The sequence below is a fragment of the Litoreibacter ponti genome (genome assembly GCF_003054285.1).
GTDB classification, from domain to species: Bacteria; Pseudomonadota; Alphaproteobacteria; order Rhodobacterales; family Rhodobacteraceae; genus Litoreibacter; species Litoreibacter ponti.
Map to the genome: position 1 here is coordinate 556,226 of NZ_QBKS01000002.1, position 54,472 is coordinate 610,697.

Genomic DNA, 54,472 nt, shown 5'->3' on the forward strand with positions numbered 1-54,472 from the left:
AGGCCGCAAGGCGCTGGCCCGAACCTCCAACACCCCCGGCCGCACGCAAGAGATCAACTTCTTCACCCTCGCCGACAGCCATTACCTCGTCGACCTGCCCGGTTACGGCTTCGCCGAAGCCCCGGTCGCCGTCGTCCAGAAATGGCAGCGCCTGCTCAAGGCCTACCTGTCCGGCCGCCAGACCCTGCGCCGCGCCTTCGTGCTGATCGACGCGCGCCATGGAATCAAGCCCGTGGACGAGGAGATCCTGAACCTACTCAACAGCTCCGCCGTGACCTTTCAGGTCGTGCTCACCAAGGTCGACAAGCTCAAGAAGGGGCAGCTCGACAAGACGGTGGCGCAGGTCAGCGCCGCGCTGCAAAAGCACCCCGCCGCCTTCCCCGAGCTGGTCCTAACCTCGTCTGAAAAGGGCGACGGCATTCCCACCCTCCGGCAGATCATCGCAGAGCTGGTCTAGACCACCGTACGGTGGCCTAAGACAAGGTTAACCCGTCTCGCGTAAAACCCGCCCCCGGACGTCCACCCGCCCTGGCATAACCAACCGGGGCACATTCAGAGCAGATCAGGTGTTGAAGACAGCCCCCTCATAGGGCCAAGACACCGCCTGACGCGCACAAGGCCCGGGGGAGGCAAACCCCCGGTGGTCTCACTCTAGACCACACAGCCAAATCCAGAGCACTCGCGCCGCTTTCTTTGTTCCGAAAATACGGCGGGGTGTGGGGCAGCGCCCCACGACCGGTGAGGTCTGGAGAGGCAGCGCCTCTCCAGCGGATCGACGGGCCGACAGGCCCGGCGAGCCATATGCTATTGCGCCAGCATCCGCAGCCCTTGGGTGACATCCGCGCGCACCGCCAGCCGCAACCCCGGCTCATCCCCCGCCTTCAGGGCCGCGACGATCAAGCGGTGATGCTGCGGCAGTTCCGTGCGCGCGAGCTTGTCGTAGAGCGAGCGCATGGTCGGTCCCATCTGCAGCCACACCGTCTCCGCCATGGCCAGCATCGCAGGGGCCTGCGCGCGCAAGTAAAGCGTGCGGTGAAACTCCAAATTCGTGCGAATGTAGCTCACCGCATCCTGTCGCGCGATGGCCTGCCCGATGCTCGTATTGATTGTCTGCAACCGCTCGATCAGCGCCAGATGCGCCCGCGGCAAGGCGCGCGCGGCCAGTTCCGGCTCCAACAGGGCGCGCAGGGCCGCCAGTTCCTCGATCCGGTCGTTCGACAGCTCCGGCGTCGACACGCGGCCAGAGGAGGACAGCGAGAACGCGCCTTCGGCCACCAGCCGCCGCACCGCTTCGCGCGCGGGCGTCATCGACACCCCGAACTCTCGTCCAATGCCGCGCAACGTGCGGGCCGAGCCCGGCAAAATCTCCCCGTGCATGATCTGGGCGCGCAGGCGCCGGTAGACCATATCATTGGCCGCCCCGGTCGCGGCGGACCCGGTCGGCTCTGGCTTTGGCGCGTTCAGCAACATGGGCGCTTTGTGATCACAAAGCCCGCGCCCGTCAAGCGATTGACGCGCCGGTGTCCCGCGCCACGGCCTGTTTGTAGAGCGCGCGGATGCGTTCCATCACCGGCCGTGCGCCATCCCCGATGGGCTTTCCGTCAATCGAGGCCACGGGCGTCTGCGCCCCGAACGTCCCCGTCAGGAACGCCTCCTCAGCGCCATACGCCTCGTAGAGCGAGTAGTTCTTCTCGAACACCGGGATGCCCTCGGCGCGGCACAGCTCGATCACCTTCGCCCGCGTCACCCCGTTCATGCAGTAATCCCCGGTCGAGGTCCAAACCTCGCCCCGCCGCACGATGAAGAAATTGCACGCATTGGTTGTGTTCACGAACCCATGGGGGTCCAGCATCAGCCCCTCATCGGCCCCCGCCTGCTCGGCCTGCAGGCAGGCGATCACGCAGTTCAACTTGGAGTGCGAATTGTATTTCGCATCCTGGCTCATCGGCAGCCCACGCACTTGCGGCACGGTCGCCAGCCGGATGCCCTGGACCAGCTCGGTTGCAGGTTTGGAATGTTCCATGATGATCACCAGCGTCGGCCCGGACTGGCTGAGCTTTGGGTGCTGAAACGGCTTCACCTTCACCCCGCGCGTCAGCATCAGGCGGCAATGCACATCCGTGTGCATCCCATTGGCCTCTGCCGTCAGGGTCAGCGCCTCAAGGATGCCTGCCCGGTCCATCCCCACATCAAGCGAGACCGCCTTACAGCTATCAAAAAACCGATCCATATGGTCGTCGAAAAACGCCCATGTCCCATCGTAAAGCCGCATCCCCTCCCACATGCCGTCGCCCAGCATGAAGCCGCTGTCATAGACCGACACCATCGCCTCGTCGCGGTGCTTCAGCGCGCCGTTGACGTAGATCTTGATGTCGGCGTTGCGCGGGTCCTCCAGCGCGTCATGGGTCGTCGTCATGGGTCACCTTCCGAGATGAAGCCCGAGATCAGGTTCTCGCGCATCAGCCGCTCCGCCAGCGTGCCCCGCGGCACCGATATTGCATCGAGATAGGCCGCGACTTGCGACGCGTGCGCGCGCGCCAGCGTCACCGCGTCCTGTGCCGAGACGGGTTTGAACCGCACCGCATCGCCCTGCCGCTTTTGCACCAGCGCGTCCAGATCGGGGCCGATCACCGTGGCGATCTTGGGGTAGCCGCCGGTCGTCTGGTGGTCGGCCAAAAGTACCGTCGGCACCTGCGCACCCGAGACCTGAATCGAGCCGCGCTGCACCGGCTCCGACGGGATCGACAGCGCCTCGCCCAGGATCAGCTCCGGCCCGTCGAGCCGCATTCCCATCCGGTCATACGCCTCGGACACCGTAAAAGGCTTGGCAAAATTGGCCAGCGCCGCGTCCGTGAAATGGTGATCCTGCGGCCCCATCACGACGCGAACATCGTCAGACTGCGCGGGCTCGAACATCGGGATCGCACCTTCGCGCGCGCCGCGCGCCTCGGCGCCGGCGACTTTCAGGACATCACCGGTCCGCACTGCGCCACCGCCAAATCCCGCGAGGGCGTGAGTGGCGGCGGAGCCCATCCAATCGGCCACCTGCAGCGCGCCTGCGAAGGCCAGGTAGCACCAGGATCCGGCCTCGCCCGCACGGATCGTCAGCTTCTCGCCCGGTGACAGCGTCAACACCTGCGCCCCGACAGAGCGGGTGCCCGCGTGATCCACCGTGAACGCGCCGCCCGCGATCGCGACCGAGACCTCGCCCGCCACACACTCCAGCACGATCCCGCCCAGCGAGACCTCCAAAGCAGCCCCCGGAGGCTGCCCCAACGCCGCATGCGTCGCCGCGAAAGACAATCGGTCCATCGGCCCGGACGCAGGCACCCCATAGCGCAACGCGCCAAAGCGCCCCGCATCCTGCACGGTTACCAAAGGCCCCGCAAAAAGAACTTTCAGCTGCGCCTCAGCCACCGCGCGCCTCCAACGTGGCACGGTCGATGCGCTCGAACACCACTTTGTCGCCCACGTCGAACAGCGCCGGGCGGTCCGGGTCGTCGGTCAGGATCGGCGTGGGCGAGCGGCCGATGATGGACCACCCGGTGGGCATCTTCAGCGTCGTGACAAGGCATTGCCCCGCCGCAATCATCACGCTGCCCGCCGGGATATCGCGCACCGGGGCGGGCTTGCGCGGCACTTGAATCACTTCCGGCACGCCGGTCAGGTACGCATATCCCGGCGCAAAACCATAGAGCGCGACCTCGTAATCGCCCGACAAATGCGCCGCGATCACTTCTTCTTCGGACAGGCCCACGGCCTTCGCCACCGCAGGCAGGTCCGGCGCGAACTCCGCGTCATAGCACACCTCGACCCGCCGCTCCTGCGTTGGGCGAGACACGCTGCCAGCCCCCGCCCAGAGCGCGCGCAACGCCTCCTCCAGCGCCGCGTGATCTGTTACCAGCGGATCAAAGCGCACCAACAGGTTCACGAAGGCAGGCACCTGTTCCAACACGCCAGGCGGCGGGTCAGAGGCCACCGCGTGGTCCAATTGTCCGACCGCCGCGTGGGCGTCGGCAGACATCTCATCGGCGAAGCTGACCAACAGGCCGGTATCGGCCACCGGGGTGAAGCGCGGCGCGATCACTGAACAAAACTGCGGATGGTGATGCCCTCGGCCTCCAGCCGCGCGCGGATTTCGCGCGCCATGGCCACCGCGGCGGGGCCGTCGCCATGCACGCAGATGCTATGGGCATCCAGCTTGATCGGATCACCGCCCACCACCGGCATCATCCGGCTGTCCATGAAGGACACCAGCCGCGCCGCCGCCTCGGCCGCGTCGTGGATCATGGCGCCCGGCGTGCCGCGCGGCACCAGCTGGCCTTCGGGCGTGTAGCCCCGGTCGGCAAAAATCTCCGATGCAACCGGTGCCCCCGCGGCTTTGGCCGCATGCTCCAGCTCGGTCCCCGATATCGCCAAAATCGCCAGATCAGGATCAATCGCGCGCACGGCGGCCACATAGGCGTCCGCCACCTCGCGCGTCTTGGCCGCGTAATTCGCCAGAGCGCCGTGGGCTTTGACATAATCCACCTTCGCCCCCGCCAGCGCGGCGATGCCCTGCAACGCGCCGATCTGCGCCGCGCACATGCGCCCGATCTCATCCGGGGCCATCGGGATCACGCGGCGACCAAAGCCCTCGCGGTCATTGTAGCCGGGATGCGCGCCAATGATCACGCCGTTATCGCGCGCCATCTCGAGAGTCTCGAACATGGTCTCCGGGTCGCTGGCATGACCGCCGCAGGCGATATTGGCCGACGAGACGATGCCCAGCATCGTCTCATCCTCGCCCATGGTCCAAGGCCCGAAGCTTTCGCCCAGATCAGAGTTCAGATCGATCCAATCCGCCATCATGTCACCCGAGATTTTTCTTTGTATTCAGGCCGGTCCCACAGCCGGTTGTCCAGCACGTCGGCCAGAATGTCGACCGCGCCCCGCACCTCGTCCTCGCCCACGTAGAGCGGTGTGAAGCCGAAGCGCATGATATCCGGCGCGCGGAAGTCCCCGATCACATCGCGCGCGATCAGCGCCTGCATGACCGGGTAGCCATGCTCGAAATGGAACGAGACCTGACTGCCGCGCATGGCCGCATCGCGCGGGCTGGCCAGCGTCAGCGCCGGGCAGCGCGCCTCGACCTCTCCGATGAACAGCTCGCACAGCGCGACCGAGGCCGCGCGCAGCTCCGCCATGTCGACGCCCTCCCAGACCTCCATCGCCGCCTCAAGGGCGGCCATCTGTAAAACGGGCGGCGTCCCGACGCGCATCCGCTCGATGCCCATCGCCGGACGGTACTCCGGCTCGAACGCGAAGGGCGCATCGTGGCCCAGCCACCCCGACAAGGCGGGCTGCAGGTCCTCGACGATGTCGGGGCGCACATAGATGAAGGCGGGCGCGCCCGGCCCGCCGTTGAGGTACTTATAGGTGCAGCCCACCGCAAATTCCGCGCCACACCCGTCCAGATCGACCGGCACCGCGCCCGCCGAATGGGCCAGGTCCCAGATCATCACCGCCCCCGCCGCGTGGGCCGCGCGGGTAATCGCGCCCATGTCGTGCATCCGGCCCGTGCGGTAGTCGACCTGCGTGATCAGCACCGCGACCACGTCATCAGTGATCGCGCCCGCCACCTCGTCCGGCGCGACGACGCGCAACTCATGGCCCTGTTCCAGCTGTGCAATCAACCCTTGCGCCATGTAGAGATCCGACGGGAAGTTGCCGCTGTCGGACAGGATCACGCGCCGCTCTGGCCGCATCTTCACCGCCGCCGCCAGCGCCTGATAGACCTTGATCGACAGGGTGTCACCCATGGTAACCGTGCCCGCGGGCGCGCCGATCAGGCGGCCGACCATGTCGCCCACGCGCGCAGGCTGGCCCATCCAGTCATCCACGTTCCAGCCCTTGATCAGGTGCTGGCCCCACTCGTCCGTCACCATCCGGGACAGCCGCGCGGGCACGGATTTTGGCAAAGGCCCCAGCGAGTTGCCGTCAAGGTAGATCATCCCCTCGGGTAATATGAACGCGTTGCGCAGGGGCAGGTGTGAGCAGGTATCTTTCATGGGCGCGAGATTAGAGCCGGGCGTTCAGGAAGGCCAGCACGTCTGCGAACACGGCCTCTGACCGGCTGTCGGTGGTCAGGGTCGAATGCGCCTTGCCGGGCAGGTCCGGGTGGCGTTCGAAGGCGTCGCCGAAGATCGCCTCCGCCGAGCGCATATGCGCGTCTCGGGACACCCTGTCGCCCTCGAACCGGTAGCCCTTGGCGCAGGGCTTGGGCAGCAGCTCCGCGCGGGTGTGGGCATTGGCGCGCTCGCTGCCCGACATGGCGAGCGTGTCCACCTTGAACAGAGCGGGCCAGGACGGCTGGCAGGCGATCGCCGCGTGCACGCCCGGCCCCGCGATGGCCGCAAGCGCGAAGCCCCCGGTCAGGCACATGCCCACGGCCCCGATCCTGGCGTCGGGATTCTCTTCGGCGACATGACCGATCAGCCCCATCAGCCAACGCGTGAAGGGTCGGCTGTTTGTCTCGCCCCCGCGCGGTCGAAACAGCGCGCCGAACTCACGGCTCAGGCAGAACAGGCCGGTGTGCAGCGGCGACATCTCCGTTCCGGGCGATTTGAATATCAGCGGCATGTAGACCTTGTAGCCTTCGTCCGCCATCTCGCGGCAATAGCGCAGGAAGCTTGGCGACATGCCCGGCAGCTCATGCAGCACGATCAGCGGCTTGCTTCCCGCCACGCTGACATAGACCGGCAGGGATACCCCCGCGGCGTCCACCGGGACCGGGTCTTCGAACCCTTCGATTTTCAAGTCGCTCATGAGGCCAGCCTAGCCCGGATCGGGGCCGAGGTGGTCAAGTTTCTGCATCATCGCCGCCAGCGCGTATTTGCTGGCGTAGCCCAGCTCCGCCGCGATCTGCGCCTCGGCCACCCCTTCCGCGCGGCGCTGCAGGGCAAGGTGGTAACGCAGGCGCTGGCGCCATTGCCCAAAGGGCAGCCCGGTCTCGGCCTGGAAGGCGCGTGTGAAAGAGCGGCGGCTTTTGCCCGCCTCGCTGGCCCAGTGATCTATGTCCTTTACGCTGCCCGGCGCGGCCATCAACGCGTCGCACACTCTGCGCAGCCTCGGGTCCGCAGGCGCGCGCAGCGCGAAAGGCGAGGTCGGCGCCTCGGCCAGTTCCAACTGGATCAGGCAACGCAGGTGGCTCGCCTTCTCCGAGTTCAACGCCTGCGCCTCCTCGGTGCAGAGCGCGCCGATCAGCAAGGTCAGCAGCGGCGAGATCGCCACGACCCGGCAGCTGTCAAACACGCGGTCGGTGCGCGGTCCTGCGCGGATATACACCGTCTCGATCAGCACCTCGCCCACCATTGTCGCGCCGTGCTCGACCCCCGCGGGAACCAACAGACCGAAGCCCTGCGGCACGACCCAGCTGACATCGCCCGCGCGCACATGGACCAGGCCGGAGACCGCATGAAGCACCTGATGGCGCGCATGGAAATGCGGCGTCGAGACATAGCCATCCTCGTACCGCTTGCGCAGGCTGACCACCTTGTAGGGCAGGCCTTGCAGGCTGTCAGAAGAAGTCGTGCGTGATTGGCCCATTTGGCAAAAAGATGGCCCCATTTGCGAGAAAGGACAAGCTATCAAGGCCGCGAGGCCGAAAAGGAGTCCCCCCACATGCCCCAGATCGACAGTATCGAGGCGCTGGAAGCGCGCTATGGCGCAGTAAATCCCAAGAGCCTGACCAAGGTCGCCCGCAAGATGACGCCGCTCTACCGCCAATGGATCGAGGCGTCGCGTTTCGTCGTCTTGTCCACCATCGGCCCCGAAGGCACCGATGGCAGCCCGCGCGGCGATGACGGCCCGGTGGTGCACATCGCCGATGCGCAGACCCTGCATCTGCCTGACTGGATGGGCAACAACCGCCTGGATTCGCTGCGCAATATCGTGCGCGACGGGCGGGTGAGCCTGATGTTCATGGTGCCGGGCTGCACCAATGTCGTACGGGTCAACGGACGCGCGCGCCTGCATGATGATGCCGAGCTTCTCGCGGCGTTCGACAAAGGCGGCAAACGCCCCGCGACGGTGATCGTGGTGACACTCGAAGAGATGTATTTCCAATGCGCCAAGGCGATCCTGCGCTCGAAGATCTGGTCCGGCGATGATGAAAGCGCGAAGGTGCCCACGGCCGGCCAGTTCATCAAGGAGATGGAGCGCGATTTCGACGCTGAAAGCTACGACACCGGCTATGAGGACTACGCCAAGCCGCGGATGTGGTAGCTGGATTGGAAGGGAAATTTGGTGGAGCCTAGCGGGATCGAACCGCTGACCTCCTGCATGCCATGCAGGCGCTCTCCCAGCTGAGCTAAGGCCCCGAATGCAGCATTCGCTGCGGAGTGGTGTCTAGAAGGGCGCGGGCGGCAGTTCAAGCGAAAAATCGCAAGCCCGCCGACTTATTCGCGCCCCTCCAAAGTGTCGTTAGCTGTCGTCGTCGTCGTCCGACGCCACGTCGGCCAGGTCGTCCAAGCTGACGGTGTCGTCATCGTCATCCTCTTCCAGCACGTCGTCGCCCAGATCGGCGTCCACCTCGTCCTCATCATCCTCGAGCACGACCTCATCAGCCTCTTCGGCGACGGCTTCCTTGTTCTGCGCATCGGCCTTGTCGGCCTGCATGGTGCGGGACTTGGTGCCGGTCAGGCTTTCCAGCGTGAACTCATGCGCGCAGGACGGGCAGGTCATCGGGTCATTCTGCAGGTCGTAAAAGCGGGTCGAGCAGCTTGGGCAAACGCGTTTGACGCCCCATTCTTCCTTGGGCATGTGTCGTCCTCTTTCCTCTACCGCAGCAGTGGGCGCGGCGTGTGGGGTTTATCCGAATTGCAGCCAGTTGCCACAGCGGGCAAGTGGTGTCAAAGCCTTTCCCGGCCCAATTGTGCGACCGGTGCTTGCGCAGGGCAATTGGGGCGCGCTACCCTCGATTTCAAGAGCAAAAAGCAGCAGGCACCCCCATGGCAGAGATCATAGAGCTGGGCGAGCCCCCGATCCCGGTGAAACTGCGCCACTCGGCGCGCGCGCGCAGGCTGTCGCTGCGGGTCTCGGGCGTGGACGGGCGCGTGTCGCTGACCCTGCCGCGCCGCGCTTCGATGCGCGAGGCGCAGGATTTCCTGCGCGCCAAGGAGGCGTGGATTCGCGGCCATCTCGACCGCCAGCCGGAGCTTTGCCAAATCGCCCCCGGTGCCGTGCTGCCGGTCGAAGGCCGCGAACGGCTCATCGCCCCGACCCGCACCCGCGCGGTCAAGCTGATGGAAGATCACCTGCTGGTCCCCGAAGGCGCCGACAAGACCGCAGCACGCGTGCGCGCCTTCCTCAAGACGCTCGCCCGCGACCGTCTGGCCGAGGCCAGCGCGCGCCACGCAAAGGCCCTTGGTCGCGAGTTCGGCAAGATCACCCTGCGCGACACGCGCTCGCGGTGGGGCAGCTGCACGTCGGAGGGCAATCTGATGTATTCTTGGCGGCTGATCCTCGCGCCCGCGCCGGTGCTTGACTACGTCGCCGCCCACGAGGTCGCGCATCTGGCGCAGATGAACCACTCGCCCGCCTTCTGGGCCGAGGTCGCGCGGCTCATGCCCGACTACCAGCCACATCGCGCCTGGCTGCGCCAGCATGGCGGCGCGCTGCACCGGTTTCAGTTCTAGCTACGCGCTACTCGCAGCCATTGTGGCGCCGCCACATCGCGGCGGCGTGGCCCTCCGGCACCGCATCGCACGGCCCCGCCACATCATACCCGCGTAGCGCGTTGTACTGCGCGATCTGGGCCTCTTGCAGCACAGGCACAGTCTCCAGATTCGCCGCCAAATGGGTCAGACGAAGCCGGCCCCGCGCTTGCGCGGCGGCCTGCACCAACGCCGCCAAGGTGTCCGCGTCCGGCGCGCCATCTGCAAAGGCATCGCTCAAGGCCCGCTCCGCATCAATGAAATCCGCCCCCGCCGCGACCGCCGCCTGGGTCATGCGGGACCGGATGTCTTCGAGCGCCTCTCTCTGCGCCTCCGAAAGGCCCAAGGCCTGAGCATGCTCCAGCAGATGGGTTGGCCCCGGCACGCCGTTCAACTCTGCCGGAAGGGCCAGCCCCCAGCCCCGCCCCGCGCGCAAATCCTGCAGATCGCGCTCCGACAGCGACGCAATCGGCCGCGCGTCAAGCCCCGCATAGGGCTGCGCCTTGTGCTGCTGCGCCAAGGCGGCATTGGCGAGAAGGAAGGTCAGCAAGAGGGTCGGTTTGATCATGGGCAAATCCTTGGGGCAGCATCGCCGGAAGCCTTGCACGACCCGGCCGCGCGCCACATGATCATGATCATGTCGCAGCCATGGTCAGAGCTTTTCGCAGATGCCCCCGACAGGTCACTCGCCCCCGGCGAGACCCTGTTTCGCCGCGAGGATCCGGTGCATCAGATGTTCTGGGTCCGTGCGGGGGCGATCACGCTTCGGCGCACGCTTGCAGATGGCGGTGAGCTGGAGCTGCACCGTGCCGGGCCCGGCGCGCTGGTGGCCGAAGCCTCGCTCTTTGCCGCGCAGTATCACTGCGACGGGATCAGCGAGGCCAGCACGGAGGTCGCGGTCTTGCCCCGGGCCGCGCTTCTCGGCGCGCTTGAAGACGGCGCTCTGGCCGCGCGTGCACTCGCGGATGCCGCCCGCGAGGTTCAGGCCCTGCGCGGCAGGATCGAGGTCATGCGCCTGAAGACCGCGCGTGCCCGCCTCGACGCCTATCTCGAGCTGCACGGACCACCCGCGCGCGGCGGCTGGAAAGGTGTGGCCGACTGGATCGGCGTCACGCCGGAGGCGCTCTACCGCGAGCGCGCCCGGCGTCGCGCAGCCAAGACCTGAGCCGAGCACCGGCAGCCGGATCAGGCAGGCTTTTCAAGATGCCAGACCTGCTCCACCGGGTAGTCCCGGGCCCATTCCGCCGGGATCGCGCCGCGGATGCCGGACGCGCCTTCGGGGGCGAACAGCTCCTGGTAGCGGCGGACCACGAAGCCGATCCGGGCAAAGAGCGCCATCCAGTCCGCGATCGTCAGGTTGAAGCACACGCCGCTCGGCTCGAATTCCACTTCGGTCCAATCCGCGCCCCACATGTCCCTGTAGGGGCGGTGCAAACGCATCTCGTTCGGCGCGCCGGACGCGGGCGCGCACAGCTGCGCGAAAGGATGGTTGCCCAGAAAGACCAGCCGGCCACCGGGGCGCAGCAACCGCCACGCCTCGCGCAACCACAGCTCCGGCGGGCACCAGATCGCCGCGCCATATTCAGAGATTGCGAAATCGAACGTACCCGATGGCAGCCCGGTGTCTTCGGCGTTGTCTTCAAGAAAGGTGATGCGCGCCCCATGGTGCGCCGCCAGCCTGCGCGCGGTTTCAAGCTGCCGGGGCGAGACGTCGATGCCCGTGACCTCTGCCCCGCGCCGCGCCATCCAGCCCGAGACATAGCCGGTGCCGCAGCCCAACTCGACTGCCATCCGTCCGGTCATATCGGTGGGCAGCAGGCCAAGCTCGGCTTCGGAGTGGCCCCAATTGCCCCATTCCGGCATATCAAGCGCCCATAGGCGCTCGCCCGTGTTTACCCAATTGACGGCGTCCTCGTCCCAGACGGCCCGGTTTATGGCGACATGATCGCGCGACATCGAGGTGTCCTTTCACCGACACTCCATCCGCGCGCATGATATCAGATTTTGAGCGGCCCCGCACCGCGCGGGCGAAAAAGGGACGCCCGACACCTCACTAATATGCGCGCACAACCTCGCCTAAAGCTGCGGCTCACTGGGTAATCGGCATCGGACGCCCCACATACGGGCAAAAAAACAACCCGCATGTCCTAATGTCCGGGAAGAGGACCAGCACGCCCTCCTGTCCCGGCTCGTACTCGTTACCCACCTCCCCAAAGGGACGGTGTCTTGTGCGACCCCAAACGCGCCAGCCAATGGGCGTTCTGGACGGGGTTCGGAAAGTTGAACTGCTGCGGTGTCATCGCGCTAAAGGGTGGCTGGCCATTGGCCAAGGCCCTGACCACCAGCCGCGCGGCCTGCGGCGCGGCACCGCTGGTCCCGACAAGGATCGACCGAGAGCCGGAGCGCACCCCACGCCCCAGCGAGCCCGGCAGAATGGGCGAGCGATCCGCCACCGCGCACAGGGCCACCTGCTCGCCCCACGGCGTGGGCGCGTCACCCGTCGTATTCGAAAGCCCGCCCGAGGACGAATAGGGCGCAGGCCTGCCGGTGCTTTGCACGTAGCCCGCAACCCGCGTCACGAGCGGCGCATTGGCGACACCGTTGAGGCTGCCGAAGCCGCGCACGGCAGGCATGGGCTGCGTGTAAACCGGCAGGGAGGGCTTGTCGGCGGTCGATGGATCGATGAGCTCAAGATAGCTCTGCCGTCCGCCAGAATTCAGCTCTGACGGGTCGTCATCGCGCTGCACCCAGATGTTGATGTACTGCTCGGCGCCCAGTTTCGGCGCGCTTGCGCTGCGTTCCATCCGCATGACCCAGCGCCCTGACGGGGCCCACCGGCCCGCGCGCTCCAGCGGCACGGTTGCCGCCAGCGCCACCATCGCGCGCCAGCGCGTGCCGCGGTTCTGGTCGACGGACATTTGTCCAAGGGCCGCTCCCCCCACGCGAAGATCAAGGAAGGCTCGATCATCGCCGCGTGAGAGGAGCGGATCACCCCGCAATGCCAGGGAAGGCTCGGCGTCAAATGTGAGGCCGCGTGGCGGGGTAACTTTGAAAGTGTAATCCGAGACGTCGAGCCCCTCGGGCATCCAGAACTCGATATAGGACGAGGTGCGATCCTCTGGCTGCACCTGCCAGTAGACCTCGATGGCTTCGGTGCCGGGGTCATCCGGGTCCGCTTTGAAGTCGCTCTCCTGAAACTGCGCATGCATGAGGTTCAGGAACGTGTTGCCCGACGGCATGATCATCTCGGTCGGGGCGACCGCCTTGCGCTTGTGCAAAAGCTCCTCGATCGCCGCGTCCATCTCGGACTGGCCGTCATGGCGCCCGCCCGACCAGCCATAGGAAAAGTTGATCACCAGCGGCAGCTCATCCACGCCGCACGAATGCGCAATCCGTTGCGCGCGCTCGAAAATATAGTGAATGGCAGAGAGCATATACATCTCCTTGCCAAAACCGGACGTGTCCCACGCGATCGTGTTGGGCAGCTGCACCGCGATGATCTCGATGTCGTCCTGGCTGGGTTCTTGCTTGCCGCACATGGGCTGGCCCGCAGCCAGCGACATGATGTGAGAGCCGTGGGTCGTGTCCCGGCGCATGTACGTGCCCAGCTCGGGCAGCTCCGCGTCCATCGCGCCCGAGATACGGTAAAGCTCGTTCTCGTTATCGCCGTACTGCGCAATCAGCCCGTCGATTTGCCCGTTCGACAGCTCCGCCCCGAACGGCACGGCGCTGGAGCCTGCAGGCGCGCGCGCCGATTGCAGCCACAGATGCGACACGCGGGTGTTGCCCTCCGTGTTCAGGAAGGTGCGGTTGGCGAACGGGATGCCGTCGTCAATCACCGCGATGATCGCCTTGGGCGGGGTCTGCGGGGCGCGGTACCCATCGACGCCGTGATCGACGTCGTAATCGGACGACCACGTCACCTCGTTGATCGGGAAGTTCACCCGGTAGCGCGCGCGCATGCGCTTTTTGCCCGCCGCGACCTCGTCCTCCGGCTCGTCGGCCGCTGCCGAAATCAGGTCGAGCAGGTCGGCCGCGATATCCGCAAGCCCGGTCGAAGGTGCCTGCGCCGCGTCGGGATCGAAGAAGCAGAACGGCCGGGTCTTGAGGTTCGCACCACGATTCCACAAGGGCGGGTAGCGCACCTCGACCTTGCGCGAGCCGGTGCCGGGCTCCTCTTCGAAGCGGACCTTCTTGACGTCGGGCAGCGGGCGGCTGCTGTCCATCAGGGCCGAGAAATAGCGCGAGGTGCGGTCCCGGATCGACGGGAAGGCGAAGGGCCGACCCAGATCATCCCCGAAGGTCCAGCGCTCATAGGGGCCGGTATATTGCTCGATGCGGCGCGACATCGGCTAGACGCCTGCCCCGGGCGTGCCGGCGCCCGCGCTGTGGCCCTCGGCCACGGCCTTGTCCCACAACCATTTGTACATGTCGGACTGCGTGCTGGTGATCGCCGAGCCAAAGCTCAGCCCGTAATTGCCGGACACGCTTTCACCGGCGAGCAGCTTCTGGAAGTCGTAGCCGAAGAAATCGGTGTTGGTCGGCCCGTAGGTCGCGGATTTGGTGCCGGTGTCAGTAACCCCGCAGCGGCCCAGAATGGTGCCCGCAATCGCCTGACCCAGCGCCGCGCCCGCCCAGCTGTCGATCGGGTAATGCACGCCCGCAACGGTGCGGTTGACCGAAATCCGCTCGGCCAGCATCTGGATCAGCTTCTTGCGATGCTCCTTGTCGGCAAAGCTATCGCCCCACGCGTCGATCAGCTTCATCATCACCGACGAGACGGCATAGGCTTCCGTCGCATGCGCCGATGGGAACGAGCCGTGCCCCGGCGTCGCGATCATCGGCAGCACCCGTGTGTCCACCTGATCGGGCCGGCGGATGGCTTGGGCGTATTTCATCATCATCGCCACATGCGCGCCCATCAGCTGCACCGTCGTCATCAGCTCGAACGTGTACTTATTCTGCGCCGGGTGCAGCGCCATGATCATGGCGAAATACTCGCTCGGGAAGCCCAGCTGGGACTGAATCTCCGCCCCGCGATCGGCCCGCAGATCGGCATAATCGAGCACGAGCTTGCACTGCTCGGCCATCAGCGTGTCCGTGGGCCGGGTGATCGAGGCCATGTCCTGACCTTCGAACTTGATCGTGGAGACATTGCCCGAGACCGAGATTTCAAGCGAGCGGACATAGTCCGACATATAGAGCGAGCCGCGCACCCAATCGGCGCTGCGCGCCAGGTTTTCGGGCGAATTGGCCGGAAGCTGCTCGGGTGTCGGCGCGGGCCCGTCGCCTGCCGCGTAGCCGATCCCTTCGGCCGTGGTCTGTAGTCCGACCGCGGTCAGGGCGTCATACTGGCCCACGGCGCCTGCGTTGAAAAACGCGCCAAGGCCGGATCCACCGAGGCCGCCAAGCCCCCCCAAACCGCCAAGACCGCCCAAGCCACCAAGGCCACCCAAGCCGCCGAGACCGCCCAGTCCACCGAGCCCTCCATATTGAGCCATGTTATTCTTCCTTCCCTAAAAAACTGCTGGCTACCGCACACCGGCGGCGGCCAATGCCGTCACCACCCGCTTGCCGGAGCCATGCCCGGCGGCCGGGTGCTGACGCGCGTACTGGTCAACCCGAAAATCTGGAGCCCGGCGCATCATGTCCTCTGCGACGGCCTTCGCCTCCTCGGTGCGCCCGAGGTAATGCAGCGCCGTAATCTTGGCGCGCAATGTGGACAGGTGCCGGTCGTTGCCCGCGAGCGAGCTGTTGGCCAGCTCCAGCGCGCGCTCGTAATCCTCGGCGGCCAGATAGGCGGTGCTCGTCAGCCCGTCATAATAGTAGCCAAACGGATCGATCGGCGACAGGCGGCGGGCCTTCTCGGCAGATGCAATGGCCTCCGCCCCGCGATCCTGGAACGCCCGCAGCGCGCCGGTCAGAAGCCAGGACAGGCTTTCGTTCGGATTGATATCCAGCGCCGCATCGTAGCGGGCCGAGGCCACGTCCAACTCGCGTTTGAGATTGTTGTGCGCGAACCCGTCGATCACCAGCGCAAAGCTGCTGTCGGGGTTCAGGTCCAGCGCCCGTGCGGAATTGTCGAGCGCCTTCTGCGTGTCGCCCGCCCGGTCCGTGGTCCAGCCATTGAACACGCTCAGCACGTACCATTTCGAAAGCCATGCATGGGTCTCGGCCACCATCGGCGCGCGATCTGTGGCCTCCTCCAGCAAGGTGCGGGCCTTCGCGAAATCGCGGAAGGTCGGGCGGTGCATCAGGGAGACGCCGCCGATCACCAGGTGGTGGTCGTCGAGCTCCGGCACCGGGCGATCCTTGATATAGGTGATCGCCTCGTCGGCGATGGCGCGGCCGATGGCCTTCACTACCCCCTCGATGCCCGCCATGACCTCGTCCCAGAAACTGGCCTGCGGCCCCTCGATCTGGCGGGTCCAGATGATATTGGCGTCGCGCGCGTCGACGAAATCCATGTCCACGACAACCCGCCCGCCCATCTCGCGCACGGAGCCGGTGATGAAGTAGTCGACGTCCAGCACCTCGCGCACCTGCGCCAGATCGGTGGTGCGCTGCGCCAATGCGCGGCTCGACAGGTGGGAAATCACCGATAAAAGGTTCGAGCGCGACAGCGAGCGGCAGACCTCCTCGGCCAGCCAGTCGCCCAGCACCGACATCTGCTCGCCGCCCATGATCCGCTTGAACGGCAGCGCGGTCACGCGCGGCAGCGGGCGCCCCATCTGCGTGCGCGGCGTGGTGCGGTAGAGCCCCGCAATCTGGCTTTCGTCGGCCCGGACAGAGCCCACCCATTCGAGGAACCCCTTGTCGCGGATGCCCATCCCCTCAAGGAAAGCCCCCGAGCCCGGTGCGCCGAGGAAGTTCACCTTGGACAGGTCCAGCTCCACGTCGGAGTTCGTGCATTTTACGAACTCGTCGAAATCGCCCTCGAACAGGGCGCGCAGGTCCGACAGCGCCCGGCGCAGGTTCTGCCGCCCGCCATCATAGCAAGACGATCCCCACAGGGTCTGCTGCAGATACGACCGCGTGCGACGCCCCAAAGGCGCCGTGGCCAGCAGCGCAAACAGCGCGCGGTGCTTGGCGCCGGTGATTTCCACGCCGCCTTCTCCGGCGACGCGAACAACGCATGTGCCAAATAAAGATATGTCGAGTTTCTTGCTCACAAGCCCAAACCCAATTGCCTTCCCTAAAGTCAGCCTAACAAGGCCGGAGCGTGAAATCCAAGGCGTTCACACTTTTTTCACATGTCGGGGCGCAGGCTCGTTGGTAGTTTCATCCAAAGCGATTTGAATAACGGAGCCGCACATGATGCCGCAGATGAAAGGGCCCGGGCCCATTGTCGACCTGGTGGATTTCTATCACCGCTGGCCGACGTTGAAGGGCAGCATGCAAGCCCTCGCCAACGACCCGCAGCTCTGCCCGGAGGAGCAGGAGACGCTCAATTGGCTGATCCTTCTGGCCGATCGGGTCGGACCCGCCGACCTGCGGGACTGACCGCCCCCCGCATCAGCTTCACAATTGACCCGCGCCCCGGTTTGTTCGACAAGCCGGGCCAAAGCCGCTCCGGGGCGGCCTGACGCGCGCGGGGGAGCCATGCAAAAAATCATCATCACCGAATTCATGGACGAGGCGGCGGTCGACGACCTGCGCGCCGATTTCGACGTGACCTATGACCCCGCCCTGGTGGACGCCCCCGATCTTGACCTGTCGGAGGCCGACGCGGTGATCGTGCGCAACCGAACGCAGCTGCGCGGGGCGCTGCTGTACGGCGCGTCCCGGCTCAAGGCGGTGGGCCGCCTGGGCGTGGGGCTCGACAACATAGACCTCGACGCCTGCGCCGCGCGCGGCATCAAGGTCTTCCCCGCCACCGGGGCCAATGATCTCAGCGTGGCCGAATACGTGCTGTGTTCCGCCATGGCCCTGCTGCGCGGCGCCTATTTCGGCCAAGACCGCATGATCGCGGGCGACTGGCCCCGGCAGGAGATGTCTGGCCGCGAGCTTTCGGGCAAGACGCTGGGCCTGCTGGGCTACGGCTCCATCGCCCGCGAGACCGCGCGCGGCGCGCGGGCGCTTGGCATGCAGGTCATTGCCATGGACCCGTTCGCCACGAATTTCGACGGTGCGACACAGGTCGACACGCTCGACGCCCTCGCCGCGAACGCCGATGTGCTCAGCCTGCATGTCCCCCTTACCGATGGCACGCGCCACATCATCAACGCCGATGCGCTGGCCAAGATGAAGTCTGATGCGATCCTGATCAACGCGGCCCGCGGCGGCGTGGTGGATGAGGCCGCACTGGTCGCTGCCCTGACATCCGGCAGTCTCGGCGGCGCGGCGCTGGATGTGTTCGAGACCGAACCGATGACCGAACAGAGCGGCGGCGCTTTCGCCGACACGCCCAACCTGATCCTGACGCCGCACATCGGCGGCGTCACACAAGAGGCCAACACCCGCGTCTCCGCCCTGACAGCCAAGAACATCCGGCAGGCACTCACCTAGCCTTTTTCTTTGTTCCGAAAATACGGCGGGGGTGCGGGGGCAGAGCCCCCGCGGAGCGACTGCCGCAAGGCAGGCGCAAAGCCTCAGCTGAACTCCTCGAACGCTTTCAGCGCCTTGGCGGAATAGGCATAGGATGGACCCCCGCCCATATATGTGGCCATCGCCAGCGCCTCGACCAGCTCGTCGCGGGTGATACCCAGCCGGATCAGCGATTTGACGTGAAAGCCGATGCAGCTGTCGCAACGGGTCGCGATTGCGATGCCCAGCGCCATGATCTCCTTGGTCTTCTCATCCAGCGCGCCGGGTTTCTTGGCAAACGTGCCCATCGTGGTGAACGCTTTCGCCGTCTCCGGCATTTCGCGGGCCAGCACGCCGATATTCTCGACGGTCTCGTCCATAAATTCGGTCCAGTTCATCGCTTATCCTCTCTCATCCGATCCCATCTTGCGTTCCAGCCAGCGCACGCCGGCCGAGATGATCAGCACCAGCACCAGATATTCCACGATCAGCAGCGTGTAGATTTCCAGCGGGCGGTACTCGGTGACGACCAGCTCATTGGCGCGCCGCGTCAGCTCCTGCATGCCGATCACCGACGCGAAGGCCGACATCTTGACGATGTAGATGAACTGGTTGGCCAGTGGCGGCAGGATGCGCCGGATCGCCTGCGGCAGGATCACATAGCGCATGGTCTGCGCATAGCTCAGCCCAACCGTGCGCGCGGCCTCGGCTTGGCCCTTGGCGATGCTCTGGATGCCCGCGCGATAGATCTCGGCCGTGAACGCCGAATCCGAGATCGCCAGCGTGATGATCGCCCCCCAGAACGGATCGATATTGACGTTGATCCCCATCGACTTGAAGACAATCGGCAGGCCGTAGAACACCCAAAACAGCATCGGCAGCAGGGGGATCGCCCGGATCAGCTCGACATAGACCCGGTTGATCGCCCGCACCCCGCGCCGGGTCGACAGGCCGGGCAAGGCCACCAGCAGCCCCAGCACGATCGAGATCGAGGCCGCGATCACCGACAGCAGGATCGTGGCCCCCATGCCGTTGATCAGGAATTTGATGTTGGTCCAGCCCTGCGGCGTGGACGGGTTGATCACGTACCAACCCCAGTTGCCGGACGAGCTGCAGCCCGCCAGTGCCAGCAGCAAAACGAAAGCAAACCAGCGCATCAGTGCTGCAAAATCTGGTTGAGGAACGTGCGGCAGCGCTCGGATTTCGGGTTGGCGAAGAACTCGGCGGGCGGTCCGGTCTCGACGATCTCGCCCGCATCCATGAACACCATCTGATCGGCCACCTTCCGGGCAAAGCCCATCTCATGGGTCACGACGACCATGGTCATGCCCTCCTCCGCCAGCTCGATCATCACGTCGAGCACTTCGGAAATCATTTCCGGGTCCAGCGCCGATGTCGGCTCGTCAAACAGCATCACCCGCGGCTCCATGCACAGCGAGCGCGCGATGGCGACCCGCTGTTGCTGGCCGCCGGACAGTTGCGACGGGCGCTTGTCGGCCTGCTCCGGGATGCGCACGCGGTCGAGATATTTGCGCGCCCGCGCCTCGGCCTCCTTGCGCGACAGGCCACGCGATTTCATCGGGCCTAGCACGAGGTTCTCCATCACCGACAGATGCGGGAACAGGTTGAACTGCTGGAAGACCATGCCGACCTCGGACCGGATCGCCTCCTGCGCCGCAGCCGAGCCGTCCAGCGTCACGCCCCCCACCTTGATCACGCCTTTTTGATGCTGCTCCAACTGGTTGATGCAGCGCACCACCGTCGATTTGCCCGATCCCGACGGGCCGCAGACCACGACGCGGTCGCCGGTCCTGACCGTTAGATTTATGCCCTTGAGAACCTGAAAGTCGCCAAACCACTTATCTACATCGACCATCTCAATGGCATTTTCTGTCACGGGCGGGCCTTTCCATCTGCTCGCTTGAGGTTATGTGTCAACTTCTCTTAACATCAACCCATTCTTTCCAAGCGGCGCATGGACGCCGCGACACCAACTCGGAGACTTCCCAACATGAAACAATTCGCAAACGCCCTCGCGGCGCTGGCCTTTGGCGCGGTGATGAGCACCGCCGCATTGGCCCAATCGGCCCTGAACGAAATCCTCGACGGCGGCACATTGAAGGTCGGCACCACCGGCGACTGGAACCCGATGTCCGTGCGCGACCCTGCCACCAACAGCTACAAGGGCTATGACATCGACGTCATGACCGAGCTGGCCAAAGACCTCGGCGTCGCAGTCGAGTTCGTGCCGACCGACTGGAAAACCCTCGTCAACGGCGTTGTGGCAGGCCAGTACCACATGACCGGCTCCGCCTCGATCTCGCCCGCGCGCATGAAGGTCGCAGGCTTCTCCGAAAGCTACATCGCGGTGGAAATCTTCCCCTTCACGCTGAGCGAGAAGGCCGGTGAGTTCAACGGCTACGACTCGATCAACAAGGAAGGCGTGACCGTCGCCACAACGTTGGGCACCACCTTCGAGAGCCTCAGCAAGGAGTGGTTCCCGAACGCCACCATCAAGGTCGTCGAGGCGCCCGCCCGCGGCTATCAGGAAGTCATCGCCGGCCGCGCGGATGTGTTCATCACCTCCAACATCGAAGGCTCGACGCTCGATGATAAATTCCCGATCGAGCGCGTCGCAGGCACCGAGCCCCGCGCGCCCTCGCCCATCGCGATGTTGCTGCCGCAGGACGACCAGGTCTGGATCAACTACGTCAACAACTGGGTGAAGGTGAAGAAGGCTCAAGGCTTCTTCGACGCCACCGCCGAGAAATGGGGTCTGTAACTCCGGACGCCCCGCACTGTTAACGCAAACCGCCCCGTGCCATGCTCGGGGCGGTTTTTTGTTGCGAGAAGAGGCACCATGACACGCTGGATCATCAGGCTGATCACCCACGGAATTGCCGCCGCCATCGGCTTTGCGCTTGGCATTTACCTTTTGCCGATCCTGACGGCCCCGCCATCGCCCGATGCGGCCATGCTGGAGGCGCAGGCCGAAGGGGCCGCCTTCACCGCCGAGTTGACCCGCGATCTGCGCGGCAGCGATTTTCTGCATTGGGGCGAGGGCACGATCAGCGTCACCGACACCCAGATCATCCACACCGGCGCGCTGGCCCCGGGCCCCGATTACATGGTCTACCTGACGACCGAGTTCGTCGAGCATGAGGACGAGTTCACCCCGATCAAGGATCAGGCTGCGCTGGTCGGTCCGGTCAAGACGTTTGGGGGCTTCCTGCTGGATCTTCCGGCAGGCGTGGACCCCGCCGCCTACACGACCGTGGTGGTTTGGTGCGAAAGCTTTGGCGAGTTCATCACCGCTGGCAAATATCGCTGATCAAATCTTGGGCGAGCGCCGCTTTTTCCGGCGCGCCCCCTTGCCATTCTGACCAAATGGTCAATTATCGGCGGCTTCAATACCCAGGGAGTCCGATAATGAAAAAGACCACAGCTCTTCTCTCCGCCGCCGCATTGCTCGCCACCACGGCGCTTGCCTCGGCCGAGACCCTTCGCTGGGCCCGCGCGGGCGACGCGCTGACCCTTGATCCACACGCCCAGAACGAAGGCCCGACGCACACCGTGCGCCACCAGATGTACGAGCCGCTGATCATCCGCGATGTGACAGGCGCGTTCGAGCCCGCGCTCGCCACCGATTGGGCCCCCAAGGAGGGCGATCCGAATGTGTGGGTGTTCAACCTGCGCCAGGGCGTCAAATTCCACGACGGGGCCGACTTCAACGCCGAGGACGTGGTCTTCAGCTTCGAGCGCGCCAAGCAGCCCAATTCCGACATGAAAGAGCTGATCAACTCGATCACGGAGGTGCGCGCGGTGGATGACTTCACCGTCGAGATCGTCACCGACGGGCCGAACCCGATCCTGCCTTCGAACCTCACCAACTTGTTCATGATGGACAAGGGCTGGTCCGAGGCGAACAACACCGTCAACGTGCAGGATTTTGAGGGTGGCGAGATCACCTTTGCCACCACGAACGCCAACGGCACCGGGCCCTACGTGCTGACCTCGCGCGAGCCGGATGTGAAAACCGTGATGACCCGCAACGAAGATTACTGGGGCCGCGATCAGTTCCCGATGGAAATTTCGGAAATCGTCTACACCCCGATCCAGAACGCCGCGACCCGCGTGGCGGCCATGCTGTCGGGCGAGGTGGACTTCCTGCAGGACATGCCGGTCCAGGACCTTGAGCGCGTCAACAATGCGCCGGGGCTCGTGGTCAAGCAGGCCCCGCAGAACCGCGTGATCTTCTTCGGCATGAACCAGGGCGCCGATGATATCGAGGCCGACAATGTCGACGGCAAGAACCCGTTGGCCGACGTGCGCGTGCGCCGCGCCATGTCGATGGCGATGAACCGTGATGCGATCCAACAGGTCGTGATGCGCGGCCAGAGCCAGCCCGCGGGCATGATCGCGCCGCCCTTCGTCAACGGCTGGACCGCTGATATGGACGCCGAAAGCTCCACCGATATCGAAGGGGCCAAGGCCCTGATGGAAGAGGCAGGCTATGGCGACGGCTTCTCGATCCGGCTGGACTGCCCCAATGACCGCTATGTCAATGACGAGGGCATCTGCCAGGCCGCCGTGGGCATGCTGGCCCAGATCGGCGTGACCGTGAACCTTGACGCCAAGCCCAAGGCGCAGCACTTCCCGCTGATCACCGACGGCAAGACCGACTTCTACATGCTGGGCTGGGGCGTTCCGACCTATGACAGCGAGTATATCTTCAACTTCCTCGTGCATGGCCGCGAAAGCGACATCGGCACCTGGAACGGCACCGGCTTCGACAATGACGAGCTGGATGCGAAGATCAAGTCGCTGGCCTCCAACACCGATCTGGAAGCGCGCAACGCCGACATCGCGTCGATCTGGCGCGTGGTGCAGGACGAGCAACTCTACATCCCGATCCACCACCAGGTGCTGAACTGGGGCATGACTGACAAGATGGGGATCGAGGTCGACCCCGAGGATCAGCCCAAGGTCAAGTACTTCTCGGTGAACTAAGGCACGGCCCCAAATCCCGTCTGGTTTCGTTTTGGCGAAAATACTCCGGGGTTTGGGGCAGCGCCCCAATAAAAAATCACGGGCGCGCGGTTACGCGCGCTCTGTTTGGTCAAAGAATGACCCCGCCTGAAAGGACCCCCTGACATGTTGAGATTGTCCATCACCACCGCCGCCGCCCTCGTGCTGGCCGCGCCGGCCTTTGCCGCCGAATTCAAATGGGCCGAGACCACCGACCCGCAGACCATGGACCCCCATGCGGTGAACTCCGCCGCCGTGCTGGGCTTCCTCAACAACGTCTACGAGGGCCTTGTGCGCCGCAACAAGGACATGGTGATCGAGCCCGCGCTCGCCACCTCGTGGGAGCCCATCGGCGACGGCGAAGGCTGGCGTTTCACCCTGCGCCAGGGCGTGACCTTCCATGACGGGGCGGAATTCAACGCCGATGACGTGATCTTCTCTTATGAGCGCGCAAGCTCGGAGCAGGCGGACACGTCCAGCTGGTTTGCCCCCGTCTCGGGCGTCAACAAGGTCGACGACTACACCGTCGACATCATGACCATCGCGCCAAACCCGATCTTCCCCGACAGCATCGCCAATTGGATGATGATGGATAGCGGCTGGGCCGAGGCCAATTCCGCCACGCGCCCCGACAAGGATCAGGGCAACTACGCCACGATCAACACCAACGGCACCGGCGCCTTCAAGGTCACCGCCCGCGAGCCGGGCCTGCGCACCGTGCTGGAGCCCCATTCCGGCTGGTGGGGCGAGGTCGAGCACAACCTGACCCGCGCCGAACTGACCCCGATCCAGAACCCCGCCACCGCCGTCGCGGCGCTGCTGTCGGGCGATGTGGATTTCATCAACCCGGTGCCTATCCAGGACGCCGCGCGTCTGGCCTCGTCCAGCGATGTGAAGGTGATCCAGGGCATCGAGGCCCGCGTGATCATGCTGGGCTTCCCGCATCAGGCGGAGACGCTGAAATACGGCGCGGATGAGGGCAAGCCGAACCCGTTCCTCGACGTGCGCGTGCGCGAAGCGGTCGCCAAGGCGATCAACGTGCCTGCGATCCTGCAGACGATCATGCGCGGCAATGCCGAAGAAGCGTCCCAGCTGGTGAGCCCCGCCATGCGCGGCTACTCGGAAGCCAACGCCGCGCGCCCGGCCTTTGACGTCGAGGGCGCCAAGGCGCTGCTGGCCGATGCCGGCTACGCGGATGGCTTTTCGTTTGGGCTGAAATGCCCCAATGACCGCTACCTCAATGACGAGGCTGTCTGCCAGGCCGTGGTCGGCATGCTGGCCCAGATCGGCGTGAATGCCGAGCTCGACGCGATGCCGGTGCGCAACTACTGGCCGGAGCTGCGCGAGGACAATTTCGACATGTACCTGCTGGGCTGGTCGCCGGGCACGTTCGACGCCGAGCACCCGATCCGCTTCCTGGCCACCACGCCCAATGCGGAAAAGAAGCTGGGCAGCTGGAACTTCGGCGACTACTCCAACGCCCGCATCGACGAGATGCTACCCGCGATCCAGTCCGAGCTGGATGATGCCAAGCGTCAGGCGATGCTCGATGAGGCTGCGAAGATCCTGCAAGACGAGCACGCTTATGTGCCGCTTTACGTGCAGCCGCTGGTCTGGGGCGCGAAGGCGAATGTCGAGCTGACGCAGCGCCCGGACAACTTCTTCATCCTGCGCTGGGTGACGGTAAACTAAGGCTTTGCGCCGCGGCCTTCGCCGCGTCGCCACGCGGGGGGCTCTGCCCCCCGCACCCCCCGCCCGTATTTTCAGAACAAAGAAAGAGCGACATGCTTGCATTTGTGATCCGCCGGGTCTTTCAGTCTTTGTTGGTTTTGCTGGTCGTGGGGCTTGTGGCCTTTTCCATGTTCCGCTTCGTGGGCGACCCGATCGACAACATGCTGGGCCAGGAGCGCACGCAGGAGGACGTGGAGCGGCTGCGCACGCAGTTGGGGCTCGATCAGCCCTTTCCCATCCAGTATCTGAAGTTTCTCGAAGGGGCGGCGCAGGGCAATTTCGGAGTGAGCTACAGGCAGGGGCGGCCCGTGTCGGAAATCCTCGTCGAACGCGCGCCCGCGACCCTAGAGCTGGCGGCGGTGTCGGGCTTTCTGGCCATATCCATCGGGATCGGCTTGGGCGTGTTCACGGCCATCAGGCGGGACGGGTTCGTGGCGAATTTCATCATGTCGACCTCATTGATCGGAGTCTCGCTGCCGACCTTCCTGATCGGGATTTTGCTGATCTACCTGTTCTCGGTCGAGCTGGGCTGGTTGCCAAGCTTCGGGCGCGGGGAGACCGTCAAGATCGGCTGGTGGAGTACCGGGTTTCTGACCTCGTCCGGCCTGCAGGCGTTGATCCTGCCCTCGATCACGCTGGGGCTTTACCAGATGACGCTGATCATGCGGCTGGTGCGCTCGGAGATGCTGGAGGTCCTGCGGCAGGACTATATCCGCTTTGCCCGCGCCCGCGGGCTGAAGGAGCGCGCGGTGAACTTCCGCCATGCGCTCAAGAACACGCTGGTGCCGGTGATCACCGTCACCGGCCTGCAGCTGGGCGCGATCATCGCCTTTGCGATCATCACCGAAAGCGTCTTTCAGTGGCCCGGGGTGGGCCTGCTGTTCATCAACGCGATCCAGTTCGTCGACATCCCCGTGATGGCCGCCTACCTGATGCTGATCTCGGTGATGTTCGTGGGCATCAACCTGATCGTGGACCTGCTTTATTTCGCCATTGACCCGCGGCTGCGGGCCGACCGTGGGGGGGCGCATTGATGTCCGACCAGACCAACCTCAAGCGGCTCGAGGTCGCGATCAAGGACCCCTCGCTGTGGCGCGTCGCGATGGACAGCGACTTCGTCTACAAGTTCAAGCGCTCGCCCGTCGCCGTCGTCTCCACGGTGGTTGTGCTGATCTTGATCCTGTCGGCGGTCTTCGCCCCGCTGATCGCCCCCTTCAACCCGTTTGATCCGTCCTCGCTAAACCTGATGAACGGCTTCTCGAAGCCGATGGAGCCCAACGCCTTTACCGGCGACACGTTCTGGCTGGGCACCGATGATCAGGGGCGCGACGTGTTCTCGACCATCCTGTATGGCATGCGCATCTCGCTATTCGTCGGCGCCGCTGCCGTGCTGCTGGCCATGGTGATCGGCATCACGCTTGGCCTGCTTGCGGGCTATGTGGGCGGCTGGACCGAGACCCTGATCATGCGTGTGGCCGACGTGCAGCTGACCTTCCCGTCGATCCTTGTGGCGATGCTGATCACCGGGGTCGCCAAAGGCTTCACGCCCGTCGAATACCGCGACCAGATGGCGGTTATCGTGCTGATCGTGGCCATCGGCCTGTCGGATTGGGTGCAGTTTGCGCGCGTGGTGCGCGGGGCAACGTTGGTCGAGAAGAACAAAGAATACGTGCAGGCCGCGCGGTTGATCGGGCGCAAGCCCGGGGCGATCATGCTGCGCCACATCCTGCCCAATGTACTGTCGCCGGTGCTGGTGATCGCGACGATCTCGCTGGCCTTGGCCATCATCGCGGAGGCCACGCTGTCCTTCCTCGGCGTGGGCGCGCCGCCGACCCAACCGAGCCTTGGCACCCTGATCCGCATCGGGCAAGGCTTCCTGTTCTCGGGCGAGTGGTGGATCCTGCTCTTCCCCGCCGTGACCCTGCTGGCGCTGGCGCTGTCGGTGAACCTGCTGGGCGACTGGCTACGCGATGCATTGAACCCGAGGCTTAAATGACCGCTGTTCTGTCTATCCGCGACCTGACGGTCGAAATCCCCACGCGCCATGCGGTGCTGCGGCCCGTGGATGGGGTGTCGTATGATATCGCCGCGGGCGAGATCCTGGGCGTCGTGGGCGAAAGCGGCGCGGGCAAGTCGATGGCGGGCAATGCCGTCATTGGGCTGCTGACCCGACCTGCGCATATCGCGGGTGGCGAGATTTACCTGAAGGGCGAGCGGATTGATCACTTGGAAGGCGAAGCGATGCGGCGCCTGAGGGGCAAAGAGATCGGGATGGTGTTCCAGGACCCGCTGACCTCGCTCAACCCGCTGTTGCGCATCGGCGATCAGCTGACCGAGACGATGCTGGCGCATCTCGACATCTCGGAGAGCGAGGCGAAGAAGCGCGCGATTGCGGCGCTCGAAGAGGTCGGCATCCCCGCCGCCGCCGAGCGGGTGGACAGCTACCCGCATGAGTTTTCCGGCGGCATGCGGCAGCGGGTGGTGATCGCGCTGGCGCTGTGTGCCGAGCCGTCGCTGATCATCGCCGATGAGCCGACCACCGCGCTGGATGTGTCGGTGCAGGCGCAGATCATCGCGCTGTTGCGCAAGCTCTGCCGCGAGCGGGGCACGGCGGTGATGCTGATCACCCATGATATGGGCGTGATTGCCGAGGCAGCCGACCGCGTGGCCGTGATGTATGCCGGGCGGCTGGCGGAGCTGGGGCCGGTGCGCGAAGTGATCACCTCGCCCGATCATCCTTATACAGATGGGCTGATGGGCTCTACGCCGCTGGCCTCAAAAGGTTTGGATCGATTGCGGCAAATCCCGGGCTCGATGCCGCGGCTGGAGAATATCCCGCCCGGCTGCGCCTTTGCACCGCGCTGCCCGTACGTTCAGGAGAAATGCCGCGTCGATCCCGGACCGAAACGAGATGGCGGCCGCGCCGCCTGCTGGTTCCCCCTGCCCGACGAAGTGGAAGCGACAGCATGAGCCTGATCGAGATCAAGAACCTGACGCGTGTCTTCGACGTCTCCAAGCCGCTGCTCAATCGCATTGTCGAGCGGTTGCCGAAGGCGCTGCTGACCGCCGTCTCCGACGTGAGCTTCGAGGTTGAGGAGCGGTCCGTCTACGCGCTGGTGGGCGAGAGCGGATCCGGCAAGTCGACCATCGGCAAGATGATCGTGGGGCTTTTGAAGCCCTCGGGCGGGAACGTGACGATCGCGGGCGTGGACTTCTTCAACGAGGATGACGCGGCCAAGATCGACAAGACACGCTCTGATCTGCAGATGATTTTCCAAGACCCCTATGCGTCGCTGAACCCGCGTTGGCGGGTGCGCGACATCATCGAAGAACCGGTTGTCTCACGCGGCGGCAAGGGTAATGGGCTGGCCGAGAAACTGCTGGAACAGGTGGGGTTGTCAGCGGCGGATGCGGGCAAGTTCCCCCACGAGTTCTCAGGCGGGCAGCGGCAGCGGATTTGCATCGCGCGGGCGCTGGCGAGCGAGCCGAAGGTGATCGTCTGCGACGAGCCGACCTCCGCGCTGGATGTGTCCGTGCAGGCGCAGGTGCTGAACCTGATGAGCGATCTGAAGGATGATCTGGGGCTGACCTACGTGTTCATTTCCCACGATCTGACCGTGGTGCAGCACATCGCCGACCGGATCGGAGTGCTTTATCTGGGGCGGCTGGTGGAGGAGGCGGCGCCCGATGCGCTGTTCGACGACCCCAAGCATCCCTACACCCAGATGCTGTTTGCGGCGGCACCGAAGATGGATGGGTTCGGCCGCGAAGTGGAGCCGCCTAAGGGCGAGATCCCCGACCCGATCAACCCGCCCACGGGCTGCGCGTTTCACCCGCGCTGCCCGATCGCGGTCGACCGCTGCTCCGCCGAGCGGCCGGACATGCGCGACCTGGGCGGGCGGCGGGTGGCATGCCATCTGGCTGAGTAAGCTGCCCGCGTATCCACATCTGAAACCTGAAGAACGATCTCGCGCGCCTAAGAGCCCCCCGCCGCGGCGGGCGCGCCTTGGTTAATCGTTGTACGGGCCTCGATCTGCGCGCCGTTCAGCGTCAAGTACGCATGGTCATTGGTGCTGAGGCTCACCACGATTTCGTGCTCCCCCTCCGGCAGGCTCGGGATGTGGAAATGAGGCCCGTAGAGCCGCGCGATCTTGATGTCGTTGACATAGAGGTGGCCGTGCCCGGTCCCCGGCACGTGGTTGGAGTTGACGGCCTGCGGGGTGAAGGTGAAGTTCGAGGTCTCTACCGTCAGGTTCCAGCCATCCATGGGGTCCGGTTCCACGGTGATTTCAAGGCTCGGGGCCTCGTCGGCTGCGACCTCCAGCGTGCCATGCATCATCTCATGCTCGCGCGTCTCGGCGGCCGTAGGCTGCGCCGGCATCTCGCGAAACAGCGGCGCGAGCAGCACGCCGAGAAACACACAGCCGATGCTCAGGTAGATCAGGTACGGAAATCTGAGGGAGAGTTTACGCATCTCGCGGCACCCCTACCGTTTTGACCCGTGTGTTCTGCCGCGTCTCGGGGATCAGGTCGGTCACCCGAAGCCGCTGCCCGTAGCCCAGCAGGATCAGCACCAGCGCGACCCCGATCACCGGCATATGGCCCACGAATTCCGCCAGCGCGGCCTCGTTGTTGCCCTCGATCAGGAACAGGACATTGGACGCGAAAAGGACGGTCGACAGGGCCAGCACGTTGAGCCGCGTGGTGGTGCCAAGGACGAGGATCACGCCGAAGATGACCTCCACGAAGCCCGCCGACAGAACGAACAGCCGGTCCGAGAAGAACTCGAACCCCATCGCATAGACGAAATTCCACTGATAGGCCGCGAGGAAGCTTTCGGCCATGATGGCGCCAAACAGCTTCTCGGCCAGGCCAAGCGTGATCAGCGAGATGCCCGTCATGATGCGCAGCAGCGCGACGGAGTAGGGCTTGAAGCGCGCGCGCAGCTCCTCGGTAGGCAGGTGGTTGATCAGCAGGAACACGGCGATGCCCACCATGATCAGGTATTCAAGGGCCGCCAGCAGGCCAAACTGGATCGCCAACCCAAGATGCAGCAGGATCATCAGGATCGACGCGTGGCGGATAAAGCGGTTTGCGATCAACAGGATGCCGATAATGGCCTGCGCGACGATCAGCACGGTCCCGAAGCTGCCATAGGCGTCGAGATGCGGGGCAACGATCGCCCCCTCATAGGCGGTCAGCAACAGCGACATGCCCGTGAAGATGCGCAGGATTTCGATGAAGTCGTGGCGGGTCTTGCTGTCGACGATGCGCACATTCGGCAACCGCGTATCCAGCACCACGGAGGTCGCGACCAGACACAGCGAGATTGCGATCCAGATCAGCACCTCGGGGTCGGTGAGACTGTAGGCCTCGAAGTATTCAACCGTGGCGTTACCATCGACGAACCAGCGCACATGGGCCATGGCCATCGGCGCGAAGCCTATATTGGCCGCGAGCAGTGCGACCACGCCAAGCTGCGCCTTGATCGAACGGGGCGTTCCACCGCCCGAGGCGGATCGGGCGCGCATCTGTCTGTTTTTTTTCATACCGCAGGACCTAGTGCGGTGCGCGAGATTTCAATTCGCAGGCGCTGTGCAGATATGAACTGGTTTGGCCGTACGCGCAGATATTTACGGGTCGGTCCCCGCGCGCCCCTTGGGCTGCGCCCCGGCGATCTGGATCAGGCTTTCGCGCAGGATCGCCACCGTCTCTGCGGGCAGGTCCTTGACCAGCTCTGCCTCAAAAGCGCGGGCCTCGGTCGCGAGATCGCCATAGACCACCTGCCCCCGCTTGGTCAGCGACAGGCGCGCCTGCCTGCGGTCGTCGCTCTGCTGCGTGCGGATCAGGAAGCGCTTGGCTTCCAGCGCGCTGGCGGCCCGGCTGACCTTGGTCTTGTGCAGCCCCGCGCGGCCGCAAATCTCGGTCGCCGTCAGCGGGCCGTAGCGGCCAAGGTGGAACAGCACGCGCCACTCGGTTCGAAGCATCCCGTAGCGCGCCTTGTAGAGCCGCTGGAACTCCAGGCTCGACGCCTCGGCGGCGCGATTGAGCAGGTAGGGCAGAAAGGTCTGGAGGTCGAAAGACATGCGCACGCGCCTTGTTAGTTACAAAATCAACTAATATGACTCGAACCCAAAGGAGGCCAGCATGAACATCCAAAGCGATCAGACCGGGCTGACCATGGCCCCTACCCCGACAGGCACCCACGCGGGCTACATGCCGGGCTTCGGCAATGATTTCGAGACCGAGGCGCTGCCGGGCGCGCTGCCCCAGGGCATGAACTCGCCGCAGAAGGTGAACTACGGGCTTTACGGCGAGCAGCTGTCGGGCACCGCCTTCACCGCGCCAAGCCACCAGAACGAGCGGACATGGTGCTACCGCATCCGCCCGTCGGTCAAGCACACCCACCGGTTCGAGAAAATCGAGCTGCCCTACTGGAAATCCGCCCCGCATATCGACCCCGATGTCGTCTCGCTGGGACAGTACCGCTGGGACCCGGTGCCCCATGGCGACGGCGCGCTGACATGGCTGACCGGCATGCGCACCATGACGACGGCCGGCGATGTAAACACACAAGTCGGCATGGCGTCCCACATCTACCTGGTCACCGCATCGATGGTGGACAGCTACTTCTACTCCGCCGATTCAGAGCTGCTTGTGGTCCCGCAGGAAGGCCGCCTGCGCTTTTGCACCGAGCTGGGCGTGATCGACATCGAGCCGCAGGAGATCGCGATCCTCCCGCGCGGGTTGGTCTACCGGGTGGAGGTGCTGGACGGCCCCTGCCGCGGCTTCGTGTGCGAGAATTACGGCCAGAAATTCGCGTTGCCGGGGCGTGGCCCCATCGGGGCCAATTGCATGGCGAACCGGCGTGATTTCAAGACGCCCGTCGCCGCGTTCGAGGACCGCGATGCAGCCTCCACCGTCACCGTCAAATGGGCGGGGCAGTTCCATGAGACCAAGATCGGGCACTCGCCGCTCGACGTCGTGGCGTGGCATGGCAACTACGCGCCCTGCAAATACGACCTGCGCACCTACTGCCCGGTGGGCGCGGTGCTGTTCGACCACCCGGACCCCTCGATCTTCACCGTGCTGACTGCCCCCAGCGGGGTCGAAGGCACGGCCAATATCGATTTTGTCCTATTCCGCGACCGCTGGATGGTGGCCGAGGACACGTTCCGCCCGCCCTGGTACCACAAAAACGTCATGTCGGAGCTGATGGGCAATATCTACGGCATCTACGACGCCAAGCCCAAGGGCTTCGTGCCCGGCGGCATGAGCCTGCACAACATGATGCTGCCCCACGGGCCGGACAAAAACGCGTTCGAGGGGGCGTCGAACGCCGATCTGAAAGCGGAGAAGCTGGCCGACACGATGAGCTTCATGTTCGAGACGCGCTTCCCCCAGCACCTGACGGCCTTCGCCGCCAAGGAGGCCCCGCTACAGGATGACTACATCGACTGCTGGACAGATCTGGAGAAGAAATTCGACGGAACACCGGGCAAGAAATGAAGATCGCAAGCCTGAATGACGGGACCCGCGACGGGCAGCTGGTTGTCGTGTCGGACGACCACCAGACCCAGCGGCCCTGCACCGACGGGACGCTGCGCGCGGCTCTTGATGCCGGTCGTCTCGTCCCGGAATTCACGGAGCAGCCCTTTGCCGACACGCTCTGCGGCGCCGTGCTGCCACGGGCGACGCAGTTCCTCGATGGCTCGGCCTATGTGAACCATGTCGATCTGGTCCGCCGCGCGCGGGGGGCAGAGATGCCAGAGCGCTTCTGGACGGACCCGCTGATGTATCAAGGGTGCTCCACCTTTCTGGGGCCGACCGACGACATCACCGGGGACCCGGACTGGGGCATCGATTTCGAGGCCGAGGTCGCGGTCATAACCGGCGATGTGCATCAGGGCGTCAGCGCGGACGAGGCTGCGGGCTTCGTTGAGTATATCATGCTGATCAATGACATATCCCTGCGCGGCCTTATCCCCGGTGAGCTGGCCAAGGGCTTTGGCTTCGTGCAGTCGAAGCCGCCCTCTGCGACATCTCCGCTTGCCGTCACCCCGGATGACTGCCCCGGCTGGGACGGGCGCAAGCTACACGGCGCGCTGTGTGTGGACCTGAACGGCGCGGCGTTTGGGCGCGCGGATGCGGGCATGGATATGACCTTCGACTTTGGCGCGCTGATCGCCCACGCCGCCAGGACGCGTCCTCTGCCCGCGGGCACGGTGATCGGGTCGGGCACGATTTCCAACCGCGACGCGGATGGCGGCCCGGGCCGCCCGGTGGCCGATGACGGCGCGGGCTATTCCTGCATCGCAGAGCAGCGCATGGTCGAGACCATCAAGACCGGCGCCCCCGTCACGCCCTTCCTGCAGCGCGGTAACCGCGTCAGGATCTGGATGGAAGACGAAACCGGCGCCTCCATCTTCGGCGCGATAGATCAAAAGGTATCAACCACATGAGCAAAGCCTTCGCCTCTCAAGGGGACATAACCGAGAAGACAATCACCTTCGATGAGGTGGGCCGCGACCTGTGGGCCTTCACCGCCGAGGGCGATCCGAACTCCGGCGTCATAATCGGCGACGACAGCGTCATGGTGGTCGAGGCGCAAGCCACGCCGCGTTTGGCCGAGAAGGTGATCGAGAAGGTCCGCTCGGTCACCGACAAGCCGATCAGCCACTTGGTGCTGACCCATTACCACGCGGTTCGGGTGCTGGGCGCTTCGGCCTACGGGGCCGATCAGATCATCATGTCCGACGCCGCCCGCGGCATGGTCGAAGAGCGCGGGCAGGAGGACTGGGACAGCGAGTTCCAACGCTTCCCGCGCCTGTTCGAGGGCCATGAAAGCATCCCCGGCCTGACCTATCCGACCACGACCTTCAGCGATGCGATGACGGTGTATCTCGGCAAGCGCCGGGTCGATATCAAGCATATCGGCCGTGCGCACACGGCGGGGGATGCGGTGATCCATGTGCCCGACGAGAACGTGATGTTCACCGGCGATATCGTGGAGGACCACTCGGCCTGTTATTGCGGTGACGGCTATTTCGGCGACTGGGGCGGCACGCTGGACCGGATCGCGGCCTATGACGTGGACGCCATCGCGCCGGGGCGCGGCGGGGCGCTGGTGGGCAAGGACGCGGTGGCGCGCGCAATCGAGAGCACGCGCGATTTCGTCGACAGCACCTATGCGCCCGCCGCCCGCATCGCCGCCCGGGGTGGCTCGCTGAAGGAGGCATGGGACGCGGTGCGCGCAGCGTGCGACCCGAAATTCAAGGACTACGCCATCTACGAGCACTGCCTGCCATTCAACGTCTCCCGCGCCTTTGACGAGGCGCGCGGCATCGCGCACCCGCGCATCTGGACCGCCGCCCGCGATTTGGAGATGTGGGAGGCATTGCAGGGGTGACGGGCACGGCTCCCAAAATCGGATGCGGGCTGGAGACGCTCGCCGAGCTGTCTGACCCAAAAGCGCTGGCCAGTCTGATTGCCGACGCCGCCCGCTGGCCCAGTCCCGCCGCCTTTCACACGCTTCCGGTCTGGTTTCCCGAAACCGCGCGCAAGCAGCCGCTGTTCAAGGCCCGCTGGTCCAAACCGATGCTCAACAAGGGCAAGGAAAAATTTCAAGGCAACACAGAGGCAAATCGGGCGTTGACACAGGCCCTCGGCACAACCTCGAAAACACGCGCCAACTGGTCCTGCTGTCACATCTGGGGCAATGACGACCAGCTTTATCAATCGTCTCGCTCGGAGGTGAACGATCGGCGCTATTTCAGCTGCCTCGCAAACATGGTGCTGCTTCCAGTCCCGTTGAAATCCTTTACCGACACGGTCCCGGGCCTGAAGGCCGCGCTGAGGATCGCGGCACATCGGCTCTACGGCTTTATGCCCTCGGGCCGCACCCGCCCCGACCTCGACGACGCAGAGGACTGGCTGCCCGACAACTGGCGCGCTGGCGAAATTCCTGGCGTGATGCCACTGAGCGCCCTCGTGCAAAAACGCATACGGGCGCGGTTTGCCACCTTCGTTGCGGATTACCAGGAGAGCCCCGGACACTATCCCAAGGCGGAAGTGCGGGATGTGATCACATACTGGCGCAAGCGTCAGCCCAAAAGCCTGTTTTCGGAGGTGGCACTGTGAAGGACACCCATGAAAACACCGGGCTGCTTTACCCTTACGCGAAAGTGGCGGCGCAAGATCAAGCGCCCGTGCGTCATCCGGTTGTCATCGTGGGCGGCGGGCCGGTGGGTCTCGCCTGCGCGCTCGATCTGGGGCTGCGGGGGACGCCGGTCCTGCTGCTCGACGAGGCGGAGGGCGTGGGCGTAGGCTCGCGCGCGATCTGCTTTGCCAAGCGCACGCTGGATATCGCCGACCGGCTGGGCTGCGGGCAGGCGATGGTCGACAAAGGCGTCGTGTGGAATGTGGGCCGGGTGTTTCACGGCGAGGGCGAAATCTACCAGTTCAACCTCGCGCCGGAGGGCGGGCATCGCAATCCGGCCTTCATCAACCTGCAGCAATACTATTTCGAGACCTTCCTCGTCGAGCGTATCCACGCCGCCCAAGCCGAAGGCGCGCCCATTGAAATCCGGGGCGGCAACCGCGTGGCCTCTATCTCGCAATCCGACCATGTGGCGCTGGAGGTCGAGACACCGGACGGCACCTACGGCATCGAGGCGGACTGGCTCGTGGCCTGCGACGGCGCGCGCTCACCCCTGCGAGACATGCTGGGCATGAGCTTCGAGGGGCGCGTGTTCGAGGACAATTTTCTGATCGCGGACGTCAAGATGACCGCCGATTTTCCGACCGAGCGGTGGTTCTGGTTCGAGCCGCCGTTCAAAGGCGCGGGGCATTCGGCGCTGCTGCACAAACAGCCCGACGACATCTGGCGCATCGACTTCCAGCTGGGCTGGGACATCGACCGCGCCCGCGAGCTGGAGCCCGCAAATGTGCGGCGCAGGGTCGATGCGATGCTGGGCGAGGGCGTGGAGTACGAGCTGGAATGGACCTCGATCTACACGTTCCAATGCCGCCGGATGGAGCGGTTTCGCAAAGGCCGCGTGTTGTTCGCGGGCGACAGCGCGCATCAGGTCTCGCCGTTTGGCGCGCGTGGCGCCAATTCGGGCGTGCAGGATGCCGAGAACCTGGCCTGGAAGCTGGACGCGGTGCTGCGCGGCGCACCCGAGAGCCTGCTTGAGACCTACGAGGAAGAGCGGATCGCGGCCGCCGACGAGAACATCCTGAACTCGACCCGAGCCACGGACTTCCTGACGCCGAAATCCGAGATCAGCACGATTTTCCGCAATGCGGTGCTTGATCTGGCGGGCAAATACGCCTTCGCACGGCCGCTGGTGAACTCGGGCCGCTTGTCGGTGCCGTGTGTCTATGACGGGCTGTCGCTCACAGGCGAGGACGCGTTGGACGGGCCCGCAGCGACCCGCCCCGGCAGCGCCTGCGTCGACGCGCCGGTGGGCGACGGGTTCCTGCTAGGGCGGCTGCCGCAGGGCTTCTGCCTGCTTGCGCTAAACTGCTCCGCTGCGACCGACCTGTGCGAGACGGTGGAGTTGGAAGCCGCGCCCGGATCGCGGCTGGCGGAACGGTATCTGGGCCGCGCGGCGCAGGCGGTCTACCTGATCCGCCCCGACCACCATATCGTCGGGCGCTGGCCCGCCTTCGACGCGGACAAGATCAACGCGGCGCTGACGCGCGCGAAAGGGGGCTAGATGCTGAACCTCGAGCCGAACATTCCCGATGGGGACGGGTTTTACGACGAGCTGCTGGCCGCCCACCAAGGGCTGAGCAAGGATGAAAGCGACGCGCTGAACGCGCGTTTAATTTTAGTGCTGGCCAACCATATCGGGGACCGCGACGTGCTGCGCGAGGCCCTAAAGGCTGCTGGCGAAGCGGGTTAGGTCCAGCCCCTCCCACGCGTCGAATGTCTCGTCAGGGCGCAGGCCCTGCACGGGCGAGGGCTGGTAGCCGCCGGTGTAGAAGGCGAAGGCCACATCCGCGTTGCGGGCGGTTTTGAAGTCGGTGACGCTATCGCCCACGTAGAGGCACTCCTGCGCGGTTATTCCCAACATCGTGGCAGTGTGCAGCAACGGCAGGGCATCAGGCTTCTTGGCCTGTGTGGTGTCGCCCCCGGTGATGACGTCGAAATACCGGCTCAGATCAAGCGCGTCGCACAGGTCGCGGGCTGGCGTTTCGGGCTTGTTGGTACAGATCGCCATCGGCAGATCGAGGCCGTCGAGCACCCCGCGCACGCCCGGAAAGAGCGTCGTCAGAGTAGTCAGATCAGCGGCGTAGGCGCGGTGCATCTCGGCCACGTGGGGCCCGATGTCCGACGGCGCGCCACCGGTGACGCGCAAGGCGCGCTCGACCAGCTTTTCGATGCCGTTGCCGATGAAACTGATGGTCTGCTCCAGCGTGATCGGCGGGCGGTTCGCTGCGGCCAGCATCACGTTGCACGCCGCGTGCAGATCGGGGGCGGAATGAACCAGCGTGCCGTCGAGATCGAAGATGATCGCCTTGAGATCGGTCATCATGCGAAGCTGATCTGTGTTTTCATGGCGCGGGAGCGGTCGCCTGCCAGCTCGAACGCCTCGACCGCATCGGCCAGCGGCAGGGTCTGGGTGATGAACGGCTTCACGTCGATCAGGCCCTTCTGCATCAGCGAGACGCCAGTGTGGAATTCCGAGTGGAAGCGGAAGGAGCCCTTGAGGCTCAGCTCTTTCGCGGTGATCGCCATCATCGGCAGGGACATGTCACCGCCAAGGCCCAGCTGCACGATGGTCCCGCCGGGGGCCATGGCGTGGATGCCCGCGCTCAGCGCCGGGGCCGCGCCGGAGCATTCGAACAGCACATTGAAATGGCCCTTCTCGGGGGTGTATTTCTCCAGCCCGTCGGGAGCTTGGCCCATGTTGATGACCTCGTCCGCGCCCGCCTGTTTGGCCATGCCAAGGGTGAAATCGCTCAGATCGGTGGCTACGATATGATCTGCGCCTGCGCGCCGCGCGGCGAGGATGCACAGGATGCCGATGGGGCCACAGCCGGTGACGAGCACCGACTTGCCCAGCATCGGCCCGGCCTGCCGCGTGGCGTGGAGGCAGACCGCCAAAGGCTCCGCCATGGCGGCCTCGCCCGGGGTCAGGCCATCGGCCACGGCGCATTGCGAGGCGTCGGCGTTCAGAACTTGGCGGAAGGCGCCTTGGATGTGGGGAAACGGCATCGCGGAGCCGTAGAAGCGCATGTTTAGACATTGGTTCGGCTGACCAGCGAGGCAGAACGTGCAGGAGCCGCAGGGGCGCGAAGGGGAAACCGCGACCAACTGGCCCTCAGCCAGCCCGGTGACGCCTTCGCCCAATGCTGTGATATGGCCCGCAACCTCGTGGCCCAGAACCATCGGCTCGCGCAGCTTGATCGCGCCGAAGCCGCCGTGCTGGTAGTAGTGCAGATCAGAGCCGCAGATACCGCCCGCGGCCATGGTCACCTGCACCTCGCCGGGGCCCGGGGGCGCGACCTCCTGCTCTTCGATGCGCAGGTCGCGCGGGGCGTGGATCACAAGGCTTTTCATGGCAGGGGTCTTTCAGGCAGGGCGGCGGGGTGGCGCCAGACTATGGCCCCGCCCCCGCCGCCGCCAGCCTAATTCGTGATCAGCTCCGGCCCCATGACGAGCGTCGGCAGCCAGGTCGAGATCGCGGGGATATAGGTCACCATGATCAGGAAAACGACGAGGATCATCAGGAAGGGCAACGCCGCTTTCACGACGCCCATCATCGGCATGCCAGCCACCCCAGAGGTCACGAAGAGGTTAAGACCCACGGGCGGCGTGATCATCCCGATCTCCATGTTGACCACCATGATGATGCCCAGATGGATCGGGTCGATGCCCAGCTCGATGGCGATGGGGAAGACCAGCGGCGCCACGATAACCAGAAGGCCCGAGGGCTCCATGAACTGGCCGCCGATCAGCAGGATCACGTTGACGATCACGAGGAACATGACCGGGCCAAAGCCCGCCTCGAGCATCGCTGCGGTGATCTGCTGCGGGATCTGCTCGTCGGTGAGCACGTGCTTGAGGATCAGCGCGTTGGCGATCACGAACATCAGCGTGATGGTCAGCTTGCCCGCATCAAACAGCGTGCGGCGCGTGTCGGCATGGAAGAAGGCCGTGATCAGCGCCTTGGGCTTGTCGATCAGCGTCAGGTTGCGCTCGCCATCGCCCGTCTTGAGCGGGCCCATGTCGCGGTAGACGAAGCAGGCCACGAGCCACGCATAGACGGCGGCGACCGCCGCGGCCTCGGTCGGCGTGAACGCGCCGCCATAGATGCCGCCCAAGATGATCACGATCAGGAACAGGCCCCAGAAGGCCTCCCGGCCCGTGGCGAAAATCTCGCCCCAGCCGGCCCAATCACCCGAGGGCAGGTCCTTGATGCGCGCCATGACATAGATGCCGACCATCAGCATGAAGCCCGCCAGAAGGCCGGGGATCACGCCCGCGAGGAACATGCGCCCGACCGAGACCTCCACGGCGGCGGCGTAGACCACCATCACGATGGAGGGCGGGATCAGGATGCCCAACGTGCCCGCGTTACAGATCACACCGGCGGCGAATTCCTTGGAATAGCCCACCTGCCGCATGGCGGCGATCACGATGGAGCCGATGGCGACCACGGTGGCAGGGCTGGAGCCCGACAGCGCGGCAAACATCATGCAGGCGAAGACGGAGGCGATGGCCATGCCGCCGCGCAAATGCCCCACGCAGGCGATCGAGAAGTTGATGATCCGCCGCGCCACACCGCCGGTGGACATGAAGCTGGAGGCGAGGATGAAGAACGGAATGGCGAGCAGGGTGTAGTGGCCCGCGAAGGCCTCGAACAGGGTGCCCGCAACCGAGGCCATGGAGCTGTCGGAGAACCACAGCAGGAACAGGATGGACGAGAAGCCAAGGGAGACCGCGATCGGCACCCCGATGAGCATAAGGCCGACGACCATGCCGAAAAGAAGGATGATTTCCATGATGTCAGTCTTTCAGAGCGGTTTCGCGGGCGGCGTCGATCTCGTCTTCCACTTCGTGGCTGACGATCAGCATGTCGATCTTGCCGGTGATCAGCGCCAGCGCGGCCTGTATCGAGCGCAGCAGGAACAGCGCCATGGAGAAGGGCAACACAAAGTACGGGATAAGCAGCGGGATTTTCTCGTACTCGTCGCCATCGTTGAACGCGTCCTCGAGCCAGGTCAGGAAGGCGGGCACGGGGATGTCGTTGGTCTCGTACCAGCCTTTCGGGCGGAAGCTTTCCTCAAATCCCAGCGGGAACCAGCGGGCGATAGGGCCGTCGGTGCTGAAGCCCGGCAGGTTGGCGTAGTTGGCGTAATAGTCCCACGCGCCCTTGAAGAGCATCAGGGCGAACAGCACGCAGACCGCCGCTGCGGCGATGCCGCAGGCGCGTTTGGCTGCGGGTGAAACCATGTTGAGGATCGCGTCGACCCCAAGATGCGCGCCCTTCTTCACGGCGTAGGACGCGCCCAGCAGCACCAGCCAGGCAAACATGAAGACGGTCAGCTCAAGCGCCCAGAGGATGTTCGAGTTGAACACGTAGCGCGCCACCACGTTGGCGAAGGTGATGATCGTCATCATGCCCAGAAGAAAGGCGATGATGGTCTCTTCGATGGTGTCGATGAATGATCGCGCGTGATCGTGCGCTTGTCCGCTCATAGCCGCCTCCCCTGCTGCGTGTCGGATGTGCGAGGCGGCCCCGGTCGTGTCCCCGGGGCCGCCCCTGTCTGCCTTATAGCAGGTTTCTTAGTTGGTGGCGGCGTTGATCGCCTGTGCGGCTGCGATGTTCTCGGCGCCCACGTCACCTTCGAACTGGCTCCACACGGGCTTCATCGCCTCGACCCAGGCCGCGCGCTGATCCGCATCCAGCGAGCGCACCACGCCACCGGCGTCGATGATCGCCTGCTTTGCGCTCTCGTTCACCTTGGTGGACTCGGCGTTGCGGGTCACGGTGACTTCTTCGAGGATGGTCAGGAACTGGTCGCGCACGTCGCCGTCCAGACCGTCCAGCCAGTCCACATTGGCCACGACGAGATAGTCGATGATGCCGTGGTTGGTCTCGGTCACGCCGTCTTGGACTTCGAAGAACTTGCGGCCAAAGATGTTGGACCAGGTGTTTTCCTGGCCGTCCACAACGCCCTGCTGCAGCGCGCCGTACACCTCGGCAAACGCCATCTTCTGGGGCGAGCCACCGATGGCTTCCATCTGGGCGACCAGCACGTCAGAGGGCTGCACGCGGAACTTCAGGCCCTCGGCGTCGGTGGGCAGGATCAGCGGCTTGGAGGCCGACATCTGCTTCATGCCATTGTGCCAGAACTGCAGGCCCTGCAGGCCACGCTTCTGCATGCTGTCCTTCATCGCCTGACCTTCGGCAGAGGCCTGGAACGCGTCCACAGCGGCGATGTCTTTGAACATGAAGGGCAGGTCGAAGATGCGGAACTGCTTGGTGAACTTCTCGAACAGCGACAGCGACGGGGCGGCCAGCTGGATGTCACCCTGCAGCAGGGCCTCGAGCGCTTTCTCGTCGGTGTAGAGCGTGGAGTTCGGGAAGACCTCCATGCAGGCTTTGCCGTTCATCTCGTCATTGACGCGCTGCTCCAGAAGGGATGCAGCGATGCCCTTGGGGTGCTTGTCGGTGTTGGTGACGTGGCTGAACTTGATGACGACTTCGCCGTCGTCACAGGCTGCAAAGGCAGCGCCCGGAACGAGAGCAACGGCCGCGACGCATGCGGCCTTCAAAAAGGTTTTCATTGGTATCCTCCCATTGGATCAACTTGGACGGGTCTTCCGCCCGATGCGGTGAGGGTAAGCGGCCTGTTGGCGGTTTCAAGCGACTCCTTGAAAGAATTGAAAGAGATTTATTTTCAATGCTTTACGGCGAAAAAATCGTGAAGTGCGCTGCAATTTGTGCGGAAAGTCGGACATTTTCACGTTTCCAAACCCGGTATCTGCGGTATGTGCACTGCACCCAACGCTTGCGAATCGCCCGTGCCTCACCTGCCCCGCCTTACCCCTGTCCTGCTGATATCCGCGCTGCTTGCGGCGCTGATTGTCACGGGCGTCTATCAGATGGGTCTGCGGGCCGGGCTCGACCGGTTGGAGCGGTCGGGCGAGATCGCGGTGCAGCAGGCGGGCGACCGGATCACCGCGCAATTGGAAAGCTACAAGGAACTGGCCAACTTCCTCGCGCGCCACCCGCGGGTCATGTCCCAGCTTGACGGGCGCAGTGACATGGTGGGCGTGAGCGAGTTTCTGCTGCGCTCGACCCTGATTGCGGGGGCACGGTCCATCACCGTGCTGGACGAAGGCGGGCGGGTGCTGGCCTCTTCGACCCTCGAAGACGACCCCGGCTTCATCGGGCGCGCGCTTGGACAGCGCGACGACGTTGTGGCCGCGCGCACCGGGCGGCTGGGCGTCTACCATTCCGCCGAGCGCGACGGCGCGCGGGGCTACTACTTCACCCGCAGCGTGCTGGGCCCGGACAGCCGCCCCATCGGCTTTGTCACGGTGAAGGTCAATGTCGACCAGCTGGAATACGAATGGCGCATCGACGAGAACGTTGTGACCTTCTTCGATGCCTACGGCGTGGCCTTCGTGTCGAACCGGCTGGAGCTGGCGCTGAGCTTTGATCCTGATCTGAAACGGCAGGAGATCGTCGGAAGCGCCCCCTACCCGCCCGAAAGCCTGACCCCCTTCCCCGAGCATCTGTTCGAGCGCGCGGGCGGCCGCACGATCTGGGCCTTCGACGGCGGCGGTGTCATGCCGGAGCGGGCGCTGGTGGTCAGCCGCACCCTGCCGCTGGTGGAGATGACGACCCGCGCCTTCATGGACATCGCCCCCGCCGTGGGCGAGGCGCGGCTGCAGGCGCTGCTGACGGCGGCGTTGTTGGCAGCGTTTGGTCTTGGCTTGCTGGCCTTTTGGCAAAGTCGCCAGCGCATTGCCGACCAGCTGCGCATCGAAGCGGAGGCCAACGCGGTGCTGGAAGCCCGCGTCGCGCGGCGCAACGCCCAGCTGCAGCAGGTGCAGGACGATCTGGTGCAGGCCTCCAAGCTGACTGCGCTTGGCCACATGTCGGCCGAGATCAGCCACGAGCTGAACCAGCCGCTCTCGGCCATTCAGAACTACGCGGAGAACGCCAAGAAACTGATCGCGCGGGACCGCGCGCCCGACGCCAAGGACAACCTGTCGCTGATCTCCGAGCAGACGGAACGCATGGGCCGCATCATCACCAACCTGCGTGGCTTCGCCCGCAAGGAAACCGAGCCGCTGGAAGACGTCGATGTGGGTGAAGTGCTACGGGCCTCCCTTGGTCTTGCGGACCAGCGCGCCCGCGCGGAGGACGTCACACTGTCCCTGTCCCTGCCCGACGCGCCGGTCTTTGTCGAAGCAGGCGCCGTGCGGCTGCAGCAGGTCGTAGTGAACCTTCTGTCAAACGCGATGGACGCCATGGAGGGTCAGGAGCGGCGCGAGATCACCGTCTCCCTTGCCCAACAAACGGGCCAGGCGGTGATCACCGTCGAGGACACAGGGCCCGGCCTTGCCGACCCTACCCGCGCGTTCGAGCCGTTTTATACCACGAAGGATGTTGGCGCCTCGAACGGGCTGGGGCTGGGCCTGTCGATTTCCTATGGCATCGTCGGCAGCTTCGGGGGCACGCTCGCGGTCGAAAATCCCGAGAACGGCGGGGCGCGCTTTACCATCGCCCTGCCCCTGCTCGACCGACAGGAGGCGGCGGAATGATCCCGAAAGTGCTTCTGATCGAGGATGACGCGGCCCTGCGCGGCTCGCTCACCCAAAGCTTCGAGCTGGAAGAGATCGACGTGATCGCCACCTCAAGCTACGTCATGGCCAAGCCCCATATCAGCCGCGATTTCGAGGGCGTCGTGCTGTCGGATATCCGCATGCCGGGCAAGGACGGCTTCGACGTGCTGGCCCGCGCCCGCGAGGTGGACCCCGACCTGCCGGTGGTCCTGCTGACGGGCCAGGCGGATGTGCCGATGGCGGTGCGCGCCATGTCCGAGGGCGCCTATGACTTCCGCCAGAAGCCCTGCCCGCCGGACAAGCTTTTGGAGGTTATCACTCGCGCGCTGGAGCATCGCCACCTCGTGCTGCGCTCGCGCCAGATGGAGCGGCGATTGCAGGCGGGCGATGCGGCGGCTGCGAATTTTCCCGGCAGCTCCAGCGCCGTGGTTCGGCTGCGCGAACACCTTCGCCAAGCCGCCGGGCTGCCGCAAAACATCTTCCTGCACGGCCCACCCGGGGCGGGCAAACGGCTGGCGGCGCATACGATCCACGCGCTCGACGCCGAGCGTCAGGCCTTCATCTCGCTGTCGATGCAGGACATTTCCGCCGAAGCGCTGCGCGACCTCGATGTCGGCGCGCTGCCCACCGATCTGTCCATGAAGGCGCTGGAACGCGCGACCCCCGCGCAGCAATCCGCGCTCGTCTCGCTGATGGAGCGGGTGCCTGGGCTGCGGGTGATGGCGTCCTCAAGCCTGCCGCTGGGCAAGCTGCGGGCGAACGGGCTGAGCGACGATCTGTTCTTCGCGTTCGACGTCATGCAGATCGAGGTGCCGTCGCTCGCGCGCCGCAAGAAGGACCTTGCCGTGCTGTTCGAGACGCTGGTGCGCCAGAACGTGCGAGGGCTGAATTCCGACATGCCGGTGATCTCTGAAAGCCTGTACGCGCAGGTCGTTGCGCGCGACTGGCCCGGCAATCTGCCGGAGCTGCGCAACTTCGCGCGCAGCTTCGCGCTTGGCCTGAACATGCAGGCCCACCCAAGTGCGGAGCTGACGCTGGCGGACCAGATGAACTCCTTCGAGAAGCTGGTGCTGTCGGACACGCTCAAGCGGCTGGGCGGGCGGTCCGGCGCCGTCGCGGAGGCGCTCGGCCTGCCGCGCAAGACGCTCTATGACAAACTGGCCAAGCACGGGCTGAAACCGAAAGACTTCCGGGTCAAAAAGCCCGTTGATCCCGCCCCTTAGCCGTGAGACTTTCGCGGGCGCGGGAGGACCTATGGGCGAGATTTGGGAGGGCATGGCAGCGGCGTTGACCCTGCTGGTCACGCTGGACGCGGATCTGGTGGAGATCACGCTCCGCTCGCTGCATGTGACATTGACGGCGGTCGTCATCGCCTCGGCCCTTGGCCTGCCCTTTGGCGCGTGGCTGGCGATCCGCCGCTTCCGCTACCGTCGCACCGCGATTGCCCTGATGAACGCCTTGATGGGCCTGCCGCCTGTGGTCGTCGGGCTGATCGTCTACATCCTGCTATCGCGCTCGGGCCCGTTCGGGGTGCTGGGGTTGCTGTTCACACCCACGGCGATGATCATCGCGCAGGTGATCATCATCACGCCGCTGATCGCATCGATTGCCCATCAGGCGATCCGCGAGTTATGGGCGGAGTATCACGACCTGCTGATCTCGCTGAACACGACGCGGGGCCAGCGCATTCGCACCCTGATCTGGGACGGCAGGCGGGCCTTGATCACAGCGGCGCTCGCGGGCTTTGGCCGCGCGATTGGCGAGGTGGGCGCGATCATGATCGTGGGCGGCAATATCGACCACGCGACCCGGGTGCTGACGACGGCGATCGCGCTGGAGACCGGCAAGGGCGACTTCGCGCTAGCCTTGGGACTGGGCTTCGTGCTGATCGGGCTGGCGGTGATCGTGAACCTTGCGATCCATGGCCTGAGCCGCACGGAACGGGAGGGCCGCTGGTGAGCATCCTGCCCCTTTCTGTGACCGGTGCCGTGGTGCGCCGCAAAGGCGAGACGCTGGTAGGTCCTGTGGATCTGGAGGTCGCCAAAGGCGCGTTCGTGATCGTCATTGGGCCAAACGGATCCGGCAAGACGACCCTGATCCGCAGCCTGCATGGGCTGCAGCGGCTGACCGAAGGCCGGATGCAATACGCCGTGCCGACGGCGGAGGCGGATCAGAAGCAGGCCTATGTGTCCCAACAGCCGATCATGATGCGGCGCACGGTGCTGGATAATCTGGCCTACCCGCTGGTGTTGCAGGGTATGGGCCGCACGGCGGCACGCGCCAAGGCGGCAGAGGCCGCCGTAAAAGTGGGCCTGCGGGCAGGCCTGTCAGTGCCCGCGCCGCAACTGTCGGGCGGCGAGAAGCAGAAGCTGGCGCTGGCCCGCGCTATGATGCGCGCACCGGAGCTGTTGTTCCTCGACGAGCCCTGCGCCAATCTCGACGGGCGCGCCACGGCAGAAATCGAGGCGCTGCTGCTGGCCGAGCACGCGCGCGGCACCACGCTGATGATGGCCACGCATAATATGGGGCAGGCCCGCAGGCTGGCCTCTGACGTGGTGTTTATGCTGGGCGGGCGCATCCATGAGCGCGCCGCGGCGACAGATTTCTTCGACGGGCCCGCCACGGACGAGGCCCGCGCATTTCTGAAAGGGGATATCGTATGATCCGTTTGTTTATCGCGATTGTGGCGTTGGTCTGGGCGCAGGCGAGCCTCGCGGAGACGCTGCGCATGGCGGTGACGACCTCGTTCCACAATTCCGGCCTGTCGGAGGTGTTGCTGCCCGCGATTGAAGCCGACACCGGGCTGGAGGTGCAGCTGCTGGTCGTGGGCACGGGGCAGGCGATCCGGCTTGGGGAAGCGGGTGATGTGGACGCGATCCTGGTGCATTCGCGCGCAGCCGAGGACGCGTTTGTCGAGGCCGGGTTCGGGACGCATCGGCGCGAGATCATGTATAACGATTTTGTCGTGATCGGGCCGGAGGTGGACCCGGCGGGGGTCGGCTCGGCGGACGGCATCGCGGATGCGATGGGTAAAATTGCCGGGGCGCAGGCCTTCTTCGTCAGCCGCGGCGATGACAGCGGGACCCACAAGAAAGAGCTGTCATTATGGCGCGCGGCCGGGCTGGACCCGGAGGGACTCGGAGCTTGGTACAAGTCCGTCGGCGCGGGCATGGGGGCGGCGCTGAACACCGCGGCGGGCCTTGGCGCACACATTATGTCCGACCGGGCGAGCTGGCTGAATTTCGGCCGCAAGGACGGGTTGGCGGTGCTGTTCGAGGGCGATCCGGCGCTGTTCAACCAATACGCCTACCTGCCGGTGAACCCGGCCAAGCACCCCCATGTGCGCCACGATCTGGCGTTGCAGTTGGAGGCTTGGCTGGTGAGCGACGCGGCGCGGACGCTGATCGACGGCTACCGGATCGGCGGTGAACAATTGTTCACCTTTAACGCCACTCAGTGAGAATGCGGCTCGTCGTCGAGATGGCCGTGCACCGCGAACTGGTCGATTGAGGCGGCTTGGCTTTCGATGGCGCGGAAGCCCTCCTTGACGCCGGCCTCGGTCAGCTCGCGGGTGACGGCGAGCACGGTGTTGGCGTCCTGATCTTCACACAGCTCGATCATATCGTCGATCTCCTGCGCTGCGGTGGGCTTGGCGGCGTCCAGCGAGGGCGCGCCGTAGACATCGACGAAATGCTGCGCCAGCCGCTCGATCAGCCAGTCGCGCTCGTTGGGCTCAAGCTGGGTGACGGCGACGAAGGAGACGCGCCCGAAGGTTTCCACCCCCAGCCAGCCATTGGTGAAGGCCTGCCGGGCCTTGCCGACCAAATCGCCCTCGCCCCAGTTGGAGAACTCGAACCCGCCCGCGATGCACCACTCGCCCGTCCGCGCGGGGGAGTGGAAAACGTTGAGGTCGCTTTCATCGAAATGGATGGCGCGGGCTAGTTTCATGTCAGCTCTCCAGCAGGGTGGTCAGCGGGATCAGGTGGGTGGTGGCGTCGTCGCGCAGGAGCATCCCGAAGCGCTCATCGACGCCAAGGAAGGTGCCGGTCAGGCCGTCGCGGGCCGTGTCCTCGCCGATGCCATGGGCGAGGCCACGCCATTCCTTGTGCAGGGGTTCGACGCCCTCGTCCGCCCAGCGGTTGATCCAGACAAGCGTGTGCCGCGTCCAACTTTCCAACAGCGCGACCGCGTCCACATCGGCGCAGCCTTCGGCATAGAGCGCGGTTTTATCGGGGGTGTGGCCTGTCTCGTCGCTGTCGGGCCAAAGGGTCAGCTCCAACCCCACGACCAGCCAATCGGGCTCAACGTCCGGGTCGTCGCCAGAGGCCGCGACCCGCAAGCGCCCGCAGGACGCGCCGTTGACCCGGATGCCGCCATCCCATTGAAGATGCACGGCAACTTCGGGCGGGGCGAGCGCGCCGAGCGCATTCTGGAAGCCCACGCCGCAGACCGGCAGCATCGCCATCGCATCGGCGAGCGGCACCTCAGGCGCGAAGACCAGCGCGGCGCGCAACGTGTCGGACGCGAGGTGATGCACGACCAGACCCGCGTCGCAGCCAAGGGCGGCTTGAGCGCAGGCTTTTTCGAACGGGTCGACCGTTACGGCCTGACCGCTCATCAACGGGGGGAAGGTCGGCTCGGTCATATGACGCCCTGCGCGATCAGCGCGCGTGCCACGGTGCGGAACCCTTCGGCCTGCGCGCTGTCGGGCTTGGAGACCACGATGGGCGCGCCGCCATCAGCGGCGAGGCGAATGTCGAGATGGAGCGGAATTTCGGCCAGCAGCGGCACGCCCAGCTTTTCGGCCTCGGACGCGACGCCGCCATGGCCGAAGACATGTTCCTCGTGGCCGCATTTGGAGCAGATATGCGTCGACATATTCTCGATCATGCCCAGAAGCGGCGTCCCGAGCTGGTTGAACATGTCGATGCCCTTGCGCGCGTCCAGAAGGGCCACGTCTTGCGGCGTCGAGACGATCACCGCCCCGTCAAGATGGGCCTTTTGCGCGAGCGTCATCTGCACGTCACCGGTGCCGGGTGGCAGGTCCACCAGCAGCACATCCAAAGCGCCCCATTGGACCTGGTTCAGCATCTGCTGCAGCGCGCCCATCAGCATCGGGCCGCGCCAGACGACGGCCTGATCGTCATTGGTCATCAGGCCCAGCGACATCATCGTCACGCCGTGGTTGCGCATGGGCAGGATGGTTTTGCCATCGGGTGACGCAGGCCTGCCGGAGACGCCCAGCATGCGTGGTTGCGACGGCCCGTAGACATCGGCGTCGAGCAGCCCGACCCGCTTGCCTTCGGCTGCGAGCGCACAGGCGAGATTTGCGGAGACGGTCGACTTGCCGACCCCGCCCTTGCCGGACGCGATGGCGATTATGTGGTTAATGCCCGGCAATTTTTGCGGGCCGGTCGGCTCCGCCGCGCGGGACGGCTTCAGATCCGGCGGCGGCGTGGGCGCGGTGTGAGCGGTCAGCACGGCGGAGACGGTGCCGACCCCGGGCAGCGCCTTGATCTTGGCTTCGGCCTCGGCCCGGACGGGCTCCCACGCGTCGGCGCGCTTCGGGTCGATCTCGATCACGAAGCGCACGGAGGCGTCGTCGCCCACGTTCAAGGCGCGCACGACGCCCGCGCTGACAATGTCCTGATCCTGCGCTGAGACCGGGTCCTTGAGGGTCTTGAGCGCATCGAGCACCTGTTCGCGCGTAAGGCTCATGGGCTAGTCCTGCCCCTCGATCGTGCCGGTAACGACATGCTCCATATCCAGCCCGTCGATGGTCAGCACCATCTTGGCCTCGAACGTGTCGCCGGCCTTGGCGCCCTTGTCGCGCAGCGCGCCTTCGATGGCCTGCTGCGAGGTCACGCCGACCTGCTTGAGGAACTTGCGCATGCTCATGTTGAAGTCTTCGCTCATGGTCTTCTCCCTTGTTTCATTGGTCCTCTCGCGGGCTTGACGCATGCGAGGGCCGCGACTTAGCCTTGATGTAGCGCCCTTTGGAAAGGATCGCCATGCGGTGGTTGATGATCTTGTGCCTGCTTTGCGGCCCTGCCTTCGGGCAGGATGCGGCCTTCCGACTGGCCGCCCCGGCGGAGCTGCAGGAGACCGGATTTCTGAAACATCTGCTGCCGCGCTTCTCGCTGAAAACGCAACTGCGGATCGCGGTTGTGGAGGGCGACGCGGAGGCGCAATTCGCCCGCTCCGGCGACGTGCCGGTGTTTCAGGGGCCGGACGGCATCTGGTATCTGAGCCATGACGGGTCGAAGGCCACGGCGCGGTTCGAGGACTGGCTGACCTCCGAGATCGGGCTGCGCACGGTCGTGGCGTTCCAGCCGGATGGCGCGCCGCTGTTTTCGGAACCGAGCGAGGTCGAGGTCGAGGTCGCCGCGGCCAGTTTCGACGGCGATCTGGCCGAGGGCGAGAAGCTGGCGCTGACCCATTGCGGGCGCTGCCACGTGGTTAACGAGAGCAACCGGATGAACGCAATCGGATCGTCCCCATCCTTTGCCGTGCTGCGCACCCTGTCGGGCTGGGACGACCGCATTTTGGCGTTCTTCACGCTGAAGCCGCACCCGGCGTTCACGCAAGTCGAGGACGTGACCGAGCCGTTCGACCCGCTGCGCCCGTCGCCCATCGCGCCCATCGAGGTGACGCTGGACGACATCGACGCGATCCTCGCCTATACGGCGAGCCTTGCGCCCGCGGACCTTGGGGCCCCGGTCAAGTCTCAGTAGGTTTCGCATCAGTGATCGCGCCGCTTGGACAGGTAGTCATCGGTCGTGCGCACCTTGGGTCGCTCGCCTTGGGCGAACGGGTTGTTCTCGGAATGGAACTGCGCATTGATCCGGCAGGTATCGCACATCTGGATCATGCGCGCGGCGTCTGACGTGGCGAACATCGAATGCTTGCCCGCGAGCTTTTCCATGATGCGGTCGATGGTCGATTGCACCCCGAACAGCGCGCCGCATTCGACGCATTCGGCGGGGGCTTCCTCGTGCACGACCTTCTGGGTGAAGGCGGCGTCGGTCAGGTCCATCTGCGGCTTCAGGGTGATCGCGTCCTCGGGGCAGATGTTGGTGCACAGGCCGCATTGCAGGCAGGCGTCTTCCTGGAACCGCAGCTGCGGCATGTCGGGATTGTCGCCCAGCGCGCCGGAGGGGCAGAGCGACACGCAGGACAGGCACAACGTGCAGCTGTCTTGATCCACGACCACTGCGCCGTAGGGCGCGTTTGCGGGCAGCGTCAGAGTTTCTGCGTTTGGGTTCAATGTCTTGGCCGACAGCCGCGCGACCTGACGGCGGGTGCCCATGGGCAGGATCGGCTCTGGAATCGCCTGCGCGTCGGGCTGGTCATAGAGCAGATCACAGAGCGCGTCGGGCTCTTGGGGCTCGAGCAGGCGGAGCTTGCCCGCGCCGCCCAATGCCTCGGCCAGAGCCAGTTGCGGATCGAGCGCGTCGCGCTCGGTCTTGGGGCTGAGCAGCAGGTCGACCTGGGCGAACCCGGAGGCCAGCGCGGCGAGCATTTCGGCATGGCCGATACCCGACAGCGCGTCGACTTCCAGCGGGATCACATCGGCGGGCAGACCGCGCGAGAAGCGCGCGGCGAGCGCGATCATCTCGCGGCCATGGCTGTCGTCATGGATCAGCAGGCGCGGGTTCGCGCCACCCGCTTTGCGGAAGGCGGAAGCGAGCGTCTGGATGCGGCGGAAGAGCGTGTCGACCGGCGGCGCGTCGTAGCTGATGGCACCAGACGGGCAGACGGCGGCGCAGGAGCCGCAGCCCGCGCAGATCATCGGGTCAATCGCGACATGCTCGCCCGCAGACGTAATCGCGCCGGTCGGGCAAACGCCCAAGCAGTTGGAACAGGCGGGCTTTTCGGCGCGGGAATGGGCGCAGAGCGGCTCTTCGAGGCGGACGTAGAGCGGCTTTTCGAAAGTGCCTACCATTTGCGACGCGGCCAAGACGGCGGAGGCCACCGCGCCGATGCTGCCGGGGTCGGCGCGCAGGTAGCCGTCGCGCTTATCAGGAGCCGGGAACAGCGCCGTGCCGCCGGTCAGATCAAGGATCAGATCGCATTGGGTGCGCGCGCCGTCCTTGGGTTCGGTAAACGCGAGCGGGCCGCGCCCGCCGGGGATTGGCTGCTGCAACTGGTCGAGGCGCAGCTCAAACGCGCCGAAGCTGCCGCTGGCCTGCTTCAGCCGGCCCAGGATGATGTCAAAGCCGCGCTCGAACTCGGGCAATTCGCCTTCGGTGATCAGGACCGTGACGCTGAGGGTTTCAGCAAGATCGGCGGCGGCTTTCAACGCGACATCGGCCGGTCCCATGATCAGGCACATGCCTTCGGAGACCACGTCGAGGGTCTTCGCGGTGGGCACATCCAGCATCGCCTCGGCGGTCAGGGCGGCCATTTTGGGCAGTTTCGGGGCGGGATCATCGCTCCATCCGGCCCGGTCGCGCAGGTCGAGGAAGGCGGGCTCAGGGGCCTCGATCTCGGCCGCGAGTGTCTCGAACAGGGCGCGTTCCTGCTGGCATGCGATGACGACCTCGCCCCCCGCGATGGCGGCTGCGGCGGCATCGACTTGGGTGGTGCACAGGCCGGTATGCACCTTCGAGCAGGCCAATCCGGCGGCATCGGACAGACCGTCGGAGTCGATAGATTGGGACCCCATACAGTCGCACAAAATCAATGACTTAGCCATATCTGACGTCCTCCCCAACGCGGCTCCCCAGTCGGCCACGCGCGGCACAGGAAGGCACGTTTTCGACCGGTCGTAAACCGGGATTTTTCCGCAAGCCGCGTCGGAGTGCGCCAATTTCGGGGTGGCATAAATGGTGTGATTCCCGGGTCGCGTCGCGCACGGGGCGCAAGGGCAAAAGGTCAATTTGTCCTCGGTCGACAATGGCATGCAATTGGGCTGCCCAAATTGTCCGCGCGTCTGCCAAAGATGCGGGCAGCCTGAAAAAGTGCTTCGCGTGGAGCGAATCCTGACGCAAGCTGGGCACACGTCTTGCCGCTTTGGGAGGAGCCTTGACCATCACCGATCAAATTCGCCAATCCATGCCGCTGGGCGTGGTCCTGCGCAAAAGCCCCGGGGTGACCCGCTGGGCTGCGTGGAATTGGCGTGCGGTGGCCGTGATGCCGGGCGCAGGCCCCGCCGCCTGGCGCGAGCTGCGCCGCGACGGTGACACGGTTGAATTTCACGCAGCGACGGTCCCGCTTGAACTGCACCGCGCGGATGCGGAAGCCTACCTTCAGGGGCTCAGCTCCGCGGTGCCGTCGATCTACGTCGTGATGCGGGAAGCCGAGGGGCCAGAGGCGTTGCAGGTCCTGCTGGCGACCGCCTCGCCCTTTGAGGGCCAGGATTACGCGGACACCTCCGAGGACATTGTCGAGAAAGTGCCGATGCCGCCCGGGTTGATCGCCTGGGTGCGCGAATTTGCCGAGGCGCATCACGAAGAGGAAGTCTTCGTCAAGCGCCGCCGCAACAAAGCCCGCACGGACCAGGTCGAGGACGGCAAGGGCGACGCCCGCATCCGCCAGACCAGCGACGTCTTCCGCGCGCCGCGCAAGGTGCTGCAATGAGCCGGGTCGCAGACAAGAGCGATTTCTGGTCCCGCCGCAAGGCGCGGGTCGAGGCCGAACAGGCCGCCGAGGCCAAGGCGCAAGAGGCCGTCGCGCTGGAACAGGCCGAAGCCGAGAAGACCGATGACGAGTTGTTGGCCGAGCTGGGCCTGCCCGAGCCCGAAAGCCTTGAGACGGGTGATGATTTCTCCGCCTTCATGGCCAAGACAGTGCCGCAGCGGCTGCGCACCCGCGCGCTGCGCAAGCTGTGGCTGACGAACCCGACGCTCGCCAATCTCGATGAGCTGGTCGATTACGGGCAGGACTTCACCGACAGCGCGATGGCGGTCGAGAACATTCAGACCGCCTATCAGGTGGGCAAGGGCATGCTGACTCATGTTCAGAAGATGGCCGAGCAGGCGCTTGGCACGGACGAGCCGGAGATGGCTGAGCCTGAAGAGGTGCTGGAGGTGGCTGAGACCGCGCCGGAAGAGGCCCCGGTCGAGATGGCCGCCGCACCCGAGCCTGAGAGCGACACTGAACACGATGACTATGCGCCCGCGCCCCGGCGGCGGATGCGCTTTGACTTTGACGACGCCGCGACGGCGTAAGGAATTGAGATAGAAATGACCATGACCGCAGACGCCCCTATCGAAGTCAGTGCCGAGGACCGGCTGCGCGCGGACCTTTACAACTATCTGGGCCTGATCCTGGCGCGGCCCGCCGACCAGATGCTGCTGGACCAGACCGCGGGCTTGTCGGGCGATGACACCGATCTTGGCCGTGCGATTGCGGCGCTGGCGCGGGTGGCAAAAGTCAGCAAACCCAAGAGCGTGGAGAGCGAGTTCAACGCGCTGTTCATCGGGCTGGGGCGCGGCGAGCTGCTGCCCTATGCGAGCTACTACCTGACGGGATTCCTCAACGAGAAGCCGCTGGCGGCGCTGCGCCGGGATATGGCCGCGCGTGCGATCACGCGGGCGCAGAATGTCTATGAGCCGGAGGACAACATCGCCTCGCTCATGGAGATGATGGGCGGGATGATCGTGGGCCGCTTTGGCGAGCCGGCCTCGCTGGACGCCCAGAAGACGTTCTTCAACAAGCATATCGGCCCCTGGGC

General features: G+C 65.2%; 59 protein-coding genes and 1 tRNA gene (2 of these 60 cut by a window edge). 29 read left to right on the plus strand and 31 right to left on the minus strand.

Features of this window, described 5'->3' with window-relative positions; genetic code table 11:
• Positions 1–457, plus strand: partial view of a ribosome biogenesis GTP-binding protein YihA/YsxC gene (gene yihA, locus C8N43_RS16620; protein ID WP_107846866.1) — the 3' portion only. Its footprint begins 197 nt before the window's first position; only the last 457 of its 654 coding nucleotides appear in the window; the start codon falls outside the window, past its left edge; its stop codon occupies positions 455–457.
• A gap of 347 nt (positions 458–804) precedes the next feature.
• Here yihA and C8N43_RS16625 read toward each other — a convergent pair whose 3' ends face one another.
• From C8N43_RS16625 to C8N43_RS16660, 8 genes are read right to left on the minus strand one after another with little or no spacing between them, the layout of a single operon-like run.
• A complete protein-coding gene (locus tag C8N43_RS16625; protein ID WP_107846867.1) occupies positions 805–1,470 on the minus strand; it encodes a GntR family transcriptional regulator in 666 nt (221 codons plus the stop codon).
• Positions 1,471–1,501: 31 nt separating this feature from the next.
• Positions 1,502–2,416, minus strand: a complete 915-nt coding sequence (locus C8N43_RS16630; protein WP_107846868.1) for an aminotransferase class IV — start codon at positions 2,414–2,416, stop codon at positions 1,502–1,504.
• Entirely contained in the window at positions 2,413–3,417 is a 1,005-nt protein-coding gene (locus tag C8N43_RS16635) for a 5-oxoprolinase subunit C family protein (RefSeq protein ID WP_107846869.1), read from the minus strand. The genes C8N43_RS16630 and C8N43_RS16635 overlap by 4 nt, the downstream gene beginning before the upstream one ends.
• Positions 3,410–4,087 (minus strand): 5-oxoprolinase subunit B family protein, encoded by a 678-nt coding sequence (locus C8N43_RS16640; protein ID WP_342748732.1) that lies wholly within the window; start codon positions 4,085–4,087, stop codon positions 3,410–3,412. The genes C8N43_RS16635 and C8N43_RS16640 overlap by 8 nt, the downstream gene beginning before the upstream one ends.
• Positions 4,084–4,848, minus strand: coding sequence for a LamB/YcsF family protein (locus tag C8N43_RS16645; protein ID WP_170114432.1), 765 nt, complete (start codon positions 4,846–4,848; stop codon positions 4,084–4,086). The genes C8N43_RS16640 and C8N43_RS16645 overlap by 4 nt, the downstream gene beginning before the upstream one ends.
• Positions 4,848–6,050, minus strand: a complete 1,203-nt coding sequence (gene kynU / locus C8N43_RS16650) for a kynureninase (protein WP_211308616.1) — start codon at positions 6,048–6,050, stop codon at positions 4,848–4,850. Before kynU ends, C8N43_RS16645 begins: the two co-directional genes overlap by 1 nt.
• A gap of 10 nt (positions 6,051–6,060) precedes the next feature.
• A complete protein-coding gene (locus C8N43_RS16655; RefSeq protein ID WP_107846871.1) occupies positions 6,061–6,807 on the minus strand; it encodes a dienelactone hydrolase family protein in 747 nt (248 codons plus the stop codon).
• A gap of 9 nt (positions 6,808–6,816) precedes the next feature.
• On the minus strand, positions 6,817–7,587 hold the full coding sequence (locus tag C8N43_RS16660; RefSeq protein ID WP_158269999.1) for an AraC family transcriptional regulator: 771 nt from the start codon (positions 7,585–7,587) through the stop codon (positions 6,817–6,819).
• Between the two features lie 75 nt (positions 7,588–7,662).
• Here C8N43_RS16660 and C8N43_RS16665 point away from each other — a divergent pair, with 75 nt between their 5' ends.
• Entirely contained in the window at positions 7,663–8,265 is a 603-nt protein-coding gene (locus C8N43_RS16665) for a pyridoxamine 5'-phosphate oxidase family protein (protein WP_107846873.1), read from the plus strand.
• 19 nt (positions 8,266–8,284) lie between these two features.
• On the opposite strand, the gene C8N43_RS16670 is transcribed toward C8N43_RS16665, so the two are convergent.
• Positions 8,285–8,360, minus strand: a tRNA-Ala gene (locus C8N43_RS16670).
• A 103-nt stretch (positions 8,361–8,463) separates the two neighbouring features.
• The gene (locus C8N43_RS16675) at positions 8,464–8,802 is read right to left on the minus strand and encodes a TIGR02300 family protein (RefSeq protein ID WP_107846874.1); all 339 of its coding nucleotides are present in this window, start codon (positions 8,800–8,802) and stop codon (positions 8,464–8,466) included.
• Positions 8,803–8,990: 188 nt separating this feature from the next.
• Here C8N43_RS16675 and C8N43_RS16680 point away from each other — a divergent pair, with 188 nt between their 5' ends.
• Positions 8,991–9,677 (plus strand): M48 family metallopeptidase, encoded by a 687-nt coding sequence (locus C8N43_RS16680; protein WP_107846875.1) that lies wholly within the window; start codon positions 8,991–8,993, stop codon positions 9,675–9,677.
• Between the two features lie 7 nt (positions 9,678–9,684).
• Here the strand turns inward: C8N43_RS16680 and C8N43_RS16685 are convergent, their stop codons facing one another.
• Entirely contained in the window at positions 9,685–10,263 is a 579-nt protein-coding gene (locus tag C8N43_RS16685) for a hypothetical protein (protein ID WP_211308617.1), read from the minus strand.
• A 33-nt stretch (positions 10,264–10,296) separates the two neighbouring features.
• Between C8N43_RS16685 and C8N43_RS16690 the strand changes: the two genes are divergently transcribed.
• On the plus strand, positions 10,297–10,860 hold the full coding sequence (locus tag C8N43_RS16690; protein ID WP_158270000.1) for a Crp/Fnr family transcriptional regulator: 564 nt from the start codon (positions 10,297–10,299) through the stop codon (positions 10,858–10,860).
• A gap of 20 nt (positions 10,861–10,880) precedes the next feature.
• On the opposite strand, the gene C8N43_RS16695 is transcribed toward C8N43_RS16690, so the two are convergent.
• The 4 genes from C8N43_RS16695 to C8N43_RS16710 all read right to left on the minus strand — a co-directional run bounded on the left by C8N43_RS16695 (position 10,881) and on the right by C8N43_RS16710 (position 16,801).
• Complete coding sequence (locus tag C8N43_RS16695; RefSeq protein WP_107846877.1) at positions 10,881–11,651, minus strand: class I SAM-dependent methyltransferase; 771 nt, start codon at positions 11,649–11,651, stop codon at positions 10,881–10,883.
• A gap of 242 nt (positions 11,652–11,893) precedes the next feature.
• Positions 11,894–14,044 (minus strand): S8/S53 family peptidase, encoded by a 2,151-nt coding sequence (locus C8N43_RS16700; RefSeq protein WP_107846878.1) that lies wholly within the window; start codon positions 14,042–14,044, stop codon positions 11,894–11,896.
• 3 nt (positions 14,045–14,047) lie between these two features.
• A complete protein-coding gene (locus C8N43_RS16705) occupies positions 14,048–15,196 on the minus strand; it encodes a phosphatase PAP2 family protein (protein ID WP_158270001.1) in 1,149 nt (382 codons plus the stop codon).
• A 30-nt stretch (positions 15,197–15,226) separates the two neighbouring features.
• Positions 15,227–16,801, minus strand: a complete 1,575-nt coding sequence (locus C8N43_RS16710; protein WP_211308618.1) for a hypothetical protein — start codon at positions 16,799–16,801, stop codon at positions 15,227–15,229.
• A 211-nt stretch (positions 16,802–17,012) separates the two neighbouring features.
• Between C8N43_RS16710 and C8N43_RS16715 the strand changes: the two genes are divergently transcribed.
• On the plus strand, positions 17,013–17,198 hold the full coding sequence (locus C8N43_RS16715; protein ID WP_146174243.1) for a hypothetical protein: 186 nt from the start codon (positions 17,013–17,015) through the stop codon (positions 17,196–17,198).
• A 99-nt stretch (positions 17,199–17,297) separates the two neighbouring features.
• Positions 17,298–18,203, plus strand: a complete 906-nt coding sequence (locus C8N43_RS16720) for a hydroxyacid dehydrogenase (protein WP_107846882.1) — start codon at positions 17,298–17,300, stop codon at positions 18,201–18,203.
• Positions 18,204–18,286: 83 nt separating this feature from the next.
• On the opposite strand, the gene C8N43_RS16725 is transcribed toward C8N43_RS16720, so the two are convergent.
• The 3 genes from C8N43_RS16725 to C8N43_RS16735 are packed head-to-tail and all read right to left on the minus strand — an operon-like array spanning position 18,287 to position 20,097.
• Positions 18,287–18,619, minus strand: coding sequence for a carboxymuconolactone decarboxylase family protein (locus C8N43_RS16725; protein WP_107846883.1), 333 nt, complete (start codon positions 18,617–18,619; stop codon positions 18,287–18,289).
• Positions 18,620–18,622: 3 nt separating this feature from the next.
• Positions 18,623–19,378, minus strand: coding sequence for an amino acid ABC transporter permease (locus C8N43_RS16730; RefSeq protein ID WP_107846884.1), 756 nt, complete (start codon positions 19,376–19,378; stop codon positions 18,623–18,625).
• Entirely contained in the window at positions 19,378–20,097 is a 720-nt protein-coding gene (locus C8N43_RS16735; RefSeq protein ID WP_146174254.1) for an amino acid ABC transporter ATP-binding protein, read from the minus strand. Before C8N43_RS16735 ends, C8N43_RS16730 begins: the two co-directional genes overlap by 1 nt.
• A gap of 135 nt (positions 20,098–20,232) precedes the next feature.
• Here C8N43_RS16735 and C8N43_RS16740 point away from each other — a divergent pair, with 135 nt between their 5' ends.
• The 8 genes from C8N43_RS16740 (at position 20,233) to C8N43_RS16775 (ending at position 28,909) form a co-directional block, all read left to right on the plus strand.
• Positions 20,233–21,003: a transporter substrate-binding domain-containing protein gene (locus C8N43_RS16740; RefSeq protein WP_107846886.1), complete on the plus strand. Its 771-nt coding sequence runs from the start codon at positions 20,233–20,235 to the stop codon at positions 21,001–21,003.
• A gap of 78 nt (positions 21,004–21,081) precedes the next feature.
• Positions 21,082–21,552 carry a DM13 domain-containing protein gene (locus C8N43_RS16745; RefSeq protein ID WP_107846887.1) on the plus strand — a complete coding sequence of 157 codons (471 nt, stop codon included), beginning with the start codon at positions 21,082–21,084 and terminating at the stop codon, positions 21,550–21,552.
• Positions 21,553–21,650: 98 nt separating this feature from the next.
• Positions 21,651–23,231 (plus strand): ABC transporter substrate-binding protein, encoded by a 1,581-nt coding sequence (locus C8N43_RS16750; RefSeq protein WP_107846888.1) that lies wholly within the window; start codon positions 21,651–21,653, stop codon positions 23,229–23,231.
• 144 nt (positions 23,232–23,375) lie between these two features.
• Entirely contained in the window at positions 23,376–24,941 is a 1,566-nt protein-coding gene (locus C8N43_RS16755; RefSeq protein WP_107846889.1) for an ABC transporter substrate-binding protein, read from the plus strand.
• A gap of 92 nt (positions 24,942–25,033) precedes the next feature.
• Positions 25,034–26,014, plus strand: coding sequence for an ABC transporter permease (locus C8N43_RS16760; RefSeq protein WP_107846890.1), 981 nt, complete (start codon positions 25,034–25,036; stop codon positions 26,012–26,014).
• A 68-nt stretch (positions 26,015–26,082) separates the two neighbouring features.
• Positions 26,083–26,976: an ABC transporter permease gene (locus C8N43_RS16765; protein ID WP_245913091.1), complete on the plus strand. Its 894-nt coding sequence runs from the start codon at positions 26,083–26,085 to the stop codon at positions 26,974–26,976.
• Positions 26,973–27,950 carry an ABC transporter ATP-binding protein gene (locus C8N43_RS16770; protein WP_107846892.1) on the plus strand — a complete coding sequence of 326 codons (978 nt, stop codon included), beginning with the start codon at positions 26,973–26,975 and terminating at the stop codon, positions 27,948–27,950. The genes C8N43_RS16765 and C8N43_RS16770 overlap by 4 nt, the downstream gene beginning before the upstream one ends.
• On the plus strand, positions 27,947–28,909 hold the full coding sequence (locus C8N43_RS16775) for an ABC transporter ATP-binding protein (RefSeq protein ID WP_107846893.1): 963 nt from the start codon (positions 27,947–27,949) through the stop codon (positions 28,907–28,909). The genes C8N43_RS16770 and C8N43_RS16775 overlap by 4 nt, the downstream gene beginning before the upstream one ends.
• A 47-nt stretch (positions 28,910–28,956) precedes the next feature.
• Here the strand turns inward: C8N43_RS16775 and C8N43_RS16780 are convergent, their stop codons facing one another.
• The 3 genes from C8N43_RS16780 to C8N43_RS16790 form a co-directional block, all read right to left on the minus strand.
• Positions 28,957–29,454, minus strand: a complete 498-nt coding sequence (locus tag C8N43_RS16780; RefSeq protein ID WP_107846894.1) for a hypothetical protein — start codon at positions 29,452–29,454, stop codon at positions 28,957–28,959.
• On the minus strand, positions 29,447–30,511 hold the full coding sequence (locus C8N43_RS16785; RefSeq protein ID WP_107846895.1) for a hypothetical protein: 1,065 nt from the start codon (positions 30,509–30,511) through the stop codon (positions 29,447–29,449). Before C8N43_RS16785 ends, C8N43_RS16780 begins: the two co-directional genes overlap by 8 nt.
• A gap of 102 nt (positions 30,512–30,613) precedes the next feature.
• Positions 30,614–31,066: a MarR family winged helix-turn-helix transcriptional regulator gene (locus C8N43_RS16790; RefSeq protein WP_107846896.1), complete on the minus strand. Its 453-nt coding sequence runs from the start codon at positions 31,064–31,066 to the stop codon at positions 30,614–30,616.
• A gap of 61 nt (positions 31,067–31,127) precedes the next feature.
• On the opposite strand from C8N43_RS16790, the gene hmgA reads away from it, so the two are divergent.
• The 6 genes from hmgA to C8N43_RS16820 are packed head-to-tail and all read left to right on the plus strand — an operon-like array spanning position 31,128 to position 36,889.
• A complete protein-coding gene (gene hmgA / locus C8N43_RS16795) occupies positions 31,128–32,489 on the plus strand; it encodes a homogentisate 1,2-dioxygenase (protein WP_107846897.1) in 1,362 nt (453 codons plus the stop codon).
• Positions 32,486–33,442 (plus strand): fumarylacetoacetate hydrolase family protein, encoded by a 957-nt coding sequence (locus C8N43_RS16800; protein ID WP_107846898.1) that lies wholly within the window; start codon positions 32,486–32,488, stop codon positions 33,440–33,442. Before hmgA ends, C8N43_RS16800 begins: the two co-directional genes overlap by 4 nt.
• Entirely contained in the window at positions 33,439–34,389 is a 951-nt protein-coding gene (locus C8N43_RS16805; protein ID WP_107846899.1) for an MBL fold metallo-hydrolase, read from the plus strand. Before C8N43_RS16800 ends, C8N43_RS16805 begins: the two co-directional genes overlap by 4 nt.
• Entirely contained in the window at positions 34,386–35,120 is a 735-nt protein-coding gene (locus tag C8N43_RS16810; protein WP_107846900.1) for a hypothetical protein, read from the plus strand. Before C8N43_RS16805 ends, C8N43_RS16810 begins: the two co-directional genes overlap by 4 nt.
• Positions 35,117–36,700, plus strand: coding sequence for an FAD-dependent oxidoreductase (locus tag C8N43_RS16815; RefSeq protein WP_107846901.1), 1,584 nt, complete (start codon positions 35,117–35,119; stop codon positions 36,698–36,700). The genes C8N43_RS16810 and C8N43_RS16815 overlap by 4 nt, the downstream gene beginning before the upstream one ends.
• Positions 36,701–36,889, plus strand: a complete 189-nt coding sequence (locus tag C8N43_RS16820) for a DUF2783 domain-containing protein (protein ID WP_107846902.1) — start codon at positions 36,701–36,703, stop codon at positions 36,887–36,889.
• On the opposite strand, the gene gph is transcribed toward C8N43_RS16820, so the two are convergent.
• The 5 genes from gph to C8N43_RS16845 all read right to left on the minus strand — a co-directional run bounded on the left by gph (position 36,863) and on the right by C8N43_RS16845 (position 41,784).
• Positions 36,863–37,522 (minus strand): phosphoglycolate phosphatase, encoded by a 660-nt coding sequence (gene gph / locus C8N43_RS16825; protein WP_245913066.1) that lies wholly within the window; start codon positions 37,520–37,522, stop codon positions 36,863–36,865. The two genes, C8N43_RS16820 and gph, sit on opposite strands and share 27 nt — an antisense overlap.
• Positions 37,519–38,550 (minus strand): L-idonate 5-dehydrogenase, encoded by a 1,032-nt coding sequence (locus C8N43_RS16830; RefSeq protein ID WP_107846903.1) that lies wholly within the window; start codon positions 38,548–38,550, stop codon positions 37,519–37,521. The genes gph and C8N43_RS16830 overlap by 4 nt, the downstream gene beginning before the upstream one ends.
• 68 nt (positions 38,551–38,618) lie before the next feature.
• Entirely contained in the window at positions 38,619–39,995 is a 1,377-nt protein-coding gene (locus C8N43_RS16835) for a TRAP transporter large permease (protein ID WP_107846904.1), read from the minus strand.
• Positions 39,996–39,999: 4 nt separating this feature from the next.
• A complete protein-coding gene (locus tag C8N43_RS16840) occupies positions 40,000–40,692 on the minus strand; it encodes a TRAP transporter small permease (RefSeq protein ID WP_107846905.1) in 693 nt (230 codons plus the stop codon).
• Positions 40,693–40,779: 87 nt separating this feature from the next.
• Entirely contained in the window at positions 40,780–41,784 is a 1,005-nt protein-coding gene (locus C8N43_RS16845) for a DctP family TRAP transporter solute-binding subunit (RefSeq protein ID WP_107846906.1), read from the minus strand.
• Positions 41,785–42,021: 237 nt separating this feature from the next.
• On the opposite strand from C8N43_RS16845, the gene C8N43_RS16850 reads away from it, so the two are divergent.
• From C8N43_RS16850 to C8N43_RS16870, 5 genes are read left to right on the plus strand one after another with little or no spacing between them, the layout of a single operon-like run.
• On the plus strand, positions 42,022–43,773 hold the full coding sequence (locus C8N43_RS16850) for a sensor histidine kinase (RefSeq protein ID WP_158270002.1): 1,752 nt from the start codon (positions 42,022–42,024) through the stop codon (positions 43,771–43,773).
• Positions 43,770–45,017, plus strand: a complete 1,248-nt coding sequence (locus C8N43_RS16855) for a sigma-54-dependent transcriptional regulator (protein WP_107846908.1) — start codon at positions 43,770–43,772, stop codon at positions 45,015–45,017. Before C8N43_RS16850 ends, C8N43_RS16855 begins: the two co-directional genes overlap by 4 nt.
• A gap of 31 nt (positions 45,018–45,048) precedes the next feature.
• Complete coding sequence (locus C8N43_RS16860) at positions 45,049–45,753, plus strand: ABC transporter permease (RefSeq protein ID WP_107846909.1); 705 nt, start codon at positions 45,049–45,051, stop codon at positions 45,751–45,753.
• Entirely contained in the window at positions 45,750–46,457 is a 708-nt protein-coding gene (locus C8N43_RS16865; protein ID WP_425437084.1) for an ATP-binding cassette domain-containing protein, read from the plus strand. Before C8N43_RS16860 ends, C8N43_RS16865 begins: the two co-directional genes overlap by 4 nt.
• Positions 46,454–47,254, plus strand: a complete 801-nt coding sequence (locus tag C8N43_RS16870) for an ABC transporter substrate-binding protein (RefSeq protein ID WP_107846910.1) — start codon at positions 46,454–46,456, stop codon at positions 47,252–47,254. Before C8N43_RS16865 ends, C8N43_RS16870 begins: the two co-directional genes overlap by 4 nt.
• On the opposite strand, the gene C8N43_RS16875 is transcribed toward C8N43_RS16870, so the two are convergent.
• Genes C8N43_RS16875 through C8N43_RS16890 form a run of 4 tightly spaced genes read right to left on the minus strand, consistent with a single transcriptional unit; the run spans position 47,248 to position 49,710 of the window.
• Positions 47,248–47,742: a DUF6505 family protein gene (locus tag C8N43_RS16875; RefSeq protein ID WP_107846911.1), complete on the minus strand. Its 495-nt coding sequence runs from the start codon at positions 47,740–47,742 to the stop codon at positions 47,248–47,250. The two genes, C8N43_RS16870 and C8N43_RS16875, sit on opposite strands and share 7 nt — an antisense overlap.
• A gap of 1 nt (position 47,743) precedes the next feature.
• The gene (locus C8N43_RS16880) at positions 47,744–48,439 is read right to left on the minus strand and encodes a biotin/lipoate--protein ligase family protein (protein WP_107846912.1); all 696 of its coding nucleotides are present in this window, start codon (positions 48,437–48,439) and stop codon (positions 47,744–47,746) included.
• On the minus strand, positions 48,436–49,512 hold the full coding sequence (locus C8N43_RS16885) for an Mrp/NBP35 family ATP-binding protein (protein ID WP_107846913.1): 1,077 nt from the start codon (positions 49,510–49,512) through the stop codon (positions 48,436–48,438). The genes C8N43_RS16880 and C8N43_RS16885 overlap by 4 nt, the downstream gene beginning before the upstream one ends.
• A 3-nt stretch (positions 49,513–49,515) precedes the next feature.
• Positions 49,516–49,710: a DUF6494 family protein gene (locus C8N43_RS16890; RefSeq protein ID WP_107846914.1), complete on the minus strand. Its 195-nt coding sequence runs from the start codon at positions 49,708–49,710 to the stop codon at positions 49,516–49,518.
• A gap of 95 nt (positions 49,711–49,805) precedes the next feature.
• Here C8N43_RS16890 and C8N43_RS16895 point away from each other — a divergent pair, with 95 nt between their 5' ends.
• Positions 49,806–50,528 carry a cytochrome c family protein gene (locus tag C8N43_RS16895; RefSeq protein WP_107846915.1) on the plus strand — a complete coding sequence of 241 codons (723 nt, stop codon included), beginning with the start codon at positions 49,806–49,808 and terminating at the stop codon, positions 50,526–50,528.
• Positions 50,529–50,536: 8 nt separating this feature from the next.
• Here the strand turns inward: C8N43_RS16895 and C8N43_RS16900 are convergent, their stop codons facing one another.
• The gene (locus C8N43_RS16900; RefSeq protein ID WP_107846916.1) at positions 50,537–52,492 is read right to left on the minus strand and encodes a 4Fe-4S binding protein; all 1,956 of its coding nucleotides are present in this window, start codon (positions 52,490–52,492) and stop codon (positions 50,537–50,539) included.
• Between the two features lie 359 nt (positions 52,493–52,851).
• Between C8N43_RS16900 and C8N43_RS16905 the strand changes: the two genes are divergently transcribed.
• The 3 genes in view from C8N43_RS16905 to C8N43_RS16915 are tightly spaced (at most 15 nt apart) and all read left to right on the plus strand, a layout consistent with a single transcriptional unit that may run on beyond the window.
• Positions 52,852–53,376, plus strand: coding sequence for a DUF3305 domain-containing protein (locus C8N43_RS16905; RefSeq protein ID WP_107847335.1), 525 nt, complete (start codon positions 52,852–52,854; stop codon positions 53,374–53,376).
• Positions 53,373–53,966 (plus strand): DUF3306 domain-containing protein, encoded by a 594-nt coding sequence (locus tag C8N43_RS16910; protein ID WP_107846917.1) that lies wholly within the window; start codon positions 53,373–53,375, stop codon positions 53,964–53,966. Before C8N43_RS16905 ends, C8N43_RS16910 begins: the two co-directional genes overlap by 4 nt.
• A gap of 15 nt (positions 53,967–53,981) precedes the next feature.
• A protein-coding gene (locus C8N43_RS16915) for a TorD/DmsD family molecular chaperone (protein ID WP_425437085.1) crosses the window boundary here: on the plus strand, positions 53,982–54,472 show its 5' portion. The gene runs 121 nt beyond the window's last position; 491 of the gene's 612 nt are visible here — the first part of the coding sequence; its start codon is at positions 53,982–53,984; its stop codon lies off the right edge, out of view.

What these genes read in the sequence shown, in the direction of transcription:
- C8N43_RS16630 (WP_107846868.1), bottom strand. Translation starts at nt 2,416, where the DNA reads ATGACGACGACCCATGACGCGCTGGAGGACCCGCGCAACGCCGACATC.
- C8N43_RS16745 (WP_107846887.1), top strand. Translation starts at nt 21,082, where the DNA reads ATGACACGCTGGATCATCAGGCTGATCACCCACGGAATTGCCGCCGCC.
- C8N43_RS16735 (WP_146174254.1), bottom strand. Translation starts at nt 20,097, where the DNA reads ATGGTCGATGTAGATAAGTGGTTTGGCGACTTTCAGGTTCTCAAGGGC.
- gph (WP_245913066.1), bottom strand. Translation starts at nt 37,522, where the DNA reads ATGATGACCGATCTCAAGGCGATCATCTTCGATCTCGACGGCACGCTG.
- C8N43_RS16885 (WP_107846913.1), bottom strand. Translation starts at nt 49,512, where the DNA reads ATGAGCCTTACGCGCGAACAGGTGCTCGATGCGCTCAAGACCCTCAAG.
- C8N43_RS16655 (WP_107846871.1), bottom strand. Translation starts at nt 6,807, where the DNA reads ATGAGCGACTTGAAAATCGAAGGGTTCGAAGACCCGGTCCCGGTGGAC.
- C8N43_RS16830 (WP_107846903.1), bottom strand. Translation starts at nt 38,550, where the DNA reads ATGAAAAGCCTTGTGATCCACGCCCCGCGCGACCTGCGCATCGAAGAG.
- C8N43_RS16750 (WP_107846888.1), top strand. Translation starts at nt 21,651, where the DNA reads ATGAAAAAGACCACAGCTCTTCTCTCCGCCGCCGCATTGCTCGCCACC.
- C8N43_RS16780 (WP_107846894.1), bottom strand. Translation starts at nt 29,454, where the DNA reads ATGCGTAAACTCTCCCTCAGATTTCCGTACCTGATCTACCTGAGCATC.
- C8N43_RS16700 (WP_107846878.1), bottom strand. Translation starts at nt 14,044, where the DNA reads ATGTCGCGCCGCATCGAGCAATATACCGGCCCCTATGAGCGCTGGACC.
- C8N43_RS16755 (WP_107846889.1), top strand. Translation starts at nt 23,376, where the DNA reads ATGTTGAGATTGTCCATCACCACCGCCGCCGCCCTCGTGCTGGCCGCG.
- C8N43_RS16685 (WP_211308617.1), bottom strand. Translation starts at nt 10,263, where the DNA reads ATGATCAAACCGACCCTCTTGCTGACCTTCCTTCTCGCCAATGCCGCC.
- C8N43_RS16820 (WP_107846902.1), top strand. Translation starts at nt 36,701, where the DNA reads ATGCTGAACCTCGAGCCGAACATTCCCGATGGGGACGGGTTTTACGAC.
- C8N43_RS16880 (WP_107846912.1), bottom strand. Translation starts at nt 48,439, where the DNA reads ATGACCGAGCCGACCTTCCCCCCGTTGATGAGCGGTCAGGCCGTAACG.
- C8N43_RS16890 (WP_107846914.1), bottom strand. Translation starts at nt 49,710, where the DNA reads ATGAGCGAAGACTTCAACATGAGCATGCGCAAGTTCCTCAAGCAGGTC.
- C8N43_RS16870 (WP_107846910.1), top strand. Translation starts at nt 46,454, where the DNA reads ATGATCCGTTTGTTTATCGCGATTGTGGCGTTGGTCTGGGCGCAGGCG.
- C8N43_RS16845 (WP_107846906.1), bottom strand. Translation starts at nt 41,784, where the DNA reads ATGAAAACCTTTTTGAAGGCCGCATGCGTCGCGGCCGTTGCTCTCGTT.
- C8N43_RS16715 (WP_146174243.1), top strand. Translation starts at nt 17,013, where the DNA reads ATGCCGCAGATGAAAGGGCCCGGGCCCATTGTCGACCTGGTGGATTTC.
- C8N43_RS16840 (WP_107846905.1), bottom strand. Translation starts at nt 40,692, where the DNA reads ATGAGCGGACAAGCGCACGATCACGCGCGATCATTCATCGACACCATC.
- C8N43_RS16895 (WP_107846915.1), top strand. Translation starts at nt 49,806, where the DNA reads ATGCGGTGGTTGATGATCTTGTGCCTGCTTTGCGGCCCTGCCTTCGGG.
- C8N43_RS16665 (WP_107846873.1), top strand. Translation starts at nt 7,663, where the DNA reads ATGCCCCAGATCGACAGTATCGAGGCGCTGGAAGCGCGCTATGGCGCA.
- C8N43_RS16910 (WP_107846917.1), top strand. Translation starts at nt 53,373, where the DNA reads ATGAGCCGGGTCGCAGACAAGAGCGATTTCTGGTCCCGCCGCAAGGCG.
- hmgA (WP_107846897.1), top strand. Translation starts at nt 31,128, where the DNA reads ATGAACATCCAAAGCGATCAGACCGGGCTGACCATGGCCCCTACCCCG.
- C8N43_RS16805 (WP_107846899.1), top strand. Translation starts at nt 33,439, where the DNA reads ATGAGCAAAGCCTTCGCCTCTCAAGGGGACATAACCGAGAAGACAATC.
- C8N43_RS16775 (WP_107846893.1), top strand. Translation starts at nt 27,947, where the DNA reads ATGAGCCTGATCGAGATCAAGAACCTGACGCGTGTCTTCGACGTCTCC.
- C8N43_RS16860 (WP_107846909.1), top strand. Translation starts at nt 45,049, where the DNA reads ATGGGCGAGATTTGGGAGGGCATGGCAGCGGCGTTGACCCTGCTGGTC.
- C8N43_RS16660 (WP_158269999.1), bottom strand. Translation starts at nt 7,587, where the DNA reads ATGGGCCAATCACGCACGACTTCTTCTGACAGCCTGCAAGGCCTGCCC.
- C8N43_RS16695 (WP_107846877.1), bottom strand. Translation starts at nt 11,651, where the DNA reads ATGTCGCGCGATCATGTCGCCATAAACCGGGCCGTCTGGGACGAGGAC.
- C8N43_RS16705 (WP_158270001.1), bottom strand. Translation starts at nt 15,196, where the DNA reads ATGGCTCAATATGGAGGGCTCGGTGGACTGGGCGGTCTCGGCGGCTTG.
- C8N43_RS16645 (WP_170114432.1), bottom strand. Translation starts at nt 4,848, where the DNA reads ATGGCGGATTGGATCGATCTGAACTCTGATCTGGGCGAAAGCTTCGGG.
- C8N43_RS16720 (WP_107846882.1), top strand. Translation starts at nt 17,298, where the DNA reads ATGCAAAAAATCATCATCACCGAATTCATGGACGAGGCGGCGGTCGAC.
- C8N43_RS16725 (WP_107846883.1), bottom strand. Translation starts at nt 18,619, where the DNA reads ATGAACTGGACCGAATTTATGGACGAGACCGTCGAGAATATCGGCGTG.
- kynU (WP_211308616.1), bottom strand. Translation starts at nt 6,050, where the DNA reads ATGAAAGATACCTGCTCACACCTGCCCCTGCGCAACGCGTTCATATTA.
- C8N43_RS16790 (WP_107846896.1), bottom strand. Translation starts at nt 31,066, where the DNA reads ATGTCTTTCGACCTCCAGACCTTTCTGCCCTACCTGCTCAATCGCGCC.
- C8N43_RS16800 (WP_107846898.1), top strand. Translation starts at nt 32,486, where the DNA reads ATGAAGATCGCAAGCCTGAATGACGGGACCCGCGACGGGCAGCTGGTT.
- C8N43_RS16765 (WP_245913091.1), top strand. Translation starts at nt 26,083, where the DNA reads ATGGACAGCGACTTCGTCTACAAGTTCAAGCGCTCGCCCGTCGCCGTC.
- C8N43_RS16675 (WP_107846874.1), bottom strand. Translation starts at nt 8,802, where the DNA reads ATGCCCAAGGAAGAATGGGGCGTCAAACGCGTTTGCCCAAGCTGCTCG.
- C8N43_RS16730 (WP_107846884.1), bottom strand. Translation starts at nt 19,378, where the DNA reads ATGCGCTGGTTTGCTTTCGTTTTGCTGCTGGCACTGGCGGGCTGCAGC.
- C8N43_RS16740 (WP_107846886.1), top strand. Translation starts at nt 20,233, where the DNA reads ATGAAACAATTCGCAAACGCCCTCGCGGCGCTGGCCTTTGGCGCGGTG.
- C8N43_RS16835 (WP_107846904.1), bottom strand. Translation starts at nt 39,995, where the DNA reads ATGGAAATCATCCTTCTTTTCGGCATGGTCGTCGGCCTTATGCTCATC.
- C8N43_RS16680 (WP_107846875.1), top strand. Translation starts at nt 8,991, where the DNA reads ATGGCAGAGATCATAGAGCTGGGCGAGCCCCCGATCCCGGTGAAACTG.
- C8N43_RS16625 (WP_107846867.1), bottom strand. Translation starts at nt 1,470, where the DNA reads ATGTTGCTGAACGCGCCAAAGCCAGAGCCGACCGGGTCCGCCGCGACC.
- C8N43_RS16855 (WP_107846908.1), top strand. Translation starts at nt 43,770, where the DNA reads ATGATCCCGAAAGTGCTTCTGATCGAGGATGACGCGGCCCTGCGCGGC.
- C8N43_RS16785 (WP_107846895.1), bottom strand. Translation starts at nt 30,511, where the DNA reads ATGCGCGCCCGATCCGCCTCGGGCGGTGGAACGCCCCGTTCGATCAAG.
- C8N43_RS16900 (WP_107846916.1), bottom strand. Translation starts at nt 52,492, where the DNA reads ATGGCTAAGTCATTGATTTTGTGCGACTGTATGGGGTCCCAATCTATC.
- C8N43_RS16760 (WP_107846890.1), top strand. Translation starts at nt 25,034, where the DNA reads ATGCTTGCATTTGTGATCCGCCGGGTCTTTCAGTCTTTGTTGGTTTTG.
- C8N43_RS16905 (WP_107847335.1), top strand. Translation starts at nt 52,852, where the DNA reads ATGCCGCTGGGCGTGGTCCTGCGCAAAAGCCCCGGGGTGACCCGCTGG.
- C8N43_RS16770 (WP_107846892.1), top strand. Translation starts at nt 26,973, where the DNA reads ATGACCGCTGTTCTGTCTATCCGCGACCTGACGGTCGAAATCCCCACG.
- C8N43_RS16875 (WP_107846911.1), bottom strand. Translation starts at nt 47,742, where the DNA reads ATGAAACTAGCCCGCGCCATCCATTTCGATGAAAGCGACCTCAACGTT.